Source organism: Sulfurovum sp., assembly GCF_049668085.1.
Lineage (GTDB): Bacteria > Campylobacterota > Campylobacteria > Campylobacterales > Sulfurovaceae > Sulfurovum.
The window spans coordinates 1-46,924 of the sequence record NZ_JBATIY010000087.1; the positions used below are offsets into that span (position 1 = coordinate 1).

A 46,924-nucleotide genomic window follows, 5' to 3' on the forward strand; every position below is an offset into this window, starting at 1 on the left:
GTAGAAAATACGGTAGGAACTACCGAAATCAAAGCTTGTGGAGTGTCATAGAGTTTCTAACATCTGTTAGAAATCACGGCATGATGAAACAAGAAGCCCAATCTTCTTTAGAGATTGGGTAGTTCACATTGAAATAAGCCCTGTATTCTTATACTAAATATACAGCGTTAAAATAAGTGTTAATCCATCAATGCCATATGCTCAAGTTTGGTACAGTAATTCTGTACGACTTTCATACCTGCATCTTTAGCCTTTTGTGCTGCGGCATTGTTGACCAGTCCAAGCTGACCCCAAAATACTTTGACATCACCACGCTCAATACAAGCGTCAGCAACCGCATCAAATGCATTGGGTTTTCTAAAGATATCTACCATGTCTATCTCAAAAGGGATCTCTGCCAGGGAACGATACACTTTTTCTCCAAGTATCTCATCCTCTTTTGGGTAGACAGGAACAATTTTGTACCCAGCATTTTGAAGATATTTGGCAACCATGTTACTTGCCTTAGTCTCATTAGGAGAGAGACCAAGTATCGCGATCGTCTTGACACTTTCAAATATTTCTTTCATCTCTTCAGGGTTAGAGTTAACCAGGGGCATTTCACATTCCATGCTTTATCCTTTATTTTGATATAATTCTTGCAATATAATATCTAGGAAAGATAATGGTAGACTTAAAAAGTATAGAAAAAGCGTATGACAGAGTATCCAATGTAGTACACAGGACACCCTTCTCTTATGCACCTATTTTGAGCCAATTAAGCGGCTATGAAGTGTATCTGAAAAAAGAGAATTTACAGCGCACAGGTGCATTTAAACTCAGAGGGGCTTTCAATAAAATTGCCTCTCTTATCGAAGCAGGTGACAGAGGTGGAGTCGTTGCCGCATCTGCAGGAAATCATGCTCAGGGTGTAGCTTTTTCAGCAAAATATTTCGACATTGAAGCGACTATCATTATGCCAGAGTCAACACCACTTACCAAAGTAATGGGTGTGAAAGAGTTTGGTGCCAATGTGATACTTCATGGGGCTAACTACGATGAGGCCTATGCCTATGCAGTTACCTATGGAAAAGAGAACAACTATGCCTTTGTGCATCCTTTTACAGATGATGAAGTGATGGCCGGTCAGGGAACGATCACCTTAGAGATGTTTGAACAGATTCCAGATCTTGATGCTATGGTTGTTTGTGTTGGAGGTGGAGGACTTATCTCGGGTATGTCAGTAGCAAGTAAAGCACTCAATCCTACATGTAAGATCATAGGTGTTTCTGCAGCTGGTGCCCCTGCGATGAAAAAGTCTTACGATGCCAAAACACCTATAGATACAACCTATGTAAGAACCATAGCAGACGGGATAGCCGTTCGAGATACTTCACCGATCACTTTAGAGTATATTTTAAATAATGTGGATGTTTTTGAGACAGTGGGTGAAGATGAGATCGCAGCTGCCATACTTTTTTTGTTGGAAAATCAAAAAGTACTGGTCGAAGGTGCAGGTGCGGTGGGTGTTGCTGCACTTTTACATGGGAAGATAGATCTGCCTAAAGGTTCAAAATTAGCCGTGGTACTCAGTGGAGGAAATATCGACGTAACAATGCTTTCACTTATTATTGAAAAAGGTCTTATGAAGACTGCACGCAAAATGAAATTACTCGTCACACTGATAGATAAACCTGGTGCACTACAATCTTTTACGGAAATACTTACACAAACAGGTGCAAACATAGTACAGATAGGCTATGATAGAACCTCTATAGATTTGGAGTTCGGTGATGCGCATGTCTCTGTTTCTTTAGAAACTAAAGGAGAAGAGCATCAAGCTGAGATAAGAGCACAGCTGAAAGAGGGCGGATTTTCTTTTAAAGAAGAGCATTAATGATAGCGATAGATCTAGGTTCAAATACTTTACGTGTATTAGAGTATGACTGCACTGCAGGTATACAGGTATCTGAATATCAAAAAACCGTTAAAACAGCAGATGGTCTAGCGCAGCATGGTACTATCAATAACGAGGCCGTAGAGAGGGTCATTTCAGCTATCAGAGAAGCACAGGAACAGATAGACTTTTCCTCTTCATCGGTAAGGGCAGTGACAACTGAAGCAGTACGCAGAGCAGTGAACTCAGATGAAGTGCTTTCTCAGATCAAAAAAGAGACAGGTGTGGCTTTTGAGATCATTTCTGGAGAAGAAGAGGCAAAACTCACTTTACTTGCTGTGAAGCACCGACTCTCTACACTGCAATATGCTTCAGACAGTTTCATACTTATAGACATAGGCGGCGGCTCCACTGAACTTATCTTTCATTATGAAAATGAAACATTTTCTAAAAGTTTTCCCGTAGGGATAGTGACCATTGCACAAACCCATGATACACTGGAAAACATAGAAAACATACTTCCCAAAGAGATGGCCGAAATGCAAATGTTTTGTGACCAAATGTATGAGAATAAAGGTAAAGTAAATGCCTTCGTAGCCACAGCTGGAACACCTACTACGGTTGCAGCCATGAAACTCGGGCAAAACTACGAAACCTACGATGCATCCGAGATAAACGGTACTTCACTCGAAGCAGGTGAGTTGGATATTTATCTGAAGAAATTACTTTCCATGCCATTTGAGGAGAGAGAAATCGCTGTAGGTACAGGACGTTCTGACCTTATCGCAGCAGGTATACTTATTTATAAACAACTCTTCTCTTTATTGGCGTTTGAAAGGTGTATTGTCATAGATGATGGCCTGCGTGAAGGTGTAGCCATAGAAGCCTGTGCAAGTCAGACCCATTAAACTCTAATCTTTTTTAGCTATAATCAAAAAAATTAATTTGAAATGGAGTGTAAACCATGCAGATGAGTGGTGCACAAATGGTGTGTGAAGCGATTATCGCTGAGGGTGTTAAGACCGTATTTGGTTACCCTGGTGGAGCTATCATGCACGTTTATGATGAAATTTACAAACAAGATGGGTTTGAGCATGTCTTGAACCGTCACGAACAAGCATCTGTTCATGCAGCAGATGGTTATGCGAGAGCTACGGGTGAAGTTGGTGTTGCTATGGTTACAAGTGGACCAGGGTTTACCAATGCGGTCACTGGACTTGCTACAGCATATATGGATTCAATCCCTATGGTCGTTATTTCTGGACAGGTACCATTGGCACTTATCGGTACAGATGGATTTCAAGAGATAGATGCTGTAGGTATATCTAGACCATGTACAAAACATAACTTTCTTGTACGTTCACTCGAAGAGCTACCGCGTTTATTGAAAGAAGCATTTTATATTGCACGTTCTGGAAGACCAGGACCGGTACTTGTAGATATACCTAAAGATATCACTGTAGATATCGGTGAGTTCGTGTACCCTGACTCTGTAGATATCCCTACATATAAGCCGACATACAAAGGAAATAAACGACAGATAGAAAAAGCAGTTGAAGCGATGAAAAAAGCAAAAAAACCTTTGCTTTATATTGGCGGTGGTGTTATACTTTCAAATGCAAGTGACCTTGTACGTGAATTAGCGCTAAAGACACAGATGCCGGTGGTTGAAACATTGATGGCAAGAGGTGTATTGGGTGCCAAAAATCCACTGCTTCTTGGTATGTTGGGAATGCATGGTAACTATGCATCCAATATGGCAATGTCAGAGACAGATCTGGTTATCTCTCTTGGGGCAAGATTTGATGACAGGGTAACAGGTAAGCTTTCCGAATTTGCCAAATATGCGGATATCATTCATGTAGATATTGATGCTTCGAACATCGGTAAACTTGTCGATGTTGACTATCCTATCGTAGGTGATGTGACTGAAGTACTTGAAGCGATGTTGCCGCTTCTTGACGGTATAGATACAGACAGATTCCAGGCATGGAGAGAGATACTCAAACGTTATGATGAACTTCATCCTCAATCTTATGTAGATTCCGATGAGGTTATCAAACCGCAGTGGGCCATTGAACGTATTGGTGAACTAGTAGGTGAGGATGCTATTATAACATCAGATGTTGGACAGCATCAGATGTGGGCAGCACAGCACTATCCGTTTGACAGACCACGCCAATGGATAAACTCCGGTGGTCTGGGAACTATGGGCTTTGGATTTCCAGCGGCAATCGGAGCTAAAAAAGCCTTCCCTGATAAAACCGTTATCAATGTTACTGGAGATGGTTCCATCCTTATGAATATGCAAGAGCTTGTAACTGCAGCGGAGTATAAGATACCTGTTATCAACCTTATACTCAATAACCACTTCTTGGGAATGGTTAGACAGTGGCAGACGTTCTTTTATGAGAAACGTTATTCTGAAACAGACTTGACATTCCAGCCAAACTGGAAAGCCCTGGCGGAAGCGTGTGGTGGTATAGGATATGACGTTACCACAAAAGAAGAGTTTGATGCAGCGATCAAAGATGCTATAGCACAAGATAAAGTGTGTTTTATGAACGTTGCAGTGAACCGTTTTGAAGATGTACTTCCTATGGTACCGTCAGGCGGAGCACTTTTCAATATGATGTTACCACAAAAAGGAGAGAAATAATGGCAAATTCTATTAATGAAAGACGTGTTATTTCTGTTATTGTATTGAATGAAAGTTCTGTTCTTGCACGTGTGACATCACTTTTTGCAGGACGTGGGTATAATATCGAATCACTCACTGTTGCACCTATGCCAAATAGTGAGATGTCACATATTACGATAGCAACCAATGGTTCTGCTAAAGTAATGGAGCAGATCACCAAGCAACTGCATAAACTCATTCCTGTCTATAAAGTTATCGAGCATGAAGAAATGGTCGAGAAAGAGATGGTGTTGGTGAAATTCCCTATTACTGAACATTTAAGTGATATCGGTGCATTATGCGCAGCCTATAATGGCGGTATAGCAAATGTCGGTAAAGAGATGATCATTGCGATGGTAGCAGATGAGCCTGTACGTATACAACATTTTATTGAAGCAGCGCAGCGTTATAATCCTTATGAGGTCGTACGTGGTGGTGTTGTGGCTATAGAAAGATAAACATTATTCTACTTTTTGTTACTCTCCTTGTAGGAGTGTAACACCTACTTAAGTTAAAAGGACTACTTTATGACTTACGAACTTTCAAAAATAACAGAACATATCGGTATTGACTTTCAAGGTGATGATATTATTATAGATGGGATACATACGTTAAGTGAAGCAACTTCCACACAACTTAGTTTTTTTACTGACAGTAAATATATCTCACAATTATCAGATACAAAAGCCGCAGCTGTACTGATAGATGAAAAGCATGCAGCTTTACTTCCATCTAGGACTATTGCACTTATTACGGATGAAGCGTATCTCAAATTAGCACTGGCTTCCAAATTCTTTGCATATAAACTTGAGAGTACGTCAGAGCAACCGATCGTGGGTGAAGGATGTGATATAGATAAGCACGTCTCCTTTGGTAAGAATGTTACACTTGGAGATAATGTCACATTACTTGCAGGCTGTTATGTGGGTGATAACGTCATCATTGGTTCAGGAACGCTACTTCATCCCAATGTAACCTTGTATCATCATACGATAATCGGTTCTGACTGTATCATTCACAGTGGTACTGTGATCGGTTGTGACGGATATGGATTTGCACATACAAAGCTTGGTGAACATGTAAAGATCTATCAGAATGGTAATGTTGTTGTAGAAGATAACGTAGAGATAGGAGCAAACTGTGCTATAGACAGAGCAGTATTTGGTACGACTTATATACGTCAAGGTACTAAACTGGATAACTTAATACAAATAGCACACAATTGTGATGTAGGTGAACATTCGCTTTGTGCAGCACAAGTTGGGCTTGCAGGATCAACGACATTGGGTAGAAATGTTGTGATGGGTGGACAGAGTGCTACCGCAGGGCATCTAGAAGTAGGGGCTTTTGCAACCATCGCAGGAAAAGGTGGTGTGACCAAATCTCTTGAAGGTGGCAGAACCTATGCAGGTTTTCCTGCCATAGACCATAAAATGTGGTTACGTTTGCAAGCAAAAATGATAGGTTTGGTAAAACGTAAAAAATAGTCAAATAATTGTGATATAATCAATTTGTATAAAAAAATTTAAAGGATAATTTATGAGTGGAACAGTAACGAAAATAGACGAAATGACTTTGAGTGGTACAAAAGATGGGAAGATCAGTATTACGACAGTATCGGAGCCTTATGGCCCAAAGAGTGAAAGTGTAGCAAGTATTGGTATCTCACTTCAGGCAGGTGCTGAAGAACCAGATTGGAAAGTACATATTCCTAAAGCAAATATAGATGCAGTGATCGCAGCACTACAAGAAGCAAAAAATAGTTTATAGAACTACATGCACTTTTTAGGTAGTTAATGGGCTTGACCCCATTAACTACATTTCATCGTGCATCATAACCTTATACTGGTCTAAAGCTCTTTGCATGAGGTCTGGATCAGGAATCTTTCTTCCTGCGATATATCCGATGATATTTCCATCATCATCCAATTTGGGTTTTATCCATACAATAACATTGTAATATTTACCTTCATTTGTCATATTTCTCACAAAACCTTCCCAGTAGTTACCACCTTTTATCGTTTCCCACATACCTTTAAAAGCTGCTTTTGGCATGTCTGGATGTCTATTTATGCTGTGGGGTGAGCCGATAAGTTCTTCTTTGGTGTAACCTGTGAGATCACGAAATTTACGGTTAGCATACGTAATGACACCTGCTGTATCTGTTTCTGTGATCATAACCCCACCATCAAATGGCACTTCTATATCTACAGGATCTGGTTTAGTAATTTCTTTACCGGTGATAATGTTTTTGATTGTTTTTCCCATTTTCTCTCCATGAATGATAGATACGTTGCATTAAAAGTTTTATAGGACAAAAGAAAGTACAAAATGTAGATAACATATATTTGGCAGTCTGGCAATCTACACAGAGACCCATCACTTTCTGTCCCCACTTCACAATGAGTTTAGCATTAAATATATAGTATCTATCTATAGCTTATAGTGACATAATACTATTGCTTATAAATGATATTTAATCAGATTTTTCTCATACTTTGCTACAATTACAGAATTATGATAAAGGGGCGTTTTTTGTCTATTACAGAAACAATCAAATCACTTTTACAAGAGCGTATACTCGTCATCGATGGTGCAATGGGTACACAGATACAAGATATTAAAGTTCCTTCTTCCGCTTGGCTAGATGATAAAGGTGTGGATCAAGAGGGATGTAATGAATTATTGAATGACACAGCTCCTGAACTTATAGGGCGTATACATAAACGTTATGCAATGTCAGGTGCTGACTTACTTAAAACAAATACATTTGGTACCATGCCATGGGTACTTGATGAGTATGATATGGGTGAACGTGCCTACGAACTTTCAAAAAAAGGGGCTCAACTTGTTAAAGAGATCTGTAACGAGTATGGCACAGAAGCATCACCAAAATTTGTTTTAGGTTCTATAGGACCTGGTACAAAACTTCCTTCTCTTGGGCACATTCATTATGATGAAATGTATGAAGGGTATAAACTTTGTGCACTGGGACTTATAGATGGAGGATGCGATGTTTTTCTTCTTGAGACATGTCAAGATCCTTTACAAATAAAAGCGGCACTGCATGCCTGTCAGGATGCAAATGAGGAGAGAGAAGTCCAGCTCCCTATTATGGTTTCAGTGACGATAGAGCTCAGCGGTTCGATGCTTATAGGTACGGATGCAACGACGATCGTGACCATACTTGAGCCATTTGACATTCTCTCTTTGGGTTTTAACTGTGGTACAGGTCCAGACCAGGTCAAAAAACACCTCAAGACACTAAGTGAACTGTGTGCTATACCCATCTCTGTGCATGCCAATGCTGGACTTCCACAAAATAGAGGAGGGTATACATACTACCCGATGGGACCTGATGAATTTACGGATAAGCAACTTGAATTTACAGCGTTTGATGGAGTGAGTTTTCTTGGGGGATGTTGTGGTACGACGCCTCAGCATATTCAGGCACTTAAAAAAGCCGTTGAGGTCATTGTGCCTAAAAAGTCTAGTGGAAGTATAGAACCGAGTATCGCTTCACTTTTTACTACAACGGAACTTTTCCAAGAGCCTGCACCACTGCTGATAGGTGAACGTTCTAACTCTACCGGGTCTAAAGCCTTTCGAGAACTCATTATTGCCTCTGATTATGAAGGTACTTTGACAGTAGGTCAAGCGCAAGTACGTGATGGTGCACACTGTTTGGATGTCAATGTAGAGTTTGCAGGTCGTGATGGTGCAAAAGATATGAAAGCCATTATGGAGTTGTATAATCAGAAAATACCTCTGCCGCTGATGCCGGATGCCACACGTGTACACACGATGGAAGAGGGTTTAAAGTGCATTGGTGGAAAGCCTATTATTAACTCTGTTAACCTTGAAGATGGTGAAGAGAAATTTCATGCTATTTGTAAGTTGGCGAAAAGATACGGCTGTGCATTGGTTTGTTTGACCATTGATGAAGTAGGAATGGCAAAGACCAAAGAGGACAAAGTAGCCCAGGCAGAACGTATGTATGACATGGCAGTGAACGGTCATGGTATAGACCCGCGAAACCTTATCTTTGATATGCTGACGTTTACGGTAGGTTCGGGAGACTTGGAGTACCGTGATGCAGCTATTCAGACACTTGAAGCCATACGAGAGTTACATATTCGTCATCCGGAAGTAGGTTCGACACTGGGACTTTCTAACATTTCGTTCGGACTGGATGTGAATGCAAGACGTTATTTAAACTCTGTGTTTTTACACCATTGTCTGCAAGCAGGGCTAACGACTGTTATTATCAATGTGAAGCACATCATACCACTGGCAAAGATGAGTGAGACTGACCTTGAGACCTGTGAAGAATTACTCTTTCATCCTGATGATAATTCACTCTTTAAATTCATAGAGCACTTTTCAGATGCGGTCATAGACGATGAGGCAAACGATGAAGCGTATGAAGGTATGAGTAGCCAAGAGAAGATAGCTAAACTGCTTCTCGATGGTGACAAAGAACGCATGATACCTTTAGTAGAAGAAGTACGTCATGAGATACACCCCGATACTATTGTCAATGAAATCCTCATAGATGCTATGAAAGTTGTAGGAGAACTCTTTGGATCAGGACAAATGCAACTGCCATTTGTACTACAATCTGCAGAGACGATGAAAACAACGGTGGATTACCTGAACCCGCACCTCACCAAACAGGAAAAAGATACTGATACGACATTGGTCATAGGTACGGTTAGAGGAGATGTGCATGACGTGGGTAAAAACCTTGTAGACATCATACTTTCAAATAACGGTTTTAAAGTCGTCAACGTAGGGATAAAAACAGACTTGCAAGAGTACCTTGATGTAGTAGAAAGACAACCTATCCAAGCGATAGGTATGTCTGGACTTTTGGTGAAGTCTACAGCAGTGATGAAAGACAATTTAGAATCCATGGCAGAGATGGGTATGGAGATACCTGTACTTTTAGGAGGCGCAGCACTAACACGCGCTTTTGTGGATGATTTCTGTCGTCCTATATACAAGGGACCTATTTTTTATTGTAGGGACGCTTTTGATGGGGTTATCGCCATGAGCCGTATTGAAAAGTATAACGAAGACAATTCAGTAGGATTGGACACACGTTTGTCCGGGGATATGCTGGAACGTGAAGAGAAGGTGAAAAAAGAGGTTATCATACCGCCTTTTGAAGAGATCAAAATGCCTGAGAAAGTAGAGATACCAACACCACCATTTTGGGGTAGGAGAGTACTTCAAAAAGATGATCTAGACCTTTCTATGATCTATGAGTGGATCAACACACGTTCTGTATTTAAGATGCATTGGGGTTACAAGAGTAAAGGTATGGATAAAGAAGCGTACCAGAAGCTCATAGATGAAACAGTCTATCCTGCGTTTGAACGTTTGAAAAAAGAGTTCATTGAAAAAGATCTTTTTGACCCTACTATTATTTATGGTTATTATCCGTGTAGAAGTGATGATCAGGAGTTATTTCTGTTTGATGAGAGTGAAGGATGGAATGTTGATGCAAATGCCAACCGTGAACCTTTAAATAAGGTCATTGGTAGAGCGGTCACAAAGTTCTCTTTCCCAAGACAAGGTAGAAAACCGCATCGTGCACTCTCTGACTTTTATAGACATGACAGACATGATGTTATCGCGCTTACATGTGTCAGTGCTGGAGCGAAGTTCAGTGCCTATGAGAAAGAGCTTTATGATGCAGGTAAGTACCTAGAGTATAACATGGTGCATGGCCTCTCTGTCGAACTTGCTGAAGCGTTGGCAGAAGTAGTACATAAACAGATACGTTTGGACCTAAATATTGTTGTAGAGGATGAAGGACATACTCTTCGTGATGTACGTATGAACCGTTATCAGGGTGCAAGATATTCGTTTGGTTACCCAGCATGTCCTGACCTGGAACAGAGTAGAGAGTTGTTTGATATGTTAAAACCTGAAGAGTTCGGTATAGAACTCTCTGAGACATTCCAGATACATCCTGAACAGAGTACTACGGCATTGGTTGTACATCATAAAGGGGCTACATATTATTCCCTCTAAGTAGATATATAGCTTGTCATAGAGTCATTATAAAATTGTAATGTTTCTCGTTCCTTTCTTCAAGGGAACGATCTATCTCAGTATTTATACCTTACCTATCGTTTTAGAATTATGAAAGAATACCGTACTCTTTTCCGTAGTTTTCAACAACAAAATCGATATCTTTGTCTCCACGTCCTGAGAGGTTAACGAGAATGGTACCCATGTTTGGTTCTTGAGCCATTTTGATAGCATAGGCTACAGCATGTGCAGATTCGATCGCAGGGATGATACCTTCTTCTCTAGAGAGTTCAAAAAATGCATCTATCGCCTCTTTATCACTGATCGAAACATAGTTTACACGTCCTATATCTTTGAGGTAAGAGTGTTGAGGTCCTACAGAAGGATAGTCAAGACCACTTGCTACAGAGTAGACATCACCAGGTTCACCTTTTTCGTCTTGGAGCATATAAGATTTAAATCCGTGCATCACTCCAGGTTCTCCCTTGGTCATAGTCGCTGCATGCTCTCCTGGAACATCAAGGTCTCTACCTGCGGGTTCAACACCATGCATGGCAACATCCTCATCATCCATAAAGGCAGTAAAGAGTCCTAAGGCATTGGACCCCCCGCCTACACAAGCTACAAGATTATCAGGCAGTTTACCTGTCATTTGTGTAAATTGTTCTTTGGCTTCTACACCTACGATGGATTGAAAGTCCCTTACCATTCCAGGGAAAGGGTGAGGCCCTACCACAGAGCCAATAGCATAAAATTGTGTTACAGGATCTCCCATGTATGCTTCAAAAGCACTGTCTACAGCCTCTTTGAGTGTACGGCGACCATGTGTTGCCGGAATGACATTTGCACCGAGTATATGCATACGTACTACATTGGGATGTTCTTTAGCCATATCTACTTCGCCCATGTAGATGTCACACTCCAAACCTACCAATGCAGCTGCCGTAGCCAATGCCACACCGTGCTGTCCAGCACCTGTTTCAGCGATGAGTTTTTTCTTGCCCATCTTTTTAGCCAATAATGCTTCCCCTAAACAGTGATTGATCTTATGTGCTCCTGTATGGTTAAGGTCTTCTCTTTTAAGGTAAATATCTGCACCATATTTTTCTGAAAGATGTTTTGCATGAAAGATAGGGCTTGGACGACCAACATAATGTTGATAAAGAGAAGTAAGTTCTTCAAGAAACTCTGGATCTTGACGAATCGCTTCATATGAAGCAGTGATCTCATCCATGATACTTTGAAGTTGAGGAGGGATGAAAGCCCCACCATACTCTCCGAAATAACCCTTTTCATCAGGCAGTGGACAATTAAAAATATTTTTTGGCATAAAGATTCCTTTTTTGATGTTTAATTATTGTACTTTAAAATAGTTTTTGAGTGACTGAATAGGTATTCTATGATAGAATAATGTTTAGAATAAGGAGCTGGTATGCAAAGAATTGAGTATAGGACAGAAATTTTAGGATGAAGTTAAAAAAAGGTATTTATAAACATTACAAGGGAAACTTGTATGAAGTCTTTACGACAGCGAAACACTCAGAAACAGAAGAGTGGATGGTTGTCTATAAGGCGTTATATGGTGAAGAAAGGATGTGGGTACGTCCTTATGATATGTTTATAGAAAAAGTAATTATTGAGGGAAAAGAGGTAGAGCGTTTTGCGTATATTGGGAATGAAAGTTAAATTCCTTAAGTAACAGTTTCTTGTTCATACAAAAGATTATGCTTCTTTGAGATAAAATGAACCATAAGTATCAAAAAATCAGAGGAAAGATATGTTACGTAAATATATAAAATTAATAGTGGTTTCAACAGTATTTTTGCAGGCTGCACCACAAGCTTTTTCTTCATTAGGGGATGAGTTGGAAGCATTCCAGGAAGATTGTAGATCATTTCAAAAGATTTCTATGATATCTGCAGAGATACAAAAAGAGTGTAATAGATTTCACCTCCAGGCAAATAATGCATTTAAGATTGGCTATAAACTGGATCCTTCTGTTGAGCAAGAAAATGTCAATGAAAAAGCGTTAAATAGATATCTTTCTCTTCTACGCCATCTTGATAAACGTAAAGAAAAGATCTTAGGTTATATTTACCTTGAAACACGTAAAGCACGTAAAGAAAACAATTTTAGCTATTACGGGGAACTTATCGAAAATCATAAAGTTAAACTCTATGATTCAGATTACGAGTTTATAGGAAAACATAAAAAGGTCTTCAGTAAAAATACCAGATATATTGCTAATAGCAAATATATACAAGAGTTAGAAGAAGAACGACTTAAAAAAGAGAAAGCGAATAAAAAGCGAAGAAAGAAGAACATATTACAGAGTGAACTTCCAATAGGTTTGATGGATCATGTGTCACCTAAAGCATTTAATTCTTTGGGTAATGAGCTCGAAGCATTCAGGGAAGATTGCCAAAAATTTCAAAAGATTTCTAAGATACCTGTAGCGATACAGGAATCATGTAACAAGTACTCTCTACAACTCAATAAAGCATTTGACGTAGGCTATAAACTGGATCCTTCTGTTGAGAAAGAAAATGTCAATGAAAAAGAGGCATATCAATATCTATCTATGCTGCGTCATATTGATAAACGTAAAGAAAAGATCTTAAATAAGATCTATCTTGAAGCACGAAAAGCACGTAAAGAAAATAATTTTGGCTATTACGGGGAACTAACTGAAAATTATAAAGTTAAACTCTATGGTTCAGATTATGAGTATATGGAGAAATATAAAAAGGTCTTCAGCAAAAATGCCAGATATATTGAACATACCAAACATTTACAAGATTTAGAAGAAGAACGTCTCAAAAAAGAGAAATCAAAACGCGGATCGTATAAAAAGAGTGGAAAGATCAAAAGTTATAGGGTAAACTATTAAATAGACTGACTTACTATATCAGGGTGGGGGCTTTTTTATGTATCTATTCGCCTATGAAAGATTTGATTAAATACCTTCCATCTTTCTTACTTCGAAACTGATTAAGTTCTCTCCTGAAAATCTAAATATAAGTTCTATCGGACGACAGCATACTTCACAGTCTTCTATGTAATCACTCTCCTCTTCTGAACTATCAAGTATCATAGAGATACGTTCCCAACAGTAGGGGCAGGTAAAAAAATGTTCCATCGGTTTTCTCACTTTTTAAATAAATTGGTAAACCAGTCTGCAACTCCACAGCCTGTTGTACTACATCCTTGTTTTTGGGCTCTTACGGCTAAGATGTTACGAATGAGTAAAATGATGAATCCTAATGCAATAATGAGTTGTACTGCACCTGCCATCCACTGATGTTGTATAAAACTTTGAATAGCCAGTCCAAGCATGACAAGTGTGACGATGAGACACATAGTAATCCTAATTTTTTATGTGATTATACTATACTTCATGTATGAAATAAAGAAGGATACCCATGTCAGCGATCATAGAACATTTTGAAACCCTCACTCAAATTCCTCATTGTAGTAAAGAAGCAGATAAGTTACTGGAGTTTTTGGTGAATTTTGCCAAAGAAAGAGACTATACCGTAGAGGTAGACGAAGTAAAAAATATCTTTATTACCAAGGGGCTGCCTACGCTTTCTCTTCAGGCTCATTATGACATGGTCTGTATGGGGAAAGCACCTGCTGTCGAGACCTATGTGGAAGATGGATGGATGAAAGCAAAAGATGCTTCTTTGGGTGCAGATAATGGTATGGCTATAGCAATGATGATGCAACTTATGGATGAAAATGTGGATTTGGAATTTTTACTCACTTCAGATGAAGAGATAGGATTGATCGGGGCAAATCAAGTTGCATTTGATTTGCAAAGTCAATATATGTTGAATCTAGACAGTGAAGATGAAGCGGAGGTTTATATAGGTTGCGCGGGTGGTGTTGATATTACTGCAAGTAAACAAGATGTTTATATAGAGGGTAAAGGGAGTTGTTATGAAGTGGGAGTTAAAGGCCTTGTAGGCGGACACTCTGGTGTAGATATTGATAAAGGTATTCCTTCGGCTATTAAGGTTTTGGGTGCATATTTAGCAGAACAAAATGTGAATCAATTGGTAAGTATCTATGCAGGAGAACGTAGAAATTCGATTCCCGCCAATGCTGTGGCAATTGTCTACTCTGAAGCAAAGCTGGAAAACACAGATATGGTAAAAGTAAGAGAATTGAATGAAACGCCAAAAGTACTTAAAGAGGGAGAGAAGACTATTGCCATGATAAAAGCCTTCAGACATGGTGTACATGCAACAAATGAAGAACTTGGTATTCCTGATGTGAGCATTAATCTTGCGATTATTACTACAGATGAAAAAGGGGGGATAGTTATTGAAAGCAGTGCTAGAGCAATGGGAGCAGAAAAGCTAGAAGATCTTTCCTCAGAAACCTTAGACTTTTTTAAAACATACGGTTTTGATGTAGCATTGGAAGATAAGTATCCTGCATGGAAACCAGTGATATCTGATTTTACAGAAATGGTAAGTCATGAGATGAAAGAGGTCTTTGGGAAAACCAAAATGATGGCGATACATGCAGGGCTTGAATGTGGTGTGATCGCTGAAAAATATCCTGATATAAAATTTGCTTCGATAGGACCAACTATCCGCTATCCGCATTCAACACGAGAGATGGTGAACCTAGAATCAGTAGAACGTACATATAAGGTGCTTAAGAACGTCATAAAATCAGTTTAAATTATGATATCTATAATTTTCCTCAAAGATAAGTAGGAGTAAAATTAAAGGATATACATAAATTAAAAGGGTAAAAATGAAAACAATATTCCAAGATCTAGAGTACTTAAGTAAAGAAGTAAAAGATGAAGAAGCAAAGAAAATAGTCAAAGAACTTGAAGAGAATTTTCATTTGCTGAGAACTAAAAGTGGTTTATCTCAGTTGATGGGTAAAAAAAAGCTTGCAAAAATAACACGTAATGTTGAGTATGAAGAAGAGCTAAAAGCGTTACAGGTTGAATTGATCAAGTTGCAAAACTGGGTATATGACAATGATAAACGTGTGATGATCATCTTTGAAGGACGTGATGCTGCTGGTAAAGGGGGGTCTATCAAACGTTTTACGCAATACCTTAATCCTAGAAAATTCAGAGTTGTCGCATTGCAAAAACCAACAGAGGTAGAGACAGGTCAGTTTTATTTTCAACGTTATTTCCAACACTTGCCAAATCCGGGTGAGATCACTTTCTTTGACAGATCTTGGTATAACCGTGCCATTGTAGAGCCTGTATTTGATTTTTGTACACCTGAACAATATACAAAATTTATGAAAGAAGTACCGGAGATCGAACATGCGCTTATTGATGATGGGATCATCTTAATTAAGTTGTGGTATTCCATTACAAAAGAAAATCAGCAAAAAAGATTTAAAGAACGTATGACTAATCCTCTAAAACACTGGAAACTCAGTCCTGTAGACCAAAAAGCGCAAGAGATGTGGGACAAAGTAACATACTATAAAGAGGAGATGTTCTCTCGTTCTCATACAAGTTATGCACCGTGGGTCATTGTTGATAGTAATGATAAGAAAAGAGCAAGACTTGAGTCTATACGTTATGTGCTTTCCAAGATAGATTATGAAGGCAAAGAAGAGGCCAATATCAATCTTCATCATGATCCTGAAATCGTAGAACGCTATCATAGAATATCACATAATGAAAATTAGAAAATTTTAGATGCATTATCCAAATTTTCCTGATGATTGTAACTCTTTACTGAGTAAATTTCTTACGCCTGAAGTCTTTGAGACACTTAAAAACAAAAAGACATCAAATGGTTTTACCTTGGGACAAGCGATAAATTCAGGTGTAGAGAATTTAGACAGTGGTATAGGGGTTTATGCAGGAGATCAAGAGTCTTATACCGTTTTTGAACCACTTTTTGACCCTATTATAGAAGAGTATCATGGATTTGGGAAAGAAGATGCACATAAAAGTAATCTAAACCCTAATGATCTAAATGCACCAAACCCTGATCCTGAAGGTTTATACATTGTTTCTACGCGTATCAGGGTAGGTCGTAATATAGACAATATGCCTTTAGGGCCAGGTATTTCAAAAGAACAGCGTGATAAGGTTGAATCCAGTGTGGTTGAAGGGCTGCAAACACTTGAAGGTGAATTGGCTGGTGAGTATTACCCATTACTGGGTATGTCTAAAGAGGTTCAAGACAAGCTGATCAAAGATCATTTCTTATTTAAAGAAGGTGACCGTTTTCTTGATGCTGCAGGACTTAATCGCAATTGGCCTGAAGGCAGAGGTATCTATCACAATAATGAAAAAACGTTTTTAGTATGGGTGAATGAAGAAGATCAATTACGTATTATCTCCATGCAGCAGGGTGGTGATATCAAAGAGGTCTTTACACGTTTGGTCAATGCTATTAAAGGTATCGAGACCAAAGTTGCATTCGCTTATAGTGATCATTTAGGATATATTACTTCCTGTCCGACAAATCTTGGGACAGCTATGAGAGCAAGTGTGCATATTGCATTGCCAAATCTAGCAAAAGATATGAAAAAGTTTAAAATGATCACGGATAAGTATCATCTTCAGATCCGTGGTATCCATGGTGAACATTCTGAAAGTGAAGGTGGAGTCTATGACATCAGTAACCGACGTCGGTTAGGTATCACAGAGGTAGAAGCCGTACAAGATATGTATGATGGAGTGGTCGCACTGATAGCAGCAGAAAAAGCATTGAGTTAGATACGTCTTTGGGCAGTACTATACTTTAAAGGTTTGTGTCGTTTTACAATGTGCTTTCATAAAGCACTCTTCACACTCAGGTTTGACCGCTTTGCATCGATAACGTCCAAAAAGTACCATGGCTTGATGGAGTAGATGTAAGTCTGTTTTGAACTTTTTACTTAACTCCTCCTCACATTTTACCGCAGTTTTTGCATCAGAGAGTCCCAAACGGTGTGCGACTCTATAGACATGAGTATCTACAGCCATGAGGTTGGCTCCAGTATACTCTATCATGACGACATTGGCTGTTTTTTGGCCTACTCCAGCCAGCTTGACAAGTTCATCACGTTCTAATGGGATCTCATCTCCATAGTTCTCTACGACACTTTGTGCCATTTTGATGAGATTTTTGGCTTTGTTGTTAAAAAATGAACAGGTATTGATGTACGATTTGACTTCATCAAGGTCTGCATTAGCGAGTGATACAGGGTCAGGATACGCTTCAAAAAGAGCAGGGCTAATAATATTCACACGCTTATCTGTGCACTGTGCAGAGAGCATGACGGCAATAAGAAGTTCATAGAGGTTTTGATACTCTAATTCAGTTACAGAGTCAGGATAGTTTTCAAGAAAGATACTTTTTATCTCTTCTATCTCTTTTTTAGTTGCTTTTTTTACTTTTGCCATACTTATTTGCCTTCTTCTAATGAAATAGTAATTAGAATATTAACACATTAATGAATGATTTACCCAAGAGGGATATACTTCTTCTTAAATTTAAGTAATTAAGGATTATTAGAAATGTTAAAACTAGCAAAAACCTCACTGCTTGCTGTGGCAGTAATGGCTACATCAGTAGTCGCATCAGATATACTGGCAACTGTAAACGGAAAAAATATTACTAAACAAGATGCGCAAGCATTTGTAAATGCTTCTGCGCCTCAAGCAAATTTCATGCAACTAGGTGATGCTGAGAAAAAAATGGTTACAGACAGGCTTATAGAAAAAGTACTTTTCACAGAACTTGCAGAGCAAGAAGGTATAGAGAATAAACCTGAATTTAAAAGAAATATGGAGAAACTAAAAGATGAACTTTTAGTAAACATGTGGATGAAATCACAAATGGATAATGCTATTGTGAGTGACAGTGAAGCAAAAGCATTTTATGACAAAAATGCTGCAAAATTTATGGAAGAAGCTACTGTGCATGCAAGACATATTTTAGTGACAGATGAAAAAGCTGCAGAGGAGATCATTAAGTCACTAAAGTCACTTAAAGGTGAAGCATTGAAAGCTAAGTTTATCGAATTGGCTAAAGCAAAGTCTACGGGTCCTTCTGCACCAAACGGTGGAGATCTTGGTACTTTTAAGAAAGGTCAGATGGTTCCAGAATTTTCAAAAGCAGTATGGGCACTTGAAGATGGTCAAATCACGATGAAACCTGTTAAGACACAGTTTGGATACCATGTGATCTATCTTGAGAAAAAGACAGCAGCTAAACCGACTCCATATGAAAAAGTGAAAAATAAAATTATTACTTCACTCAAGCAACAGCAGTTTACTGCTAAAATCACAGAAGTGGCAAAAGAACTTAAAAGTAAAGCTACAATTGTTGATATGACAAAAGAGACAAATACGACTAAAAAGTAATCTTTTAGTCATTAAAATAGGAAAAAATAGTATGAAGAAAGTTTTTATTCTTTTAGGTCTATCATGTGGTTTAATGCTAAGTTCAGCATCTGCAGATGATTTAAAAAACAGTTTAACAGACATGTTAAATCAACCAGATACATCAGGTATGGTGGATCTTGGTAATATCAATCTCAATGGACAAGCAAAACCTGTACTACCCAAAACAAGATCTAGCAAAACAGTGATCGCTACAGTTAATGGTCACAAGATCATTAAACAAGATGCTGATGCTTATCTTAAACAACGTACGCAGGGAAAAGTGACAGATTTTGATCGTTTACCGCCTGCACAACGTCCACGACTCATTCAAGAGTTAGCTCTTCCCATCATTGTTTTAAACGCTGCGAAAAAAGAGTTGTCTGACGTAGAAAAACAAGCAGTTTATACACGTGCATGGACGCAAAAAGAAGCGCTTAAAATAAAGATCAGCGATGATCAGGCTATAGAAGTATATAATCAGTTAAAAGAACAATCTCAAGAGAATAATGCTACAAACAGTATGCCTCCATTTGAAACGATCAAAGATAGACTAAAAATGCAAATGATCGAGAAAACAATAGTAGAAAAACTGATGAAGAATGCAGAGATAAAAGTACAGTAAAAAATGTATTAATTATTAATTGGTAAATATTAGATAGAATACGCATAACAAATACAAAGGAAATAGAGAATGAAAAAAATTCTTGCAATACTGGGTCTAACATTGGCACTCACAACAAATTATGCATTAGCAGCAACTGCGGGGACAGTGAATGGTATGACCATTACTGTTGAAGAGGCAAACAATGCACTTAATACACTTACAAAAGGTAAGATGACGTGGGAAAAGCTTCCAGAGGATGGAAAAAAACAACTTATCGAAATGATGGCTCCGGCTAAACTGGTATCAGCAGAATCAAAAAAATCTTTAACAGATAAAGAGAAAGAAGCAGCACTTGCAGGTTTCTGGATGCAGAAAAAAATCTCTACCACTCCAGTAACTGACAAAGAAGCGCAAGAAGCGTATGATAAGATGAAAAAGGTAGCTGAAGAGGCGAAAAGTACTCAAAAAATTCCAGCGTTTGACGTAGTGAAAAACAGTATAAAAATGCAGCTTTCTCAAGAAAAAGTCGTAGCTGAACTTATGAAAAATGCAAAAATAATAGTAAAATAATTCTACAAAGAGGAAATTGTAAATGTCTACAAAAGTTCTAGATGTAGTGCAGGCAGGTGTCATTACAGGAGATGATCTTCAGAAGTTATTTAAGATCGCAAAAGAGGAAGGATTTGCCTTACCAGCTGTAAATGTAGTGAGTACATCTTCAATCAATGCTGTACTTGAAGCGGCTAAAAAAGTTCATTCTCCTGTTATTATCCAGTTCTCTAATGGTGGTGGTGCTTACTATGCCGGTAAAGGATTACCTTCAGATGAGGCAGCTATTTTAGGTTCTATCTCAGGTGCACAACATGTGCATACGCTAGCAAAAGCATATGGTGTACCAGTTGTGTTGCACACAGACCATGCAGCAAGAAAACTTCTGCCTTGGATAGATGCATTGCTTGATGCAAGTGAAGCACACTATGAGGTACACGGTTTCCCTCTTTTCTCTTCACATATGATAGATCTCTCTGAAGAGCCTATTGAAGAGAATATTGCTACATGTAAAGTCTATTTGGAACGTATGTCAAAGATCGGTATGACACTTGAGATAGAACTTGGTGTGACAGGTGGAGAGGAAGATGGTGTAGATAATACTGAGATAGACAATTCGCTTCTCTATACACAGCCTGAAGAGGTAGCGTACGCTTATGAAGAACTTTCAAAAGTTTCTGATAAATTTACCATTGCTGCTTCTTTTGGAAATGTACATGGTGTGTATAAACCAGGAAATGTTTCACTTACCCCAAAGATTCTTGATAATTCTCAGACTTATATAGAAGAGAAATACACTACAGCTAAAAAGCCTGTAGATTTTGTTTTTCATGGGGGGTCAGGTTCTGAACTTTCTGACATCAGAGAAGCAATTGGTTATGGTGTGATCAAAATGAACATAGATACAGATACGCAGTGGTCATTCTGGGACGGTGTACGTACCTATGTAGCGAAGTATCATGACTATTTACAAGGACAGATCGGTAACCCTGAGGGTGAAGATAAACCAAATAAAAAGTATTATGATCCAAGAAAATGGTTGCGTGCGGCAGAAGAGTCAACAGTTGTTAGACTTGAAAGAGCATTTGACGACCTAAACTGCATAGGACGTAACTAATTGTTTCGATATTCTCGTGCTCGTCACGGGAATGTATAGCCATGAATTTAAACCTCCCCTCTCCCATTCAATCTATCACTTTTGAAGATCAACATTTTTATCTGAAACGGGATGATCTGATAGATCATGATTTCTCAGGTAATAAAGCACGCAAACTTCACTATTTCCTCCAAAATGATTTTCCAGATATTCATAAACTTATTTCTTATGGTTCTGCACAATCCAATGCGATGTATTCTCTCTCAGTTCTGGCGAAGATAAAAGGGTGGAAATTTGAGTATGTTGTTGATCATATTGCTGATTATCTGAAAGAACATCCTCATGGTAATTATAAGGCTGCCATAGAGAATGGGATGAAGATTATTGAAGAGAAAAGGGTAGAACCTTATGACTATCCTAAAGAAGTGCTTTTTATAGAAGAGGGTGGACGACAAAAGGAAGCTGAATATGGTGTGAAAGTATTGGCTGAAGAGATACTTCGGTGGAAAAGAGAAAATACCATCAAAGGGTTAAATGTTTTTTTGCCTTCCGGTACCGGTACAACAGCACTTTTTTTACAGAAATATCTTCCTTCAGCCACTGTATATACGACATCATGTGTAGGTGATGAAAGTTATTTGAAAAAGCAGTTTTTGATGTTAGAAGAGGATGAAAGTCTTCATCCTGTGATATTGAGTTTAGAGAAAAAACATCATTTTGGAAAACTTTATAAAGAAAACTACAAAATTTGGCTAAAATTACAACAACAAACGGGAGTGGAGTTTGACCTCCTTTATGACCCACTTGGATGGCGGGTGTTACTTGCACATCCTGAGGTTTATTCTAAACCTATATTGTACATCCATCAAGGGGGTGTGTTAGGCAATGAGAGTATGCTCCCAAGATATAAACGAAAATATAAGGATATATTGTGAAAATATTTTACAGTAGTGACGATACATTTGAAGCAAATTTTGATGAATTACTTCAGCGTGGTAAGATGGATATAGAGGGTGTAACAAGCATTGTATCTGGGTTACTTAAAGAGATTCAAACTGAAGGTAACAGTGCGGTTAAAAGTCAGATAGCAAAATTTGACAGATGGGAACCGGAAAGCGATGATGCTTTATTGGTTTCTACAGAAGACATGGAAAAAGCCTATAATGCTCTAGACCCAGAACTTCGGGATGCTCTACATCTTTCTTATGACCGTATTGAAATCTATCATCAAAAACTGATGCCAAAAACATGGATGGATAAAGAAGCCAATGGAACTATATTAGGACAAAAAGTGACTGCTGTAGATAGAGCAGGGCTTTATATTCCTGGTGGAAAAGCTGCGTATCCAAGTTCATTGCTTATGAATGTGATCCCTGCACAAGTTGCAGGTGTGGAAGAGATCGTTGTGTGTACTCCCACACCTGATGATGAGATCAATGAATTGCTTCTTGCAGCATGTCACCTTTGTAAGGTTACACAAGTCTTCAAAGTAGGTGGTGCTTCTGCGATCGGTGCTATGGCATATGGGACTGAGACTATTCCAAAAGTGGATGTGATCACCGGACCAGGAAATATCTTTGTAGCAACGGCTAAAAAGTTAGTCTATGGTGAAGTCAACATTGATATGATAGCAGGACCATCAGAGATAGGGATACTTGCAGATGAAACAGCAAGAGAAGATTACATCGCTATTGACCTTCTTTCCCAGGCAGAACATGATGAAATGGCAAGTTCTATACTTATTACCACCGATGGAGAGTTAGCCAACAGAGTGAGTGATAAAGTAGAAGAGTTCCTTGGAACACTGTCGCGTGAAGAGATATCTAGAAAATCTATAGAGGAGAGAGGTGCAATCATCGTAACTCAAGATATGGATGAAGCTATAGATCTTATGAATGAGATAGCTCCTGAACACTTGGAAGTGATGACAAAAGATCCTATGTCCTTGCTTGACAGTATCAAACATGCCGGGGCTATCTTCTTAGGCGAAAATACACCAGAACCTATTGGTGATTATGTAGCAGGCCCTAACCACACACTTCCTACAGGAGGAACAGCAAAATTCTATTCTCCACTTAGTGTGGAACACTTCTTGAAAAAGTCTTCTATTATCTCTATGAGTAAAGAGGGAATGCAGGAGATAGGTGGTGCTTGTGCGATGATAGCAAATACTGAAGGTTTGACAGCACATGAGGAATCTGTACGTATCAGACTTAGAGATTAATTTCCCCTTTATATGTATGTTCCCAAACATTGTTTGGGAACATATACTACACTATAGACTACTCATTCACTCATAATAACAAATGTCAACTATCTATTACCAAACTTTGTTTAGACTGCCTACGTATTGAAGTTATACTCACTTATATGTTATAATCATATAAAGGATTTACATGAAAAAAATATTCACATTGATATTACTAAGTTCAGTGGTATGGGCGACAACAGTCACATTTAAAGGTGAAGAAGTCACACTTAATAGTAAAGGTATAAAAGTAGGCCAGGAGGCACCTGAATTTACTGCAGTAAGTAAGGATTTTACTGAAGTTAAAGTGGGTGGAAAAAAAGATAAGGTCCAAGTGATCGCATTTCTTCCTTCATTTGACAGTAGTACATGCAAACTTGAAACCATAGCATTTAATAACAAAGTATCTGAAATGAAAAATGTCGTTGTAACAGTTATTTCTAAAGATCTACCTTTTGCCATAGGGAAGTTTTGTGCAGATAATAAGATCAAGAATGTCATTACTTTGTCTGACTATAAAGATGCTAATAATGTTCTCAGATATGGGGCAACGATCTCTTCACCGGTATTTCTAGAAGGCTTTTTCTCACGAGTCGTATATGTAGTTGATACCAATGGTAAGGTAGCCTATAAGGAAGTGGTTAAAGAGATCCATCAGGAACCTAACTATAACGAAGTGATAAGAGCTGTAAATCGTTTGTCTTATTAAATTATCGTTTTAGTTCCCACAGGTTTTGTGGGAATGCTTACTTCATTATTATTCTTAACTTTTTTTCATTCCTTTTCTTCTTTGTTATTGTAACAAAAGAGCACGTTCCACGCATAGATAAAAATGAACCCAAAAGCACCGTCCCTGCATAAACAAAAAAAATGCAAATAACTGTCGTCCATAAATATTTTCCGTTTGTTGTTGAACTTTTGAAGACTTAAATATGTATATCGAATATGCTGTTGTTTTTGTTAAATTAAGAGATTAAAAAATGATTATTTGAAGAAAAAAATGGCGCGGTGGACGAGACTCGAACTCGCGACCCCCTGCGTGACAGGCAGGTATTCTAACCAACTGAACTACCACCGCACCTAAGACCAACTGAATGGTTGAAAAGAATTGTACACAAATTATCTTAATGTACATGGTGGTCGCTACAAGACTCGAACTTGTGACATCTACCTTGTAAGGGTAGCGCTCTACCAACTGAGCTAAGCGACCATAGTTTTAATGTTTATTTTTGGACAAGATTGGCGACCCCTAAAGGATTTGAACCTCTGTTTTTACGTTGAAAACGTAATATCCTTGGCCACTAGATGAAAGGGTCATCAAGAACCGTAAACATAAAATTGTTAAAATGGTGGTCGCTACAAGACTCGAACTTGTGACATCTACCTTGTAAGGGTAGCGCTCTACCAACTGAGCTAAGCGACCAAACTTTGTATATATAGTGGTGACCCTTCATGGATTCGAACCATGGGCCCACTCCTTAAAAGGGAGTTGCTCTACCAACTGAGCTAAAAGGTCACACATATACTGGCGCGGTGGACGAGACTCGAACTCGCGACCCCCTGCGTGACAGGCAGGTATTCTAACCAACTGAACTACCACCGCGCATATAAATAATAGTGGTGACCCTTCATGGATTCGAACCATGGGCCCACTCCTTAAAAGGGAGTTGCTCTACCAACTGAGCTAAAAGGTCACACATTTTTTGCACTCATTACTTAAATAAGTGGACGGAATTATAGCTCAGAAACCTTTGATTGTCAAGAGAATTATGGGAAAAATTTTAAATTTCCAACACTTCAGCCAATTTCTCGATAGCAAACACTGTAGATTGCTCTTGCACTGCTTCTCTGGGGCCACTGAAGTTGCAGTGAAATACCTGTTGAGCAAATGGTGTTTGTATGCCTACATATACGGTTCCTACAGGTTTAAATTCCGTGCCACCAGTAGGTCCGGCTATCCCTGAAACAGCGATAGCATAGTCAGAACCTGCTAGTTCTTGTATACCGTCCAACATTTGGGAGACACAAGGCTCACTGACGGCCCCATGGTTTTCAAGTACTTCATTCGTGACACCTAACCAGAGATGTTTGATATCATTTGAGTAAGTGACACATGATCCATGCAACACATCTGAAGCACCAGAAATAGCTGTAAATGCTGCAGCGATACGACCACCGGTACAACTTTCAGCAAAAGAGATTGTTTTCTGCTTTTTTGTCAACTTTTGAATGATTTTTTCTACTGTATTTTGTATATTTTTCATAAGATAATTGTACCAAAAGTAGCTTCTAATGGTCTTTTCGATACAATCACGGGATAATATAAGACTAAGGTATTATCAACTATGGATTTTAAAGACACACTCCTCCTTCCCAAAACAGACTTCCCGATGCGTGGAAATCTTCCAAATAATGAACCTAAAAAGTATAATACATGGTTTGATGCCAACATTTATGAGCAAATGAAAACAAAACGTGAAGGTGCAGAAATGTTTACGCTTCATGATGGGCCTCCTTATGCTAATGGTGATATTCATATAGGACATGCACTGAATAAAGTACTGAAAGATATCATCTTAAAATATAACTATTTTCAGGGTAAAGCGGTTCGAATGACTCCGGGTTGGGATTGTCATGGTTTACCGATCGAGCAGAAAGTTGAAGAGAAACTTGGTAAAAGCAAAAAAGAAGCGATGCCTACAGAGAAGTTCAGAGAACTTTGTCGTGCACATGCAGCAAAATTTGTAGATATCCAAAGAGATGGATTTAAAGCTTTAGGTGTGATCGCAGATTGGGAGAACCCTTATGTGACTATGGACTTTAAATTTGAAGCAAACATCTATAGAACACTTTGTGAAGTGGCACAAAAAGGTCTTTTGGTAGAGAGACATAAACCTATCTTCTGGTCATGGGCTGCAAGAACTGCACTTGCAGATGCAGAAGTAGAGTATGAAGACAAAGAAGACTACTCTATCTATGTACATTTTGAACTGAGTGATGCAGCCAAAGAGAAGATAGGGGTAGAGGGTAAAGCAGGTTTAGTGATCTGGACGACCACACCTTGGACACTTCCTGCCAATACAGGTATCTCTCTAAATCCTGAAGAGATGTATGTCTTGACAGATGATGGTCATATCGTAGCAGATGCACGTTATGATGCGATGATAGAAGAGGGTGTCGTTTCTGGACATGCAAGTAGAAAGATAGCAGCAACTGAAATGGAAAACCTTTTAGCGATCAATCCGGTAAATGGTCGTCCATCTAAAGTGATCCTTGGTGAGCACGTATTGATGGATGGTGGTACTGGATGTGTACATACTGCTCCTGGACATGGTGAGGATGACTATAAAGTAGGGCTCAAATATGGTCTTGAAGTTGTTATGCCTGTAGATGAACGTGGATGTTATGATGAGAGTGTAAAAGGTTTAAACCTTCTTCCTGATCCAGATAAGTTTATTGGGATGCATATCTTTAAAGCCAATGAGCCTATTTTGGAAATCTTGGGTGATGCGTTGTTGAATGAGAGTAAATTTGTTCACTCATATCCACACTGCTGGAGAACGAAAAAGCCATTGATCTATAGAGCGACGAACCAATGGTTCATTTCTATAGATGATAAAGCTGAAGGTGCGAAAGATACGTTGAGAGATACAGCACTCAATGCTATCGAAGGTGTGGATTTTTATCCTAAGACATCTAAAAACCGCCTCAAACCGATGATAGAGGGCAGACCAGACTGGTGTATTTCTCGGCAGCGTTCTTGGGGTGTGCCTATCGCGTTCTTTAGAAACAAAAGTACGAAAGAAGTGATCTTTGATGAAAATGTGTTAGAGCATGTCGCCTCTCTATTTGATGCGCAAGGTGCAGATGCTTGGTACTCTATGAGTATTGAGGATCTTCTTCCTGCAGGTTCAGGTTACAATGCTGATGACTTGGAGAAGATCGATGATATCCTGGATGTATGGTTTGACTCTGGTTCGACTTGGAACTCAGTGATCAAAAGTGGTAATTATGATGCGGGTGAATACCCTGCATCTCTTTACATTGAAGGTAGTGACCAGCATAGAGGCTGGTTCCAGTCTTCATTGCTTCTTTCAGCAGCAGTAAATGAGGTTTCGCCCTATAAAACACTGATCACTCATGGATTTACTGTGGATGAGAAGGGTGAGAAGATGTCTAAGTCTAAAGGTAACGTGGTTGCTCCAGACAAAGTCATCAAAGAGTATGGTTCTGAGATACTCAGGTTGTGGGTTGCACTTTCTGATTATCAGTCAGACTTGAAGATCTCTGATGGTATCTTGAAGCAAACGGCGGAACAGTATAGAAAGATCAGAAATACATTTAGATTTTTACTTGCAAACGTTGATGATCTTGAAGCGTATGTTGAGAATAACGCTTATGGTGAGTTGGATAGATGGATACTCACTAAGGCAGCTGAAGTGTTTGCATCAGTGAAAAGTTCTTTTGATGCGTATGACTTCCTTAGAGGATTTGCAACGCTTAACTACTTCATCACCAATGAGCTTTCAGGTATTTATATGGATATCACAAAAGACAGACTTTACTGTGAAGATAAAAATGATCCGGTTAGAAGAGCAACACAGTCTGCAATGGCACACATCTCTAAAGCGATGTTGGGACTTGTAGCGCCTGTATTGACTTACACTGTAGATGAGATACTTGAATATGCACCGGCACTGTTCAAAGGTGATATGGAAAGCGTATTTGACCTTGTGTATGTAGAAGTACCTAAGGTAGAAGCAAGTTTTGATGATGTTATTCTTATTACAGCACGTGAAAAGTTCTCTGAAGCAGTGGACAAACTCAAAAAAGAGAAACTGATGAAGTCTACACTTGAAGTGGAGATCGCAGGTGATATGAGTACATTTGCCATTAATGATAGTAAAGATCTTGAAGACTGGTTTGTAGTTTCGGCTATGAGATCAAGTAGTGAGAGTGAACAGGTAGCTTCTTTTGAAGTTGAAGGTAAGACATTTACAGTGCATAAAGCAAGTGCTTCAAAATGTCCAAGATGTTGGAGATTTACAAGTGAGAGTGAAGAGTGTGCCTGTGAGAGATGTTCTAAGGTAGTTGCCTAATGTTTGATATGACTCAGCCTATACAGATGGAAGTGATCATCGGTTCGATCGTTTTTATATTTGGATTGGTGGGTGTAGGATTGGCAGTAGTGGAATATTATAAGAGAAAAGGAAGCAAGTTGTGATAACACTAAAAGAAGCGCTTACAAAATCAAATGCGGAATTAGCGGAGCTAAGAACTGCACTTGAAACAAAAGCAAAAGAGTCTGGACTTAATGCTTATGTAGGTTTTGAATCTTCAGGTGAGGGAGTACCTATCCTTATCAAAGATAATATTCAAGTAAAGGACTGGACAGTCACTTCTGGTTCCAAGATCCTTCAAGGATATATCGCTCCTTATGAAGCTACAGCGATCACCAACCTTAAATCGAAAGGGATGATGGCATTTGGTAGAGCCAATATGGATGAGTTCGCAATGGGCTCAACGACTGAGAGTTCTTGTTATGGCCCTACTAAAAACCCACATGGTACAGACAGAGTACCTGGTGGATCTTCGGGTGGTTCTGCTGCTGCGGTTGCCGGAGGTATTGCCATTGCTGCATTGGGTTCTGACACGGGTGGATCCATTCGTCAGCCTGCTGCATACTGTGGTGTAGTAGGAATGAAACCTACTTATGGAAGAGTAAGCCGTTTTGGTTTAGCATCTTATGCTTCTTCTCTTGATCAGATAGGTCCTATCGCGCAGAATGTTGAAGATGCGGCTATTTTGTATGATGCGATCAAAGGACATGATGATAGAGATTCTACTTCGGCAGATTTTGAGATAGAAGATATCGCCAACAATATTAATACTGATGTAAAACTGACTATCGCAGTGATAGATAATTATATCTCTGAAGCAGACGAAGATACACAAAAAGCTTATGCACAGACAGTCAAAGCATTGGAAGAAGCAGGACATACGATCGTACATAAAAATATGCAAAACACAAAATATGATATCGCAACCTATTATATTTTAGCCACAGCAGAAGCGGCAACGAATCTTGCACGTTTTGATGGTGTTCGTTATGGAACAAGAGCTGAGTCTAAAAATACAGAAGAACTTTTTTATCATACGAGATCTGAAGGATTTGGTGAAGAGGTAAAAAGACGTATTTTGCTTGGTAACTTTGTACTTTCTTCTGGGTATTATGATGCATATTATGTGAAAGCACAAAAAGTAAGACACCTTATCAGAGATGAATTTAACGCTATTTTTGAAGAGGCTGATCTTATCCTTTCACCTGTTGCACCATCTGTCGCTCCGATCATAGGAAGTATTCATGATCCACTTGAAATGTATAAGAGTGATATGTATACCATTGCGATCAATCTTGCAGGACTTCCTGCGATTTCACTGCCTGTTGCTAAAAATGATGAAGGTATGCCAGTAGGTCTACAACTCATCGCCAAAGCATTTAACGAAAAAACGCTTTTTGACGGTGCTGCAAGCATGGAAAAAGCTGTAAACTACACAAAATAAACGAAGGAAATAACATGAGAATAAAGAAAAGAGCATTAACATTTGAAGACGTATTATTAGTACCGCAACATTCGATTGTACTTCCTAAAGAAGTAAGTATCAAAAGTCAACTTACCAAACGTGTATCATTGAACACACCTATCGTATCTGCTGCTATGGATACAGTAACTGAGTATAAAGCAGCGATCGCAATGGCACACTTGGGTGGTATTGGGATCATTCATAAAAATATGGATATTGAGACACAGGCAAAGCAGATCACAAAAGTGAAGAAGTCTGAGAGTGGTATTATCATTGATCCTATTTTCATAGGACCGGATAAAAAAGTTGCAGATGCAGATGCTTTGATGAGAGAATATAAAATTTCTGGTGTCCCTGTTGTAGATGAGGAGATGAAACTTGTTGGTATTATCACAAACCGTGATATGCGTTTCATTACTGATATGAGTTTAAATATCTCAGATGTGATGACAAAAGCACCATTAGTGACCGCAAAAGTAGGTATCACTTTGGATGAAGCAGCAAAAGTACTTCAGAAACATAAGATAGAAAAACTACCTATCGTAGATGAAGATGATGTACTTCAAGGTCTTGTGACTATCAAAGATATCGAGAAAAAAGAGAAGTTTCCTAATGCAAACAAAGATGAGCATGGTCGTTTAAGAGTAGGTGCAGCTATAGGTGTAGGTCAACTTGATCGTGCTACTGCATTGGTAGAAGCGGGTGTTGATGTTATTGTATTGGATTCTGCACATGGTCATTCCCAAGGTATCATCGATACACTGAAGCTCATTAAAAAACACTTGATGTAGATGTGATCGCAGGAAACATCGCTTCAGCAGCAGCAGCTCAGGATCTTATAGATGCGGGTGCGGATGCAGTAAAAGTAGGTATCGGACCAGGGTCCATCTGTACAACACGTATCGTTGCAGGGGTTGGTGTGCCTCAGATCTCGGCTATCGATGAAGTAGCGGAAGTGGCAAACAGAGCGGGTGTCCCTGTAGTGGCTGATGGTGGTATCAAATACTCTGGTGATGTTGCTAAAGCTTTAGCTGTAGGTGCAAGTTCGGTGATGTTAGGTTCAGCATTAGCGGGTACCTATGAAGCTCCTGGTGATATGATACTCTTTAATGGAAGACAGTTTAAAGAGTATAGGGGTATGGGAAGTATCGGTGCGATGACCAAAGGAAGTACAGACCGTTACTTCCAGGAAGGAACAGCGGCAGATAAACTTGTACCAGAAGGTATTGAAGGGCGTGTGCCATACAGAGGGCGTATCTCAGATGTTGTTCACCAAATGGTAGGTGGACTTCGTTCATCTATGGGTTACTGTGGTTCAGAGTCGATAAAAGCATTCTGGGAAAAAGCAGAATTTGTTGAGATCACTTCTGCAGGACTCAGAGAGAGTCATGTGCATGATGTGACGATCACAAAAGAGTCTCCAAACTATTCTTCATAAGCAAATAGTTACTTTTCTGTGTTACACGCATATTCGTGTGAACACAGAACCTCATTTTCCTTTTTTAAACTTCATTCCAAGTATTCACAAGCTATAATTTACCTATATTATTAAATAAGGAATTGTAATGCACGAACAAACACTAGCGGTCCATGCGGGATATGAGAAAGATGCACAAGGGACTATGGCAGTACCCATCTATATGAGTACAGCATATGAGTTTAGAGACACAGAACATGCAGCGAACCTTTTTGCACTTAAAGAGCTTGGAAATATCTATTCAAGATTGATGAACCCGACTACAGATGTGTTTGAAAAACGTTTTGCAGCACTTGAAGGTGGAGTTGCTGCCATAGGAACTGCTTCTGGAATGGCGGCTATTTTTTATGCCATTGCAAATGTGGCTGAAGCTGGAGACAATGTAGTTGTTGCTAAACAAGTTTATGGTGGAACAACAACATTGACTGGACATACCATTAAACGTTTTGGTATAGAGACGCGCTACTTTGATGTTCGTAACCCAAGTGAACTTGAATCACTTATTGATGATAAAACCAAGATCATCATTTTTGAGAGCATTACGAACCCTAGTATAGATGTCGCAGACATCGGAGCGATTGTAGAAATAGCAGATAAACATAATGTTATTACTTGTGTAGACAATACTGTAGCAACGCCGATACTTTGTAAACCATTAGCATATGGTGTGGACTTAAGTGTACATAGTACCAGTAAATACACTACAGGGCAAGGGCTAGCACTTGGTGGTATCATCGTTGAGCGTGAGAACTTGGTAGAGAAGATCAAAGGTAATGCACGTTATGAGCATTTTAATACACCTGATGCAAGTTATCATGGACTTGTGTATTCTGATGTTCCACTTCCACTCTTCACACTGAGAGTACGTCTTGCACTTTTACGTGACCTTGGCGGAGCACCAAGTCCATTTAACTCATGGTTGCATATACAAGGTCTTGAGACTCTTCCACTTCGTATGAAACAGCATTCAGCTTCTGCACTTGCTATTGCAGAATTTCTAGAAGCACACCCAAAGGTAAAAAGGGTAAATTACCCTGGACTAAAGTCAAGTGCACAAAATCCACTTATTCAAAAGTATTTTAAAGAAGGGATGGCTAGCGGTCTTCTCTCATTTGAAGTGGAGAGTAAAGAGTTAGCTCAAAGTATCGCTGATGCAACAGATATCTTTGCAGTGGTTGTGAACATTGGTGATAGTAAGTCTATCATCACTCATCCAGCAAGTACAACACATCAACAACTCTCAGCTAAAGAGCTTGAAGAAGCAGGTGTTCCTGGTGGACTGGTAAGATTGAGCGTGGGTCTTGAAGATACACAAGACCTTATCGATGACTTGACGAAAGCACTTGGATAGTTATAAAGCGCAAATAGGGTAAAATTACAAACAATTAACCCAACAACAAAAGCAGTCTATGGAAATCACAACTAAAACAGCACAGTTTAGCTCTCCTCTCTACCTAGAGAGTGGGCGTATCTTAGAACCGTATGAGATCGCCTATGAAACATATGGAGAGTTAAACGAAGATAGATCAAATGTTATTTTAGTGTGCCATGCACTTAGTGGTTCTCATCATGCAGCGGGTACCTATGAAGGTGAACAAAAAGCTGGCTGGTGGGATGGTTTGATCGGGGATAGTAAAGCTATTGATACGAGTAAATATTTTGTTATCTGTACGAATGTTATAGGTTCTTGTTTTGGTACGACTGGACCGATGAGCAACAACTACCCAAGTCAAGAACCTTATAAACTCAGGTTCCCTGTTGTGACTATCAAAGATATGGTACGTGCCCAGATGCATCTTCTTTCTCATCTGGGTATCTATCGTGTACGAGCGATTGTGGGCGGTTCTATGGGTGGTATGCAGGCACTACAGTTTGCCGTAGATTACCCAAATTTTGCAGATGATATCATCTCTCTAGCTGCAACCTATGCAACAAGACCTTGGACCATAGCATTTAATAAAGTAGCTGTTGAAGCCATACGTAGAGATCCTAGATTTAAGCATGGAAACTATGAAAAAGGTGCATTTGAAGAAGAAGGTTTGGATGGTTTAGCCATAGGGCGTATTGCAGGACATATCTCTTACCTGGCACCAGACTCCATGGATGATAAATTTGGACGTAACTATGTCAACAATGATGGACTTTTTGAACTTTTCGGACGTTACGAGGTAGAAAGATATATGGAGTACAATACCAATAACTTTTCACGTATTTTTGATCCACTTTCTTACCTTTATATTGTTAAAGCAATTAATACCTTTAATTTAAGTCGTGGATATGATTCCTTGCACGATGCCATTTCACGTATCAAAGCCAATGTGCATTTGATCAGCTTTTCATCTGACTATCTCTTTTTCCCTTCTGAGATGGAGCACATTGCCAAGATGATGGAACGTAATGGACAGTCATATACATATCTAGAAGTTGAGAGTGATTATGGACATGATGCTTTTTTAGTTCAGTTAGATAAATTTGAAGAGAACATCAAGGATGTATTGCAATGAAATTACCTAAATTGACAAATGAAGTTTTAGTGATAGGAATTGGAGATGAGCTTTGCTTATTTTTAATGAGAAAGGTATAAAATGAAAAATGAAACATTTGAAGAGAAATTGGAACACTCAAAAGAGTTACTTGAAAAACTTATGAATCCGGAGATCACACTTGAAGAATCTGTCAAGCTGTACGAAGAGGGCTTAAAAAATATCAAAGAAGCACAAACACTGATTGAAGAGGCCAAAACAAAAATCACCGTGATAGAACAAGCGAACCAAAATACAGGAGATAATGCATAATGGCACAGCTTGTTGTTGCAGCACTCCAATTACCAACATTAGGTATGAATGCAACAAGGCTTGAGTTTTATCTTAAACAGGCTAAACAAAGACATGCAGATGTGATACTTCTTGGTGAATATGTACTGAACCATTTTTTTAAAGAGTTTGCGACTATGTCCCCTAATATGGTGAAAGAACAGACACGTAAACATACGGAACTCCTTAGAAATCTTGCTGAAAAATATGATATTGTTTTTGTAGCACCTATTATTGTGACCAAAAAAGATGGATATCATAAAACTATTGTAAAGATCACATCTAAAAATACCAGATACTATGAACAGCAGATACTTCTCCCTTATACGCACTGGAATGAGAAAAAGTTTTTTGCTAATCCTATCAGACCACTCAAAGATCCTATGACGTTCAATATAAAAGGGTTTAAAGTGATGGTAATGGCTGGGTTTGAACTTCATTTTGATCATTTTTGGCAAAGGGCAACTGAAAAAAAGATCGACCTTGTACTTCTTCCTACTGCTTCAACATTCGGATCTCATAACCGTTGGAGAGAGATCATCAAAACAAAAGCATTTCTACACGGATGTTATGTCCTTAGGGCAAATCGCTTAGGTGAGTACAGTGATAATGAGGTTAAATGGAAGTTCTATGGTGACACAATGTTGGTTTCTCCAGAGGGTGAAGTAGAGATGATGTTGGAAGATAAAGAGTCCATGTTAGTTGAGGTCATAGATAAAAAAGAAGTTTTAGAACATCGTAAAGTATGGGCTTTTGAAAAAGAGTTGCAATTAAGAGTTGAATAGTGCTTTCTAGACAAAGACAAAATTTTTATGAGAATGTATAAAAAGGATTTGAGATGACACCAGAACAATATTTTAATAGACAGATACAGTTGTGGGGAGAGTCTACACAAAAGGCTCTTCAAAATAAAAAGATCGCGATTATAGGTTCTGGTGGTTTGGGCTGTACTTTAGCAATGGCTCTGGGTACTTCAGGTATAGGTGAGATACACATGGTTGATTTTGATACCGTTTCGAACCATAATATCCATCGACAAATAGCTTTTACACTTGAGGATGAGGGGAAGAATAAGGCCAAAACTGTAGCTGCACTGATAGAGTCTAAAAATCCTTTTGTGAAAGCATTTGCTTTTGACATGGATTTTGATGCCTTCAAAGGTATGGGGAACACGTATGACCTCATACTTGATGCGACAGATAACCTTCCCGTAAGAGGAGAGATAGACAAGTATGCCAAAGAGACAAACACACCTTGGATCTATGCAAGTGTGGAAGAATTCAATGGACAGGTTTGTTTCTTTGAAAAAGCAAACTTTCAAGTCTTTAATATCTCCGATCATAAACCTGGAGGTATTGCTGCACCGATCGTGATGCACATTGGATCTCTGCAGGCAAATTTGGCAATCCGATATCTGGCAGGGCTTCCTGTGACAAAAGATAAACTCTATTATCTTTATTTTAATGAGGTAGGTGAGTTGATCACACAAAAATTTGGTATGCCAGAGGCTTAAAACTAAAACAAATAGTGCTAAAATATGGTATATAGTAAAGGATTACTATGAAATTAAAAACATTACTTTTCTCAGCAATGGTCTTTTTTTTGGCCGGCTGTACACAAGAGACACAGAACAGTCTTAGTCGTTCGATCCAAAATTGGACAGGTACCAATGGTGTACTTGATATCTATGCCGGTGATAAACTGGTACATAAGTTTATAAAGATAGATAAACTTTCCACAGCATATGGAAGCAATGACGGCAAGATGAGACCATACCGTTATGGTTATGGTTATGATGATGTAAACTTTAACGGTAAACAGGATGAAGGTGAGGTGAAAGTCTATTTTGAATTTTCTGACTACTCAACTTCTTATGTATTTTATGAAAGAAATACAAAATAATCACATTTAAAGGATAGGAACTATGAAATTTATCTCGACAAAAAATGCTCCACAGGCGATCGGACCATATTCACAGGCAGTTGAAGCGAATGGAATGATCTATACTTCAGGACAGATCGGTTTGACACCTGAGGGTGTATTTGCTGCAACAGATGTGGCTGGCCAGATGCATCAGGTGATGAAGAACTTGACCGCTGTATTGGATGCTGGTGGAGTGACTCTGAACGAAGTGCTCAAGACAACGATCTTTTTAGCAGACATGAATGACTTTGCAAGAGTGAATGATATCTATGCTTCTTACTTTGGTACGCACAGACCGGTGAGAAGTACTGTAGCCGTTAAGACGCTACCCGCGAATGCACTTGTAGAGATAGACTGTGTAGCACTAAAAGGCCGAATAGGTGGAGATTATTCATATTAGTGGGTAAATATGTATAGTTTAAAAAAATATTAAAATAACTTTGGGTATAATCACGAACTTTTTAAAAAACAATAGATATAAAGGGTTTGCAATGTACGCAATCATTAAAGCAAGTGGCCAACAATTCAAAGTTCAAGAGGGTGATATCATCTGTTTTGACAACATGAGTCTTGAGCCAAAAGCAGCGGTAGAATTTAAAGAAGTTTTAGCGTTAGACAACGGTGAATTAACTGTAGGAGCTCCTTTCGTAGAAGGTGCTGTAGTTAAAGGTGAAGTGATCAATGAAGGTAGAGATAAAAAAGTTATCATCTACAAAAAAAGAAGAAGAAAAGATTCAAAACTTAAAAGAGGTTTCAGAAGAAGCTTTACAAGAGTTAGAATTACTAAAATAGCATAAGGAGCTCAGATGGCACACAAGAAAGGACAAGGATCCACTCAGAATAACCGTGATTCAGCTGGACGTCGTTTAGGCGTTAAAAAATTTGGCGGTGAAGCAGTTATCCCAGGTAACATTATCGTTAGACAAAGAGGAACTAAAGTTCACCCAGGTAATGGTGTTGGAATGGGTAAAGACCATACAATATTTGCACTTGTAGAAGGTGTAGTTAAATTTGACAACAAATCTGCATCTCAAAAGAAAGTTTCAGTAGTACCTGCATAACCCCTATTTAAGTCCGACAAGTTCGGACTTATTTTTTCTAATCTTATTAGATTAATTCCCCTCTTTTTTTTCATCCTCTATCACTAATAAATGTTTACATCTATTACGACCTAAGAACCAACCATCATTATAATTTTGATCATTATTAAAGAGCTTATGTGATTTTTTGTATACACCTTTGGCTGTAATACACCCATCTCTGATCCCTTGCTTATAGGTTTGAGGAAAGTTTTTACCAAAATAGACACCACTATGATAATATCCATCTTTTACTACCGGTTCAGTTTCATGACTACAGCCTACAAAATAGAATAATGTACTTCCAATCAATAATAATGAAATTGCTTTTCGTTGAAACATCTATACACCTTTTATAGTAAATATAAAAATTATAGCGATTATTCCCCTAATTTAGGTATAATTTCGTAATTCATATACTATAGGTATATACGATAGGTATATACCATAGTTTTTTTATAAGATTAAAGGTTATTAATGTTTGTAGATAGCGTAGAACTAATGATTAGTTCAGGTAAAGGTGGTGCGGGTTCCATCTCTTTTTGGACAGAAAAATTTGTCTCCAAAGGCGGTCCGGATGGTGGTGATGGAGGTAAAGGTGGTTCTGTATTCTTTAAAGTAGATAACAACACAGATACACTTTCATCACTTCGCGGACGAAACCATATTAAAGCAGAAAATGGTCGACCTGGTGAGGGACGTAAGTGTTATGGACGTAAAGGTCATGATACCATTATTACTGTACCTCCAGGTACTACTGTAGTAGACGTGGAGACAGGAGAAGAACTTCTTGATCTTGTGAACGAAGGTGAGGTTGTTCTCTTCATTGAAGGCGGTAAAGGCGGTTTAGGAAATATGCACTTTAAGAGTTCGAGTAATCAAAGACCAACGTATGCACAACCTGGACTTCCTGGAATTACAAAACAAGTAAGACTTGAAATGAAACTCATCGCTGATGTAGGTTTGGTAGGGTATCCAAATGTAGGAAAATCTACACTCATTTCTACGCTTTCAAATGCAAGACCAGAGGTAGCTAATTACGAGTTTACAACACTTACACCTAAGCTTGGTGTGGTTCATGTGGGTGACTTTGACTCATTTATGATGGCAGACATTCCTGGTATTATAGAGGGGGCGAGTGATGGTCGAGGATTAGGTCTTGAGTTCCTAAAGCATATTGAAAGAACCAAAACATTACTTTTGATGATAGATGCAGCCAACTATAGAGAGATGAAATACCAGTATGAGACATTGCTTGTTGAATTAAATCGTTATTCTGAAACACTAGCAACACGAAAGCATGCTGTAGCAATTACAAAGATCGATTCACTTTCACAAGATGAAGTCAATACTTTAACAGAAATATTTTTGGCGGATATAGACTTGGAAGCCAATGATACATTGAATAAATATAAAGCAGATAAAAGCTATATCAGTTATGGATTCAAGAGGGATTTTGGCGTAAAATTGCCACAAGAGAAACCACTTTTTGTCCTGCCTATATCATCTGTAGCACACTTAAATACAGAAGCATTACGTTATGCCATTGCTGATTTTGTAAAAAGTGTTGAAGAAGAAAATGAATCTGAGTAAGTAGGTTTAATGAAAAGAATAGTCATTAAAGTAGGTTCTCATGTCTTAACAGAGAACGGAGCAATTGCCAAGCCACGCATGTTGGCATTGGTAGAGTTGATCGCTGAACTTAAAACAGATCAATATGATGTGATTTTGGTGAGTTCCGGTGCTGTATCTGCAGGATATACACAATTACCATTAGACAGAAGTGTCGTGGCAAATAAGCAGGCTCTTGCTGCTATAGGTCAACCACTACTTCTCAAAATGTATCAAGAGAAGTTTGCTAGATTTAATTTACTTTGTTCTCAAGTACTTTTAAGTGCAGATGTTTTTGAAGAAACTGAACATATTGCACATGCTAAAGTAGCTATAGACACACTGTTAAAAAACAATGTTGTACCTATTATCAACGAAAATGACACGGTGAGTGTTGAAGAATTGGTTTTTGGTGATAATGACAGACTCTCTGCACATGTGGCACACTACTTTGATGCATCACTGTTAGTCATTCTTTCAGATATAGATGCATTTTATGATAAAGATCCAAATAAATATAACGATGCTAAACGAAGAGCAGTGGTCAATAGCATAGAAGAGAGTGAACTCAATGCAGAACATACCCCTAATAATGAATTTGCTACAGGCGGGATAGTGACCAAACTTCAATCTGCAGATTTCTTAATGAAACAAGATAGAGAGATGTTTTTGGCAAGTGGATTTGATCTGAGTGATGTAAAAGCGTTTCTTGTTGATGGTGAACATAAGGGCGGCACACTCTTTAAAGCCTAAGGTGTTTAATTTATAATGAGAAGAATAGAATGAAATACAAAATAGTCTACATGGGAACACCTCACTACGCAAAAGAGATCCTCAATACACTGATAGAAGCTGAGGATATGGACGTTTCTTTGGTGTTAACGCAACCAGACCGTCCTGTAGGACGCAAGAAGGTTTTGACAGCACCGCCAGTGAAAGCATTGGCATTGGAGCATGGTATTGAGGTATTACAACCCAATCGTTTAAGTGACGAGGGTATTGAAGGTGCTATCAGGAGTGAGAAGCCTGACTTTATAGTAGTCGCAGCATTTGGACAGATATTACCTAAGAGTATATTGGACATTGCTCCTTGTATCAACTTGCATGCTTCACTTTTACCTCAGTATAGAGGTGCCTCTCCTGTACAACAATCTTTACTTAGCGGTGATGAAAAAACGGGTGTGACTTCGATGCTGATGGAAGAGGGGCTAGATACAGGTCCTATGCTTGAAAAAGTCGAGTTTGTGATACCTCCTACTATGAGACTTCATGCATTAATGGCACAATTGACCACTGATGCATGTACACTTACACTCAGTACCATTCGAAATTATGACAATATTACAGCGCAAACACAGAATGAAGAGCAGGCAACACTTTGTAAAAAAATAAAAAAAAGTGATGGTGAAGTAGATTTTGAAGACGCAACTTTAATCTATAATAAGTACCGTGCATTTGAAGGTTGGCCAGGTATATTTACTGCTAATGGTACAAAATTGGATGGACTCAGTCTGGTAGATCCCAGCACCCATAACAGAGTCTTGGAAATTCTTTCATTTGATGCAGGTGGTGTAGTGGTTGGGTGCAGTAAAGGTGCATTGAAAATAGACAGTCTACAGCCTGCATCTAAAAAAGCGATGTCAGCCAAAGCATATTGTGTAGGAAGGGGGATGAAAGTTGGAGATTTATTATTTGGTGACGCCTTTTGAACAAAGTCCAAAAAACTACGCTGACGCTAAGTCAACTTCAGCAGTTGGCTCATACGACTAGTCGTATTGGTAAGTTTGATATTTGTCATTTTGATGAGTTAGTATCAACTCAGATATATTTGCTAGAAATGTTAAAAGAAAATGAACTTCATGCTCCAATAGCTGTAATTACCAATGAACAGAGTTCAGGTCTGGGAAGTCGGGATAACTCATGGTCTGGCGGGGAAGGAAATTTTTTTGCTTCCATAGCTTTGGATTTGGGCATGCTCCCTGAAGATTTGCCACTGGGTTCCGCTTCTATTTACTTCTCTTATCTCATGAAGCAGACACTTGCATCACTTGGACAAAATATCTGGTTAAAATGGCCTAATGATTTCTATTTTAATGATGATAAAGTGGGTGGGACCATTACAAATAAAGTGAATGATACTTTAGTGTGTGGAATTGGCATAAATTTAAAAAATTCTCAAAATGGCTACAGGGCCTTACAGTGCGATATTTCACCTCAAAAACTACTGGAAAACTACCTTTTGGCACTTGAAAAGTTTCCAAAATGGAAGGAAGTTTTTAGTGAATATGAGGTAGAATTTAAGTTAAGCAGGAAGTTTTCAGTTCATATTGAAAATGATAAAAAGAGCCTATCAGATGCGATTTTATGTGAGGATGGCTCTTTAATAATAGAAGGCAAGAGGGTGTTTAGTTTACGATGAGCGAAGTAATTAGTATAGCCAACCAAAAGGGTGGTGTAGGGAAAACAACAACAGCTGTAAATTTGGCAGCTTCTTTAGCCGAAAAAGGCAAAAAAGTCCTTCTTTTAGACATTGATCCACAATCCAATGCTACGACTAGTTTAGGTTTTAGTAGAGGCGATTACGAGTATAATATCTATCATGTATTGATAGGGAGTAAAAAACTTTCTGAGGTGATACTGAAAACAGAGATCAAGAACCTTAAACTTGTACCATCGAATATTGGTTTGGTTGGTATAGAAAAAGAGTTTTATAATCCTAAAGCAAAAAATAGAGAGTTGGTACTTAAAGAGAAAATTAAAGAGCTTTCTTCGAAATTTGATTTTATTATTATCGATTCCCCTCCGGCACTTGGTCCTATTACGATCAATGCTTTAAGTGCATCAGATTCTGTGATCATTCCTATCCAGTGTGAATTTTTTGCATTGGAAGGTCTTGCACAATTGCTCAATACTGTGAGCCTTTTAAAAAAAACGATCAATCCGAAACTCAAGATCAAAGGTTTCTTACCTACGATGTATTCTGGACAGAATAATCTTTCAAAACAGGTGCTTGCAGATCTAAGTCATCATTTTAAAGACAAACTTTTCCACATGAAAAAAGGGAAAGAGTGTATTGTTGTACCACGTAATGTTAAAATAGCAGAGAGTCCAAGTTTTGGAAAGCCAGTGACCTCTTATGCTGTAAATTCTAAAGGTTCTATCGCATATAGAGAGCTGGCAACAGTGATAGCAAGAGGTTAAGATGGCATTAGGTAGAGGACTGGGAGAAATTCTCACGGAAGTAGAAGAGGCTTATGAAAAAGACCTTCGTGATGCGGATGGTTTTGAACTTGAGGGAAAAGGTGCCAAGATAGAGGAACTGCCTGTTGAAAGCATCTCTCCAAACCCATTTCAACCACGTAAACATTTTGATGAAGCAGCCTTAAAAGAGTTAAGTGATTCTATCTTAGAACATGGGTTACTTCAACCTATTGTTGTGATAGAAAAAGAAGATGGATATCTTCTTATCGCAGGTGAGCGTCGTCTTAGAGCACATAAACTTGCCAATATTACACATATAAAAGCGATAATAGCAAGTGTAGATATCGATGAAGTAAAACTTCGTGAACTTGCACTCATTGAAAACATTCAAAGAGAAAACCTTAACGCCATTGAGCTTGCAAAATCTTATGCAGAGTTGCTTGATGTACACGATATCACACACGATGAGCTCTCTTCTGTTGTGCATAAAAGTCGTTCTCAAATTACCAATACGATGCGTCTTTTAAGCCTCTCTTCTTATGTACAGGAACAACTTATAGAAGATAAAGTATCCCAAGGTCATGCCAAAGTGTTGGTTGGTCTTGATGAGAAGAAACAGAAGATCGTGATTGACAGTGTGATCGGGCAAAAACTATCTGTGCGTGATACGGAAAATATGGTGAAAAAGTATAAAGAGAATGTATCTCCAACACCACCTAAACCTGTTTTACCGAGTCTACTTGCAAAATATGAAGATGTTTTCAAGGAAGTATTACCTTTCAAGCATATGGTCAAAGCAAAAAGTATAGAGGTCAGTTTTGAGAATGAAAAAGAGATAGAAGACTTTTTAGAACAGTTCCAAACCATGAATGATACAAAGATAAATACATTATTGAAACGTATCCTCAAATAAAATCTACAATTCACACTTATATTTAAAATAACTAATAATTTTAATCAAATCCTCATGACAAAAATGGTAAAATATTGCGAAATTACATGAGGAGTTTTAATGCTTGACATACATTTACCATTGATGTTGTTCGTACTCGCTTTATTTCTAACCCTACTTGTTCTTTTAAATAATATGCTATTTCAGCCATTGGTGAAATTTATGGATGATAGAGATCACTCCATAGCAAAAGATTTAGAAGCTGCAAAAGGTCTTAGTGGTAACAGCGACGAACTGAATGCAAAGGCAGATGAAATTATTAGCAATGCTAAAAATGAAGCTGCAGGTATCAGACAGAAAGCAATCGATGATCAAAAGACATTGGCTGCAAGTAAAATTGAGACCAAACAAAATGAATTAGAAACTGAGTATAACAAGTTTGTAGAAAAGCTTAACTCTGACAAAGAGAACCTCAAAAACTCTCTTCTTTCTCAAATGCCTCTTTTCAAAGAGAGCCTAAAAGCTAAATTTAGCAAACTATAGGAAGGGATGAATATGAAAAAAATAGTACTATTGTCTTTGCTTATCGTACCTGCTATCCTTTTAGCAAGTGGTGGAGATGCTGAATCAAGCCGTTATTTCGCACAAACTGGTAGAGAGACAGACTTTTGGCCAAGAGCAGTAAACTTTATTATCTTTGCCTCACTGCTTTATTATCTGCTTGCTAACCCGATCAAAAACTTTTTTAAAGGTAGAACTGAAGGTATTGCAGGACAATTGAATGAGATTGAAAAGAAACTTCAAGCAGCAAAAGATGAGAAAAAAGAAGCACAGAATCGTTTAGATGAAAGTGAAAAAAGAGCAGAAGAAATTATTGCAGATGCTAAAGCAGAAGCAGTGATATTAGCTGAAAAAATCGCTACTGGAAATGAAAATGATTTAGCGCTTTTAGATAAGCAACTTGAAGAAAAAATGTCTTTAGAAGAGAGAAAATCTGCAAGAGATGCTATCGATGAGATATTGAGTGACAATATCACAAATGAAGACATCATGATAGATGAAGCTAAAGTTGTTGAAATTATTTCTAAGAAGGTAGCATAATGGAAGAGTTAATCGCTAAAAGATATGCACAGGCACTTTCTTCTGTATCTAAAGACCTTCCAGCTATGTTAGAAGTACTTAATGTATTGAGTGAAGTAACGAGTAGTCCTGAGATTAGGTCTACATTAATTTCTCCTATCATTTCAAGTGAACAAAAGACAGCAATGATCTTGTCTGCTGTAAGTGATGATGATAATATACTTGTAAACTTTATTAAGGTTTTAGGTGAGAACAAAAGACTTGACTTGATCCCTGCGATCACAAAAGTACTCAATTCAGATCAGCAAAGAGTTTCAAATGAGTATGAAGGTGTATTGAAAAGTGCATCATCACTTGATGAAACGGTATTGGCTAATCTTGAAGAGACACTTAAAAAGTATACAGGTTCAACGATTAAATTGACACAACAAAAAACTGACCTTGAAGGGTTGCGTGTTTCAGTGGATGATTTGGGTATAGAGGTAAACTTCTCTAAGCAGAGAGTTAAAGAACAGTTAATTGATTTCATTAAGAAATCTTTATAGTTATCTAATAGAAAGGAGTATCAGTGGCAGTTAAATTGCAAGCAGATGAGATAAGTTCGATCATCAAAGAAAGAATTGAGAATTTTGAAATTGATGTTGACATCAATGAAGTAGGAAAAGTAGTAGGTATCGCAGACGGTATTTCAACAGTATATGGTCTTAACAATGTTATGGCTGGTGAAGTTGTAGAGTTTGATAATGGTGCTAGAGGACTTGTATTAAACCTTGAAGAGGCAAACGTTGGTGTTGTTGTTCTTGGTTCGAGTGCAGGTATCAAAGAAGGTATGAGCGTTAAAAGAGCAGGAGATCTTCTTAAAACACCAGTTGGTGACGGTATGATGGGTAGAGTAGTGAACCCACTTGGTGAGCCGATCGATGGTAAAGGTGCAGTTGAAGTAGCTGAGCATAGATTTATCGAAGAGAAAGCACCAGGGATCATGGCTAGAAAATCTGTTCATGAACCACTTCAAACTGGTATCAAAGCAATTGATGCACTTGTACCGGTTGGTAGAGGACAAAGAGAGCTTATCATTGGTGATAGACAAACTGGTAAAACAACTTTGGCTATCGATACGATCATCAACCAAAAAGGTCAAGATGTTGTATGTATCTATGTTGCTATCGGTCAAAAACAATCGACAGTAGCTGCTACTGTGAAGAAACTTGAAGAGCATGGGGCAATGGATTATACGATCATTGTAACTGCTGGTGCAGCTGACTCTTCAGCACTTCAGTTCCTTGCTCCATATGCTGGTGTAACTATGGCTGAGTACTTCAGAGACAATGGTAGACATGCAGTTATCTTCTATGATGACCTTTCTAAGCACGCTGTTGCATATAGAGAGATGTCACTTATTCTTAGAAGACCTCCAGGTAGAGAAGCATACCCAGGTGATGTTTTCTATCTACACTCAAGACTTCTCGAAAGAGCTGCGAAGCTTTCTGATGAATTAGGTGCTGGTTCAATTACTGCATTCCCTATCATTGAAACACAAGCAGGTGATGTTGCGGCATATATCCCGACAAACGTTATCTCTATTACTGATGGTCAGATCTTCCTAGAAACTGACTTGTTCAACTCAGGTATTAGACCAGCGATCAACGTTGGACTTTCAGTATCTAGAGTTGGTGGTGCTGCTCAAATTAAAGCAACAAAACAAGTATCAGGTACATTGAGACTTGACCTTGCATCATTTAGAGAGCTTCAGGCATTTGCACAGTTTGCATCTGATCTTGATGACTATACAAGAGGTCAGCTCGAGCGTGGACAAAGAATGGTAGAGGTACTTAAACAAGGACCTTATCAACCAGTTGCGATTGAAAAGCAGGTTGTGATCATCTTTGCTGGTGCAAATGGATTCCTTGATGATATCGCTGCATCTTCTGTAACAAAATTTGAAGCAGACCTTATGCCATTTATGGAAGCAAAATATGCAAACATTCTTGATGCTATTAGAAACGAGAAGAAGATCTCTGATGATACAGATGGAGAATTACGTAAAGCTATCGAAGATTTTAAAGCTTCATTTGCTGGATAAGAAAGGCTAAAAATGGCTAATTTAAAAGAGATAAAGCGTAAGATAGGGAGTGTTAAAAACACACAAAAAACCACTAACGCCATGAAGCTTGTCTCTTCTGCTAAACTGAAAAGAACAGAAGAACTTGCTAAAAGATCTAAAGTCTATGCAGCAAAATTGACTGAACTCTTAAACGAGATCGCTCAAAAAATGCAGCAGTCAAATGCAGACGGTATAGATAATGTCTATTTTAAGGATGTACAAAATCCTGAAAAAGTAGATATTATATTTATTACAGCAGACAAAGGTCTTTGTGGTGGTTTTAATGCACAAACTATCAAAAGAACAAATAAGATGATTGCTGAGTATGCAGCACAGAATGTGAAAGTACGTCTTAGAGCAGTAGGTAGAAAAGGTATCGATTATTTTAAATTCAACAATATTGAATTAAATAATGAGATCATTGGACTTTCTGCTGCACCTGATTTTAAGCAAGCTGCAGAGTTTATCTCTGAAGTGGCTGAATCATATGTGAATGGTGATACGGATAAGATCATTATGGTCCATAATGGTTATGTAAATATGATCACTCAGGAAATTAGGGAAGATCAGGTTTTACCAGTGGATTCGTCCAAGTTAGTTCTTGATAAGGTTTCAACTTCTGAACTTGAAGTAGAACCAGATGATGACGATACACTTCTTGATGCATTGGTTAAGCGTTATATTGAGTAT

49 protein-coding genes, 7 tRNA genes, 2 pseudogenes and 1 riboswitch are annotated in these 46,924 nt (G+C 38.4%); of the genes and pseudogenes, 43 read left to right on the plus strand and 15 right to left on the minus strand.

Annotation, left to right across the window (positions count from 1 at the left end):
- Window positions 1-179: 179 nt before the first annotated feature.
- Complete coding sequence (locus WBM70_RS05805; protein ID WP_424557566.1) at window positions 180-611, minus strand: CoA-binding protein; 432 nt, start codon at window positions 609-611, stop codon at window positions 180-182.
- Window positions 612-664: 53 nt separating this feature from the next.
- On the opposite strand from WBM70_RS05805, the gene ilvA reads away from it, so the two are divergent.
- The 6 genes from ilvA (at window position 665) to WBM70_RS05835 (ending at window position 6,326) form a co-directional block, all read left to right on the plus strand.
- A complete protein-coding gene (gene ilvA, locus WBM70_RS05810) occupies window positions 665-1,876 on the plus strand; it encodes a threonine ammonia-lyase (protein ID WP_424557567.1) in 1,212 nt (403 codons plus the stop codon).
- Window positions 1,876-2,784 (plus strand): phosphatase, encoded by a 909-nt coding sequence (locus WBM70_RS05815; protein ID WP_424557568.1) that lies wholly within the window; start codon window positions 1,876-1,878, stop codon window positions 2,782-2,784. The genes ilvA and WBM70_RS05815 overlap by 1 nt, the downstream gene beginning before the upstream one ends.
- A gap of 56 nt (window positions 2,785-2,840) precedes the next feature.
- Complete coding sequence (locus WBM70_RS05820) at window positions 2,841-4,535, plus strand: acetolactate synthase large subunit (protein WP_424557569.1); 1,695 nt, start codon at window positions 2,841-2,843, stop codon at window positions 4,533-4,535.
- Entirely contained in the window at window positions 4,535-5,014 is a 480-nt protein-coding gene (gene ilvN / locus WBM70_RS05825) for an acetolactate synthase small subunit (protein WP_424557570.1), read from the plus strand. The genes WBM70_RS05820 and ilvN overlap by 1 nt, the downstream gene beginning before the upstream one ends.
- Before the next feature lie 69 nt (window positions 5,015-5,083).
- Window positions 5,084-6,043 carry a UDP-3-O-(3-hydroxymyristoyl)glucosamine N-acyltransferase gene (gene lpxD, locus WBM70_RS05830; protein ID WP_424557571.1) on the plus strand — a complete coding sequence of 320 codons (960 nt, stop codon included), beginning with the start codon at window positions 5,084-5,086 and terminating at the stop codon, window positions 6,041-6,043.
- A 52-nt stretch (window positions 6,044-6,095) separates the two neighbouring features.
- Window positions 6,096-6,326 carry a hypothetical protein gene (locus WBM70_RS05835; protein WP_424557572.1) on the plus strand — a complete coding sequence of 77 codons (231 nt, stop codon included), beginning with the start codon at window positions 6,096-6,098 and terminating at the stop codon, window positions 6,324-6,326.
- A gap of 45 nt (window positions 6,327-6,371) precedes the next feature.
- Here the strand turns inward: WBM70_RS05835 and WBM70_RS05840 are convergent, their stop codons facing one another.
- Window positions 6,372-6,824, minus strand: a complete 453-nt coding sequence (locus WBM70_RS05840; RefSeq protein WP_424557573.1) for a PAS domain-containing protein — start codon at window positions 6,822-6,824, stop codon at window positions 6,372-6,374.
- A gap of 79 nt (window positions 6,825-6,903) precedes the next feature.
- A riboswitch (cyclic di-GMP riboswitch) is annotated at window positions 6,904-6,979 on the minus strand.
- 112 nt (window positions 6,980-7,091) lie between these two features.
- Here WBM70_RS05840 and metH point away from each other — a divergent pair.
- Window positions 7,092-10,598: a methionine synthase gene (gene metH, locus WBM70_RS05845; RefSeq protein ID WP_424557574.1), complete on the plus strand. Its 3,507-nt coding sequence runs from the start codon at window positions 7,092-7,094 to the stop codon at window positions 10,596-10,598.
- A gap of 109 nt (window positions 10,599-10,707) precedes the next feature.
- On the opposite strand, the gene trpB is transcribed toward metH, so the two are convergent.
- A complete protein-coding gene (trpB, locus tag WBM70_RS05850) occupies window positions 10,708-11,928 on the minus strand; it encodes a tryptophan synthase subunit beta (protein WP_424557575.1) in 1,221 nt (406 codons plus the stop codon).
- 137 nt (window positions 11,929-12,065) lie between these two features.
- Here trpB and WBM70_RS05855 point away from each other — a divergent pair, with 137 nt between their 5' ends.
- Complete coding sequence (locus WBM70_RS05855; RefSeq protein WP_424557576.1) at window positions 12,066-12,284, plus strand: DUF1653 domain-containing protein; 219 nt, start codon at window positions 12,066-12,068, stop codon at window positions 12,282-12,284.
- A gap of 91 nt (window positions 12,285-12,375) precedes the next feature.
- The gene (locus WBM70_RS05860; protein WP_424557577.1) at window positions 12,376-13,488 is read left to right on the plus strand and encodes a hypothetical protein; all 1,113 of its coding nucleotides are present in this window, start codon (window positions 12,376-12,378) and stop codon (window positions 13,486-13,488) included.
- A gap of 66 nt (window positions 13,489-13,554) precedes the next feature.
- Here WBM70_RS05860 and WBM70_RS05865 read toward each other — a convergent pair whose 3' ends face one another.
- The gene (locus tag WBM70_RS05865) at window positions 13,555-13,737 is read right to left on the minus strand and encodes a CPXCG motif-containing cysteine-rich protein (protein ID WP_424557578.1); all 183 of its coding nucleotides are present in this window, start codon (window positions 13,735-13,737) and stop codon (window positions 13,555-13,557) included.
- Between the two features lie 8 nt (window positions 13,738-13,745).
- Window positions 13,746-13,958: a hypothetical protein gene (locus WBM70_RS05870; protein WP_424557579.1), complete on the minus strand. Its 213-nt coding sequence runs from the start codon at window positions 13,956-13,958 to the stop codon at window positions 13,746-13,748.
- A gap of 62 nt (window positions 13,959-14,020) precedes the next feature.
- On the opposite strand from WBM70_RS05870, the gene WBM70_RS05875 reads away from it, so the two are divergent.
- The 3 genes from WBM70_RS05875 (at window position 14,021) to WBM70_RS05885 (ending at window position 17,319) form a co-directional block, all read left to right on the plus strand.
- On the plus strand, window positions 14,021-15,292 hold the full coding sequence (locus tag WBM70_RS05875) for a M20/M25/M40 family metallo-hydrolase (protein WP_424557580.1): 1,272 nt from the start codon (window positions 14,021-14,023) through the stop codon (window positions 15,290-15,292).
- Window positions 15,293-15,368: 76 nt separating this feature from the next.
- Complete coding sequence (gene ppk2 / locus WBM70_RS05880; protein WP_424557581.1) at window positions 15,369-16,277, plus strand: polyphosphate kinase 2; 909 nt, start codon at window positions 15,369-15,371, stop codon at window positions 16,275-16,277.
- Window positions 16,278-16,287: 10 nt separating this feature from the next.
- Window positions 16,288-17,319 carry a phosphagen kinase gene (locus WBM70_RS05885; RefSeq protein WP_424557582.1) on the plus strand — a complete coding sequence of 344 codons (1,032 nt, stop codon included), beginning with the start codon at window positions 16,288-16,290 and terminating at the stop codon, window positions 17,317-17,319.
- 18 nt (window positions 17,320-17,337) lie between these two features.
- Here the strand turns inward: WBM70_RS05885 and nth are convergent, their stop codons facing one another.
- Window positions 17,338-17,988 (minus strand): endonuclease III, encoded by a 651-nt coding sequence (nth, locus tag WBM70_RS05890; RefSeq protein WP_424557583.1) that lies wholly within the window; start codon window positions 17,986-17,988, stop codon window positions 17,338-17,340.
- A gap of 114 nt (window positions 17,989-18,102) precedes the next feature.
- On the opposite strand from nth, the gene WBM70_RS05895 reads away from it, so the two are divergent.
- The 7 genes from WBM70_RS05895 (at window position 18,103) to tpx (ending at window position 24,178) form a co-directional block, all read left to right on the plus strand.
- On the plus strand, window positions 18,103-18,951 hold the full coding sequence (locus tag WBM70_RS05895; RefSeq protein ID WP_424557584.1) for a peptidylprolyl isomerase: 849 nt from the start codon (window positions 18,103-18,105) through the stop codon (window positions 18,949-18,951).
- Between the two features lie 31 nt (window positions 18,952-18,982).
- Window positions 18,983-19,594 (plus strand): hypothetical protein, encoded by a 612-nt coding sequence (locus tag WBM70_RS05900; protein ID WP_424557585.1) that lies wholly within the window; start codon window positions 18,983-18,985, stop codon window positions 19,592-19,594.
- A gap of 69 nt (window positions 19,595-19,663) precedes the next feature.
- Window positions 19,664-20,146: a hypothetical protein gene (locus WBM70_RS05905; RefSeq protein WP_424557586.1), complete on the plus strand. Its 483-nt coding sequence runs from the start codon at window positions 19,664-19,666 to the stop codon at window positions 20,144-20,146.
- A gap of 22 nt (window positions 20,147-20,168) precedes the next feature.
- The gene (fbaA, locus tag WBM70_RS05910) at window positions 20,169-21,242 is read left to right on the plus strand and encodes a class II fructose-bisphosphate aldolase (protein WP_424557587.1); all 1,074 of its coding nucleotides are present in this window, start codon (window positions 20,169-20,171) and stop codon (window positions 21,240-21,242) included.
- A 41-nt stretch (window positions 21,243-21,283) separates the two neighbouring features.
- Window positions 21,284-22,156, plus strand: a complete 873-nt coding sequence (locus WBM70_RS05915) for a 1-aminocyclopropane-1-carboxylate deaminase/D-cysteine desulfhydrase (protein WP_424557588.1) — start codon at window positions 21,284-21,286, stop codon at window positions 22,154-22,156.
- Complete coding sequence (hisD, locus tag WBM70_RS05920; RefSeq protein ID WP_424557589.1) at window positions 22,153-23,445, plus strand: histidinol dehydrogenase; 1,293 nt, start codon at window positions 22,153-22,155, stop codon at window positions 23,443-23,445. Before WBM70_RS05915 ends, hisD begins: the two co-directional genes overlap by 4 nt.
- 172 nt (window positions 23,446-23,617) lie before the next feature.
- Window positions 23,618-24,178: a thiol peroxidase gene (gene tpx / locus WBM70_RS05925; RefSeq protein WP_424557590.1), complete on the plus strand. Its 561-nt coding sequence runs from the start codon at window positions 23,618-23,620 to the stop codon at window positions 24,176-24,178.
- A gap of 292 nt (window positions 24,179-24,470) precedes the next feature.
- On the opposite strand, the gene WBM70_RS05930 is transcribed toward tpx, so the two are convergent.
- The 8 genes from WBM70_RS05930 to WBM70_RS05965 form a co-directional block, all read right to left on the minus strand.
- Window positions 24,471-24,547 (minus strand) — tRNA-Asp (locus tag WBM70_RS05930).
- 56 nt (window positions 24,548-24,603) lie between these two features.
- Window positions 24,604-24,679 (minus strand) — tRNA-Val (locus WBM70_RS05935).
- 30 nt (window positions 24,680-24,709) lie between these two features.
- A tRNA-Glu gene (locus tag WBM70_RS05940) sits at window positions 24,710-24,785 on the minus strand.
- A 31-nt stretch (window positions 24,786-24,816) separates the two neighbouring features.
- Window positions 24,817-24,892 (minus strand) — tRNA-Val (locus tag WBM70_RS05945).
- Window positions 24,893-24,909: 17 nt separating this feature from the next.
- Window positions 24,910-24,985 (minus strand) — tRNA-Lys (locus WBM70_RS05950).
- A 10-nt stretch (window positions 24,986-24,995) separates the two neighbouring features.
- Window positions 24,996-25,072: transfer RNA gene (locus WBM70_RS05955), tRNA-Asp, on the minus strand.
- Between the two features lie 15 nt (window positions 25,073-25,087).
- Window positions 25,088-25,163, minus strand: a tRNA-Lys gene (locus tag WBM70_RS05960).
- A gap of 87 nt (window positions 25,164-25,250) precedes the next feature.
- Window positions 25,251-25,733, minus strand: a complete 483-nt coding sequence (locus tag WBM70_RS05965) for a CinA family protein (protein WP_424557591.1) — start codon at window positions 25,731-25,733, stop codon at window positions 25,251-25,253.
- An 81-nt stretch (window positions 25,734-25,814) separates the two neighbouring features.
- On the opposite strand from WBM70_RS05965, the gene ileS reads away from it, so the two are divergent.
- The 13 genes and pseudogenes from ileS to rpmA all read left to right on the plus strand — a co-directional run bounded on the left by ileS (window position 25,815) and on the right by rpmA (window position 37,328).
- On the plus strand, window positions 25,815-28,568 hold the full coding sequence (ileS, locus tag WBM70_RS05970; RefSeq protein WP_424557592.1) for an isoleucine--tRNA ligase: 2,754 nt from the start codon (window positions 25,815-25,817) through the stop codon (window positions 28,566-28,568).
- A complete protein-coding gene (locus tag WBM70_RS05975; RefSeq protein ID WP_424557593.1) occupies window positions 28,568-28,693 on the plus strand; it encodes a hypothetical protein in 126 nt (41 codons plus the stop codon). The genes ileS and WBM70_RS05975 overlap by 1 nt, the downstream gene beginning before the upstream one ends.
- Window positions 28,690-30,033 (plus strand): Asp-tRNA(Asn)/Glu-tRNA(Gln) amidotransferase subunit GatA, encoded by a 1,344-nt coding sequence (gatA, locus tag WBM70_RS05980; RefSeq protein ID WP_424557594.1) that lies wholly within the window; start codon window positions 28,690-28,692, stop codon window positions 30,031-30,033. The genes WBM70_RS05975 and gatA overlap by 4 nt, the downstream gene beginning before the upstream one ends.
- Before the next feature lie 14 nt (window positions 30,034-30,047).
- Window positions 30,048-31,492: pseudogene (guaB, locus tag WBM70_RS05985) on the plus strand (IMP dehydrogenase).
- A 127-nt stretch (window positions 31,493-31,619) separates the two neighbouring features.
- Window positions 31,620-32,882, plus strand: a complete 1,263-nt coding sequence (locus tag WBM70_RS05990; RefSeq protein ID WP_424557595.1) for an O-acetylhomoserine aminocarboxypropyltransferase/cysteine synthase family protein — start codon at window positions 31,620-31,622, stop codon at window positions 32,880-32,882.
- A 52-nt stretch (window positions 32,883-32,934) separates the two neighbouring features.
- A pseudogene (gene metX, locus WBM70_RS05995) lies at window positions 32,935-34,035 on the plus strand (homoserine O-acetyltransferase MetX); the annotation flags it as partial.
- Between the two features lie 81 nt (window positions 34,036-34,116).
- The gene (gene xseB / locus WBM70_RS06000; protein WP_424557596.1) at window positions 34,117-34,326 is read left to right on the plus strand and encodes an exodeoxyribonuclease VII small subunit; all 210 of its coding nucleotides are present in this window, start codon (window positions 34,117-34,119) and stop codon (window positions 34,324-34,326) included.
- Complete coding sequence (locus WBM70_RS06005; protein ID WP_424557597.1) at window positions 34,326-35,129, plus strand: carbon-nitrogen hydrolase family protein; 804 nt, start codon at window positions 34,326-34,328, stop codon at window positions 35,127-35,129. Before xseB ends, WBM70_RS06005 begins: the two co-directional genes overlap by 1 nt.
- Before the next feature lie 53 nt (window positions 35,130-35,182).
- Window positions 35,183-35,857, plus strand: a complete 675-nt coding sequence (locus WBM70_RS06010; RefSeq protein ID WP_424557598.1) for a HesA/MoeB/ThiF family protein — start codon at window positions 35,183-35,185, stop codon at window positions 35,855-35,857.
- 47 nt (window positions 35,858-35,904) lie between these two features.
- A complete protein-coding gene (locus WBM70_RS06015) occupies window positions 35,905-36,246 on the plus strand; it encodes a hypothetical protein (RefSeq protein ID WP_424557599.1) in 342 nt (113 codons plus the stop codon).
- A gap of 22 nt (window positions 36,247-36,268) precedes the next feature.
- Window positions 36,269-36,667 (plus strand): RidA family protein, encoded by a 399-nt coding sequence (locus WBM70_RS06020; protein ID WP_424557600.1) that lies wholly within the window; start codon window positions 36,269-36,271, stop codon window positions 36,665-36,667.
- Window positions 36,668-36,758: 91 nt separating this feature from the next.
- Window positions 36,759-37,064 (plus strand): 50S ribosomal protein L21, encoded by a 306-nt coding sequence (gene rplU / locus WBM70_RS06025; RefSeq protein WP_424557601.1) that lies wholly within the window; start codon window positions 36,759-36,761, stop codon window positions 37,062-37,064.
- A gap of 9 nt (window positions 37,065-37,073) precedes the next feature.
- Window positions 37,074-37,328 carry a 50S ribosomal protein L27 gene (rpmA, locus tag WBM70_RS06030; protein ID WP_424557602.1) on the plus strand — a complete coding sequence of 85 codons (255 nt, stop codon included), beginning with the start codon at window positions 37,074-37,076 and terminating at the stop codon, window positions 37,326-37,328.
- A 51-nt stretch (window positions 37,329-37,379) separates the two neighbouring features.
- On the opposite strand, the gene WBM70_RS06035 is transcribed toward rpmA, so the two are convergent.
- Window positions 37,380-37,688 (minus strand): hypothetical protein, encoded by a 309-nt coding sequence (locus tag WBM70_RS06035; protein ID WP_424557603.1) that lies wholly within the window; start codon window positions 37,686-37,688, stop codon window positions 37,380-37,382.
- 135 nt (window positions 37,689-37,823) lie between these two features.
- Here WBM70_RS06035 and obgE point away from each other — a divergent pair, with 135 nt between their 5' ends.
- From obgE to atpG, 11 genes are all read left to right on the plus strand, one after another.
- On the plus strand, window positions 37,824-38,939 hold the full coding sequence (gene obgE / locus WBM70_RS06040) for a GTPase ObgE (protein WP_424557604.1): 1,116 nt from the start codon (window positions 37,824-37,826) through the stop codon (window positions 38,937-38,939).
- A gap of 9 nt (window positions 38,940-38,948) precedes the next feature.
- Entirely contained in the window at window positions 38,949-39,710 is a 762-nt protein-coding gene (gene proB / locus WBM70_RS06045; RefSeq protein ID WP_424557605.1) for a glutamate 5-kinase, read from the plus strand.
- A gap of 29 nt (window positions 39,711-39,739) precedes the next feature.
- Window positions 39,740-40,666 (plus strand): methionyl-tRNA formyltransferase, encoded by a 927-nt coding sequence (fmt, locus tag WBM70_RS06050; RefSeq protein ID WP_424557606.1) that lies wholly within the window; start codon window positions 39,740-39,742, stop codon window positions 40,664-40,666.
- On the plus strand, window positions 40,663-41,376 hold the full coding sequence (locus WBM70_RS06055) for a biotin--[acetyl-CoA-carboxylase] ligase (RefSeq protein ID WP_424557607.1): 714 nt from the start codon (window positions 40,663-40,665) through the stop codon (window positions 41,374-41,376). Before fmt ends, WBM70_RS06055 begins: the two co-directional genes overlap by 4 nt.
- On the plus strand, window positions 41,373-42,158 hold the full coding sequence (locus WBM70_RS06060; RefSeq protein ID WP_424557608.1) for a ParA family protein: 786 nt from the start codon (window positions 41,373-41,375) through the stop codon (window positions 42,156-42,158). The genes WBM70_RS06055 and WBM70_RS06060 overlap by 4 nt, the downstream gene beginning before the upstream one ends.
- A gap of 1 nt (window position 42,159) precedes the next feature.
- The gene (locus tag WBM70_RS06065) at window positions 42,160-43,071 is read left to right on the plus strand and encodes a ParB/RepB/Spo0J family partition protein (RefSeq protein ID WP_424557609.1); all 912 of its coding nucleotides are present in this window, start codon (window positions 42,160-42,162) and stop codon (window positions 43,069-43,071) included.
- 99 nt (window positions 43,072-43,170) lie between these two features.
- Window positions 43,171-43,593 carry a F0F1 ATP synthase subunit B' gene (locus tag WBM70_RS06070; protein ID WP_373028721.1) on the plus strand — a complete coding sequence of 141 codons (423 nt, stop codon included), beginning with the start codon at window positions 43,171-43,173 and terminating at the stop codon, window positions 43,591-43,593.
- Between the two features lie 12 nt (window positions 43,594-43,605).
- A complete protein-coding gene (locus WBM70_RS06075; RefSeq protein WP_424557610.1) occupies window positions 43,606-44,151 on the plus strand; it encodes a F0F1 ATP synthase subunit B in 546 nt (181 codons plus the stop codon).
- Window positions 44,151-44,675: a F0F1 ATP synthase subunit delta gene (locus WBM70_RS06080; protein ID WP_424557611.1), complete on the plus strand. Its 525-nt coding sequence runs from the start codon at window positions 44,151-44,153 to the stop codon at window positions 44,673-44,675. Before WBM70_RS06075 ends, WBM70_RS06080 begins: the two co-directional genes overlap by 1 nt.
- Window positions 44,676-44,698: 23 nt before the next feature.
- Window positions 44,699-46,213 carry a F0F1 ATP synthase subunit alpha gene (gene atpA / locus WBM70_RS06085; protein ID WP_424557612.1) on the plus strand — a complete coding sequence of 505 codons (1,515 nt, stop codon included), beginning with the start codon at window positions 44,699-44,701 and terminating at the stop codon, window positions 46,211-46,213.
- 12 nt (window positions 46,214-46,225) lie between these two features.
- Window positions 46,226-46,924: ATP synthase F1 subunit gamma (gene atpG, locus WBM70_RS06090; protein ID WP_424557613.1), on the plus strand; the 699-nt coding region annotated here is incomplete at its 3' end.

Coding starts and splice junctions, on each gene's coding strand:
- WBM70_RS05805 (WP_424557566.1), bottom strand. CDS start 611: ATGGAATGTGAAATGCCCCTGGTTAACTCTAACCCTGAAGAGATGAAA.
- ilvA (WP_424557567.1), top strand. CDS start 665: ATGGTAGACTTAAAAAGTATAGAAAAAGCGTATGACAGAGTATCCAAT.
- WBM70_RS05815 (WP_424557568.1), top strand. CDS start 1,876: ATGATAGCGATAGATCTAGGTTCAAATACTTTACGTGTATTAGAGTAT.
- WBM70_RS05820 (WP_424557569.1), top strand. CDS start 2,841: ATGCAGATGAGTGGTGCACAAATGGTGTGTGAAGCGATTATCGCTGAG.
- ilvN (WP_424557570.1), top strand. CDS start 4,535: ATGGCAAATTCTATTAATGAAAGACGTGTTATTTCTGTTATTGTATTG.
- lpxD (WP_424557571.1), top strand. CDS start 5,084: ATGACTTACGAACTTTCAAAAATAACAGAACATATCGGTATTGACTTT.
- WBM70_RS05835 (WP_424557572.1), top strand. CDS start 6,096: ATGAGTGGAACAGTAACGAAAATAGACGAAATGACTTTGAGTGGTACA.
- WBM70_RS05840 (WP_424557573.1), bottom strand. CDS start 6,824: ATGGGAAAAACAATCAAAAACATTATCACCGGTAAAGAAATTACTAAA.
- trpB (WP_424557575.1), bottom strand. CDS start 11,928: ATGCCAAAAAATATTTTTAATTGTCCACTGCCTGATGAAAAGGGTTAT.
- WBM70_RS05855 (WP_424557576.1), top strand. CDS start 12,066: ATGAAGTTAAAAAAAGGTATTTATAAACATTACAAGGGAAACTTGTAT.
- WBM70_RS05860 (WP_424557577.1), top strand. CDS start 12,376: ATGTTACGTAAATATATAAAATTAATAGTGGTTTCAACAGTATTTTTG.
- WBM70_RS05865 (WP_424557578.1), bottom strand. CDS start 13,737: ATGGAACATTTTTTTACCTGCCCCTACTGTTGGGAACGTATCTCTATG.
- WBM70_RS05870 (WP_424557579.1), bottom strand. CDS start 13,958: ATGTGTCTCATCGTCACACTTGTCATGCTTGGACTGGCTATTCAAAGT.
- WBM70_RS05875 (WP_424557580.1), top strand. CDS start 14,021: ATGTCAGCGATCATAGAACATTTTGAAACCCTCACTCAAATTCCTCAT.
- ppk2 (WP_424557581.1), top strand. CDS start 15,369: ATGAAAACAATATTCCAAGATCTAGAGTACTTAAGTAAAGAAGTAAAA.
- WBM70_RS05885 (WP_424557582.1), top strand. CDS start 16,288: ATGCATTATCCAAATTTTCCTGATGATTGTAACTCTTTACTGAGTAAA.
- nth (WP_424557583.1), bottom strand. CDS start 17,988: ATGGCAAAAGTAAAAAAAGCAACTAAAAAAGAGATAGAAGAGATAAAA.
- WBM70_RS05895 (WP_424557584.1), top strand. CDS start 18,103: ATGTTAAAACTAGCAAAAACCTCACTGCTTGCTGTGGCAGTAATGGCT.
- WBM70_RS05900 (WP_424557585.1), top strand. CDS start 18,983: ATGAAGAAAGTTTTTATTCTTTTAGGTCTATCATGTGGTTTAATGCTA.
- WBM70_RS05905 (WP_424557586.1), top strand. CDS start 19,664: ATGAAAAAAATTCTTGCAATACTGGGTCTAACATTGGCACTCACAACA.
- fbaA (WP_424557587.1), top strand. CDS start 20,169: ATGTCTACAAAAGTTCTAGATGTAGTGCAGGCAGGTGTCATTACAGGA.
- WBM70_RS05915 (WP_424557588.1), top strand. CDS start 21,284: ATGAATTTAAACCTCCCCTCTCCCATTCAATCTATCACTTTTGAAGAT.
- tpx (WP_424557590.1), top strand. CDS start 23,618: ATGAAAAAAATATTCACATTGATATTACTAAGTTCAGTGGTATGGGCG.
- WBM70_RS05965 (WP_424557591.1), bottom strand. CDS start 25,733: ATGAAAAATATACAAAATACAGTAGAAAAAATCATTCAAAAGTTGACA.
- ileS (WP_424557592.1), top strand. CDS start 25,815: ATGGATTTTAAAGACACACTCCTCCTTCCCAAAACAGACTTCCCGATG.
- WBM70_RS05975 (WP_424557593.1), top strand. CDS start 28,568: ATGTTTGATATGACTCAGCCTATACAGATGGAAGTGATCATCGGTTCG.
- WBM70_RS05990 (WP_424557595.1), top strand. CDS start 31,620: ATGCACGAACAAACACTAGCGGTCCATGCGGGATATGAGAAAGATGCA.
- xseB (WP_424557596.1), top strand. CDS start 34,117: ATGAAAAATGAAACATTTGAAGAGAAATTGGAACACTCAAAAGAGTTA.
- WBM70_RS06005 (WP_424557597.1), top strand. CDS start 34,326: ATGGCACAGCTTGTTGTTGCAGCACTCCAATTACCAACATTAGGTATG.
- WBM70_RS06010 (WP_424557598.1), top strand. CDS start 35,183: ATGACACCAGAACAATATTTTAATAGACAGATACAGTTGTGGGGAGAG.
- WBM70_RS06015 (WP_424557599.1), top strand. CDS start 35,905: ATGAAATTAAAAACATTACTTTTCTCAGCAATGGTCTTTTTTTTGGCC.
- WBM70_RS06020 (WP_424557600.1), top strand. CDS start 36,269: ATGAAATTTATCTCGACAAAAAATGCTCCACAGGCGATCGGACCATAT.
- rplU (WP_424557601.1), top strand. CDS start 36,759: ATGTACGCAATCATTAAAGCAAGTGGCCAACAATTCAAAGTTCAAGAG.
- rpmA (WP_424557602.1), top strand. CDS start 37,074: ATGGCACACAAGAAAGGACAAGGATCCACTCAGAATAACCGTGATTCA.
- WBM70_RS06035 (WP_424557603.1), bottom strand. CDS start 37,688: ATGTTTCAACGAAAAGCAATTTCATTATTATTGATTGGAAGTACATTA.
- obgE (WP_424557604.1), top strand. CDS start 37,824: ATGTTTGTAGATAGCGTAGAACTAATGATTAGTTCAGGTAAAGGTGGT.
- proB (WP_424557605.1), top strand. CDS start 38,949: ATGAAAAGAATAGTCATTAAAGTAGGTTCTCATGTCTTAACAGAGAAC.
- fmt (WP_424557606.1), top strand. CDS start 39,740: ATGAAATACAAAATAGTCTACATGGGAACACCTCACTACGCAAAAGAG.
- WBM70_RS06060 (WP_424557608.1), top strand. CDS start 41,373: ATGAGCGAAGTAATTAGTATAGCCAACCAAAAGGGTGGTGTAGGGAAA.
- WBM70_RS06065 (WP_424557609.1), top strand. CDS start 42,160: ATGGCATTAGGTAGAGGACTGGGAGAAATTCTCACGGAAGTAGAAGAG.
- WBM70_RS06070 (WP_373028721.1), top strand. CDS start 43,171: ATGCTTGACATACATTTACCATTGATGTTGTTCGTACTCGCTTTATTT.
- WBM70_RS06075 (WP_424557610.1), top strand. CDS start 43,606: ATGAAAAAAATAGTACTATTGTCTTTGCTTATCGTACCTGCTATCCTT.
- WBM70_RS06080 (WP_424557611.1), top strand. CDS start 44,151: ATGGAAGAGTTAATCGCTAAAAGATATGCACAGGCACTTTCTTCTGTA.